This window comes from Flavivirga rizhaonensis (genome assembly GCF_004791695.1).
Classification (GTDB): Bacteria; Bacteroidota; Bacteroidia; order Flavobacteriales; family Flavobacteriaceae; genus Flavivirga; species Flavivirga rizhaonensis.
Window position 1 is genome coordinate 1 of the sequence record NZ_SRSO01000008.1, and the last position, 57,671, is coordinate 57,671.

Genomic DNA, 57,671 nt, shown 5'->3' on the forward strand with positions numbered 1-57,671 from the left:
ATTACCAACGTATTTTCAATAGCCCCAAGGATACACTGGCACAACTTTTGGTATTCCATAAACTGGGATATAAAGATGCCATTGAGCCTAGATTGGATGCCTTCGAAAACCAGTTTGGGAAGGATCACCCAGAGATTTATACCGTACGCAATACCTACAAAAATATCAGGGAGCATAAGAAGGTTAAGGTAATAGATGTTGGAAGTACCGTAAAGGATTTTTCTTCCAAAAATTTAAAGGGAAAAGAATTCAAACTTTCCAATGTTTTAAAAGAAAACAAATACGTATTGGTCGAATTTTGGGCGAGCTGGTGCGGGCCCTGCAGAGCTGAAATACCGCACATGAAAAAAGCATATGAGCACTATAACAAAAAGGGTTTTGAAATAGTATCCTTTTCGCTTGACCATGAAAGAGAAAGATGGGGCGGGGCTAGCGAAGAAGAAGCCCTTCCCTGGGTTAACGTAGGCGACTTAAAAGCCTATAAAAGCCCTGTTGTTAAAATGTACGGGGTACAGGGAATACCCAGAAATTTTTTGGTTGATAGATCAGGAACCATTTTAGCCAAAGATTTACGCCAAGAGAAATTGGACGAAAAACTGAAAGAACTACTTAAATAAGACAAAGACACTATGAAAAAATTTATCTATCCACTGCTAATCATTTTAATAGCCGTTAGCTGTAAGGAAGCTCCCGTAAAGGAAAACAAAACTGTAGTCTTAAAAGGCTCGATAGCTAATTATGACCAAGACACATTATATATGAATAACGTGTCTTCGAAGTCCATGCTTTTTAAGGAAGATACCCATGCCATTACACTAAAAGAAAAAACAAACTTTGAGTATCGTTTCGAGCTAGAGAAACCTACCTATTTTAGCATAGGAAGGACCTTTTTATATCTATCTCCTGGCGATAGTCTGGTCGCCAATTTAGATACCAGAGATAGAACCTATGCCTCATTTGCAGGTAAAGGAGAGCAGGCCAACAACTATTTAAGAAATCTGTCGTATCCCAAAGGCGGTTCTTTTTGGGGGGATAGTGATATATCATCAAAAATTGAGACGTATAAAGATATGCCGGAAGCCTTTAAGGTGTCGGTTAAGAAACGTACAGATGAACTTAATAGTTTAACCCATGTTTCAGAAGATTTTAAACGTTTGGAAACAGCACGTATCAAGTTTGATTATGTTAATACGTTGGGCAGTGGCGTGTTCTATTTATATATAGGAAAAATGAGTAAGGGAGAAATGACCAAAGAGGAAATGGACATGAAAATGAAGGAAGCAGACCAATATTTTATTCCTTACAGAAAGCCCTTTCTAGACGATTTCAACAACACCGACTATTTACAATTAGAAGTATTTCAATCGGTACTCTCTGCATTAAGAAAGGAAGATTTTAGAACGGATCATGAACTTCCGGAGCTGAATGATACCTTACAAGAGTATCTCACAACCAGCTATTTAACAAGTAAAGTAAAGTTTAGTGGGTATTCAAATGCCTTGGGAGACGAATTAAAAGAAGGAGCGCAAAAGATAAAAAACAAAAATTATTCGGCTGTACTGCAAAACATTCTAACCGAATATGCTACCCTAACAAAGGGAAACCCTGCATCAGATTTAACGTTTACAAAACTGGATGGCAATACCGTTAAATTGAGTGATTATAAAGGTAAAGTAATCGTTTTGGATTTATGGGCAACCTGGTGCGGACCTTGTATGAAAGAAAAACCGTTTTTCGAAGCCCTAGACAAGAAATATCATGGAAACGAAAGTGTAGCACTCATTTCACTGTCTATAGATACCGAAAAAGTCTGGCGTGGTTATTTCGAAAAAAATGAAGTTAAGGGCGACCAACTACAAATAAACAGAAGCCAACTTACCGATTATAAAGTTTCTGGAATACCAAGGTTTTTTGTGATCGATAAAGAATTTAATGTCGTAGATGTATTCGCGCCTTTACCTTCTTCAGGAGATTTAGAAAAGTTAATCAATGAATATATATAATAAAAAATGAAAAAGCATATTATACTCCTCTTAATACTTACAGTACTTTGGTCTTGTAAAAAAGAAATACCTGTTGATTATGTCATCTTAACAGGGAATATAAACAATACCAAAGGGGGCGAATTAAAAATCAGTTCTATAAATGGGTTTAAAAAGACAATTAATGTAAAAGACACAGGTACTTTTTCCGATACACTTTATATCCTAGAAAATGGTTTGTATAATTTACAATTCAACAATATAGGAGTTACACCCTATTTATCTAAAGGAGCAAGTGTTCATTTAGATGTTGATGCGAAACAACATACTAGTACATTGAAATTATCTGGAGACCATGCCGAATTGAATAATTACTTTGCCTACAGAGCTGGTAAAGAGTATGATTTTGTAATGAATAGAGAAGCAAACTATAATATGGATGAAGATGCATTTGTAGCGAAAACAGACGCATTTCAAAAAGACCTGGAAACACGTTTAGAAGCCGTTGAAAATATTCCCGAGGGTCTCAAAGCTAAAGAATTACGAGCCATAAATTATAGTAGATTAACTAAGAAAGAGATTTATGAAAGAATGTATAATTTTTTAAATAAAGTCAGAGATTTCAAAGTTTCTGAAGGTTTTAAGAAAGAGCTATCTGAAATTTCTTTAGACAACACAGAAGATTACTTATACTCTCCAGATTACCGGCAAATGATTTCACTAGATGCTATGGCAAAAATGGCTTATTATGCTCAAAAAGATTCGTTACATTACTATGAAGCCCAAGTGAAAGCTGTTTCAGAAATTAAAAATGAAGTCATTAGAAATGGAGAGCTCTATAAAAATGTTTCAAAGTTTTTAACACGTTCTAACAATAAGGAAAAAGACTTAAATGATTTCTTAGAGATTTCAACCAATGAAAACCATAAAGCAAGTGTTAAGGCATTATATGAATTTTTAAAGGTATTGGATGCAGGTCAACCTTCACCTAAATTTGAGAATTACGAAAATTATACTGGAGGTACAACCTCATTAAGCGATTTAAAAGGCAAATACGTCTACATCGATGTTTGGGCAACTTGGTGCGGGCCCTGTAAATATGAAATTCCCTTCCTTAAAAAAGTTGAAAAGCAATATCATGATAAAAATATTGCTTTTGTAAGCATTTCTGTTGACAAACAAAAGGATAAGGACAAATGGAAAAAAATGATAGCAGAAAAAGAGTTAGGTGGCATTCAACTAATAACTGATAATGATTTTAATACAAAATTTATAAGTGCTTATAAAATTAGTGGTATTCCTCATTTTATTCTTTTAGATCCAGAAGGCAATATTGTAAAGTCTATGGCTCCAAGACCTTCCGAAGAAAAACTGGTTGAATTATTTAATGAATTGAATATTTAACGAGAGTTTAACAAAGTTATACTAGGTGTAAATCTGGAATTCTTATACTAATTAAATAACGATACATTATTAATTTCTTAAAAATAGAATCGAAATTATATCAATTTAACATTTTATTAATAGGGTGTATCGTTTTTTATTAAGTCTAATCTATTAAGTAAAGTAAAAAACTAATTAATCTTATGAATTTAAAAACATCAATATTTTCACTTTTATTTTTATGTGTTTCTATTTTAGTGAATGGGCAAGAAACGGCATCAAAATTCAAAAAAATTCAGGAATTAGAAAGCATACAAGAGTATTTGTACGAGCCTAATGGCATGAACATACTTTTAGTACAAGACAATTCGGCTCCTGTTGTAACTGTTCAGGTCGTTTATCGCGTAGGTTCAAAACATGAAGTACCTGGAAATACAGGCTCAACGCATTTATTAGAGCATTTAAACTTTAAAGGCACGCCTACATTTAATAAACGTAATGGCAATGCTATTTTTACGGTATTGCAAGGTATTGGTGCGCAAATGAATGCAACCACTTGGAATGACAGAACCAATTATTACGAAACCATACCTAGTGACAAATTAGAATTAGCACTTCATATAGAATCAGACCGTATGCGTAATTCTTTATTATTGAAAGAAGACAAAGACGCAGAAATGACGGTGGTTCGTAACGAGTTTGAGCGTGGTGAAAATAATCCAAATCAACTTTTAGATAAAGAGATTTGGGCAACGGCTTATATGGCCCATCCTTATCACCACTCTACAATTGGATGGCGATCAGATATTGAGAATATGCCCATAGAAACATTACGTGATTTTTATAATACCTACTATTGGCCAGATAATGCAACATTAACCATTATTGGCGATTTTCAAAAAGAATCGCTTTTCAAGCTGGTTGATAAGTATTTTGGTAAAATTACCAAGGCGCCACATGATATGCCTCAGCCTTATACAACAGAGCCAACTCAATTAGGTCCAAGACGAATAGTTATTAAAAAACCTGGTCAACAAGGCATCGTATCTATAGGTTACAAAATACCAGGTAGAATGCATGAAGATTTACCTGCCTTAAAGGTGTTAAGTCAAATCATAGGTTCTGGAACTTCTTCTATCATTAATAAGACATTTGTAGATACAGGTGTGGCGCTTTTTGGATATTCAAGAGCTTCAAATTTTAAAGAAGTAGGATTATTTACTGTTGCGCTAGGGATTACTCCAGATAAAGATCATGAAGTAATAAATGCACAATTACTTGAAATGATAACTAAAGTGAAAAACGATGGTGTAACTCAAGAGGATGTTAATCGAATTGTTGCAAAGCTTAATTCGCAAACCATTTTATCAAGAGACGGTTCTAGCAGTATTGCCAGAGAACTTACCGAAGCCATTGCCGGAGGCGATTGGAAAGATTATTTAAAAGGTGCACAGCGTTTAAGTAATGTAACAGCAGAAGATGTAAAACGTGTTGCAAATACGTATTTATTAGAAGACCAAAGTACAACAGGGTATTTTATACCAAAAGTACCAGGAGGGAATAAGACTGTAGGTCAGAAGCCTACTAATTATATGTTTAATAATGACAATAAATATTTTTACAGAAATCCAGAACATAAGATTGACGAGTATTATAACGATTCTCAAACAACCTCTCAAAATACACTTTCAAAAATAACTTCAGCCTATGAAACTATCGAAATAAATACTAAGGGTAAAAAGTTTAATAGAGAAAAAGTAGCGGGTATAGATGTCGTTACTGCAAAAACAGGAGCTAAAGACTTTTTAACCATAAATGCTAGTTTTCCAATAGCAGATTATTTAAATACAGGAGGTAATGAAGTGGTGCCGTCTTTAACTGCCCAAATGCTAAGTAAAGGTACTATTAATAATGACAAGTTTCAATTTTCTCAAAAGTTAGAAAAATTAGGTGTTAGATTACTTATTAGTGCCCGTACTCATAATGTAAATATCAGTTTTAAATGCCTTAAAAAGGACTTAAGTACAGTAATTAATTTGTTAGCAGAAGAACTGCGTTATCCTCTGTTTGATAAAAAGGAGTTTGACTTGTTAAAACAGCAAAATATTGGTAACATAAAACAAGGGCTGACAGACCCAGGAACTCAAGGTTTTATAGCTCTATCGCAAGCCATATACCCAAAAGGGCATCCTAATTACTCAACCGATACCCAAGCATCTATCGAGAATTTAAATAAGGTGACCTTAGACGAATTGAAAGCATTCCACAAATCCTATTTTGGTCCTGCAGGGATGCATATTGTTGCTGTAGGCGATGTAGACAACAAAGCTTTATATTCAGCACTTAAAAAAGCGTTTAAAGGATGGAAAGGTGGTTTAACCAATAAAGCCCAATATAAAAATCCCACTAAAGTGAACGCATTAACTAAAGTGGTTACAATTCCTCAAAAACCAAGTGCAGAAATGTATATTGGTCAATATACCGGAATTAAGAGAATGGACAATGACTTTTTACCTTTTTACTTGGGAACAAGTATTTTAGGTGGTGGTTTTTCGGGAAGATTAATGCAAACCGTAAGAGATAATGATGGCTTGACTTATAACATTGGAGCAAGTCATTCTGGACATACCTATACAGGAGGACATTGGTCTGTAAAAGCGTCTTTCAATCCTACGTTATTCCAAAAAGGCTTAGATGCTACTATGGTACAAATTAAAAAATGGGCAAATGAAGGCGTAACTGCCAAAGAATTAGCGTCTATGAAAAGTACCCTAACTGGAAGTTTTAAAGTTGGACTTTCAACTACAGGTGGTCTGGCTGGAGTGCTTTTAAGTTTTGTTGAACGTGGACTAGAACCTAATTATGTAGATCAATATTCTAAAGATATTGAAGCAGTTACTTTAAACGAAGTGAATAATGCTATCAAAAAATATATAGACTTAAATAAATTAATTATTATAAAATCAGGATCATTAGATGAAAATGGTGAACCTTTAAAATAGAACTTCATTTTTCGTCGAACTTTGTTTTCATAGTTCATATTTTTTGAGTTAGTCACTTTAAAATAGCGAAAGGTAAAAGGGTTGTTGTTAAAAACAACCCTTTTTAAATCTAAATAAACTAACTAGTTTTTTCAGAATAAAAACAGTATAAATCTATGATTTTTAAGTGTTTGTTATTTTAGACAGAGATAAGAATGAGCTTTTCGACTTTAGTTTATACTGAGCTGAGTTGAAGTGCTCAAGATAAACTTTCGAGAAACCTCATAAGAATGGGATTGCTCCTCAATAGCTACGCTATATACGTTCAAGTAAAATATATTTTACTCTCCGTAGCGTTCAGAATGACATAGTTTTTTTATAATAATTAAACATCTGATTATTGGGGTTTAATATATCGAACTCACGTTATTTGATTATATTTTTTGAACACGTCCCTAGACATTCGAAAAATCGATAGTTTTTTGATCTTTTAAGTCTAAATAAATATAGGGATTTACTATATAAAAGAGTATGTCAATGAGTAATTCAGATGTTCAGAAAGATTTAATTGATAATGAAAACAACATCTCTGGGAAGTCTTACCACCACTGACTTGGAACAACATTATAGAGTATATTCAAGAACACTAATAAAAAACCCTTGAAAATCATCTGATAATCAAGGGTTTATAAACTTTAAAAGTGGTACCTCCAGGAATCGAACCAGGGACACAAGGATTTTCAGTCCTTTGCTCTACCAACTGAGCTAAGGTACCTCGCCAAAGCGGTTGCAAATATATATTCATTTTTGCTATTCCCCAAACGAAATACATAAAAAATTACATAGTTTTATTTATTTTTAAACAAAATAGCTTTAACTGATTTGTAATTAATATTATAGCTTAAAAGGAATAATTATTGATGCTGCTTTTGTACATTTAAACCTTTCTTATAAAGAATATGAATTTAGTAATAGACGTAGGGAACTCTCTTGTAAAACTAGCTGTTTTTGAGGAAGGAATACTACTACATAAAGAGGTTGTAGAGTTAAGTCTTGTTTTAGAAGGTATTAATGCTTTAAAAGAAGCATATTCAGGAATAAAAAAAGCAATTATTTCTTCGGTAGGAAGGTTAAATAAAGAAACTATTAAGGAGATTAGTAGCTATTTTGATGTTATGATTTTAGACTCAAATCTAAAGCTGCCATTTAAAAACCTCTATAAAACACCAAGGACATTAGGTGTAGATAGAATGGCATTAGTCTCTGCTTCTGTTGAACAGTTTTCAAATAATAATGTTCTTATTATAGATGCAGGAACTTGTGTTACTTATGATTTTATAACAGCAAATAATGAGTATTTGGGAGGTGCTATTTCTCCAGGGCTTCGTATGCGGTATAAATCGTTAAATAATTTAACTGCAAATTTACCGTTGTTAGAATCAGAAACCCCGAAGAGTATTATTGGAGATTCAACAAATAGCTCTATACATTCTGGGGTAGTACATGGTATTTTAAAAGAAATAGACGGTAATATTGAAGAATATAATCGAAAATACTCAGATTTAACAGTAATTTTAACAGGAGGCGATGCTAATTTTTTGTCAAAACAATTAAAAAGTAGCATATTTGCCAATTCTAATTTTCTTTTAGAGGGATTGAACTATATTTTACAATTTAACTCAAACGAATGATAAAAAAACTTGTATTAGTTTTTATTGCAGCTTTTGCAATTCACAGTTACGGTCAAGAAGGAACTGCTTCGCCTTATTCTTTTTATGGTATTGGAAGTCTTAAGTTTAAAGGCACTGTAGAAAATAGGAGCATGGGTGGATTAAGTATTTATAATGATAGTATTCATGTTAATTTACGAAATCCCGCTTCCTATGCTGGAAAAAATATGGCAGCTTTTAATAATGAAAGTAGGCCAGTAAAATTTACGGTTGGAGGAAGTCATTCAAGTATCAATTTAAAAAGTGATACTGAGTCAGACAACACATCATCATCTACTTTTGATTATTTAGCCATGTCTATACCAATGGGAAAATTTGGTTTTGGTTTTGGGTTATTGCCATACACATCGGTTGGATATAAATTAGAATCTGTGAACGATAATGGTGATACTGAAAATAAGTTTAGAGGAGAAGGGGGGCTTAATAAAGTTTTTCTTGGGTTAGGATATCAAATAATAGATGGGCTAAGTATTGGTATTGATGCCCAATATAACTTTGGAAACATTCAAAATAGTACTGTTGAATTTTTGTATGATAACGATGGAGCTCTGCTTGAATTTCAGGCACGTGAAAATAATAGATCAGATTTAAGTGGTTTAAATTTTAATTTGGGGCTGTCCTATAAAAAAATGATAACAGAAGGTTTAGAGCTTTCTTCAGGAATAACGTACACACCGGAAAGTAATTTGGTATCTAAAAATACAAGATCATTTTCTACTATAAGAACAAATATTACTTCGGGCCAGGAACTTGAATTTAGTAGAATAGAGACTGATTTAGAAGCTCTAGGTTTGTTAGAAACAGATTTAATACTACCATCAAGATTTTCAGTAGGAGCTGGGATAGGTAAACCAAGAAAATGGTTTGTTGGAGCAGAATATGCCTTCCAGAAAACAAGTAATTTCTCAAACGAATTATACACCAGCACTATCACACCTACTACATACGAAGATGCTTCAACATTTTCTTTAGGAGGGTTTTATATTCCAAAATATAATTCTTATACTAGCTATTTAAAACGTATAGTTTATAGGGCAGGGATGCGTTACGAAAAAACGGGATTAAATATAAATAACGAATCAATAAATGAGTTTGGCATATCTTTTGGAGTAGGATTACCAGTTGGTAACTTTTTATCTAACGCAAATTTAGGTTTTGAGATTGGTAAACGGGGAACAACTAATAGTGCTTTGATTCAAGAGAATTTTGTTAATTTTCGAATAAGCTTATCTTTGAACGATAGATGGTTTCAGAAAAGGAAGTATGATTAACAGCAAAAATTAGAATTATGAAAACAAAAATTACATTATTATTTACATTATTATTCGTTGGCCTAAATATGGGTTATGCGCAACAGGATGAAGAATGTATGACTAAGCTTTCTATTTTTCATGAGTATGTGAAAGCTAAAAATTTTGATGCAGCTTACGAGCCATGGATGGCAGTAAGAAATAAATGCCCAAAATTTAATAATGCTATTTATATAGATGGTGAGAAAATCTTAAACCATAAAATCAAAAAAGCAACAGTAAATGCTGATAAGACAAATTATATCAATGATTTATTAAAATTATGGGAACAAAGAGGCGTGCATTTTGCAAGTAAAACTAAAAAAGGAGAGTATGCTGCAAAAGCTTGTCAATTAATGTATGACAACAGAAAAATATTAAATAAAACAGATGAAGAGCTTTATGAGTGTTATGATGCTGCCTATAAATTAGATAAATCGACTTTTAATAACCCTAAAAGTTTATACACATATTTTTCTTTAATGGTTGATTTGTATGATGCAAAAAAGAAACCAGCAAAAGATTTATTTAATAAGTATGATGATATTGTAGAAAAAGTAGAAGAAGAAGTTAAAAACTATTCTGAAAAACTTAATGAGCTTATTGAGAAAGAAGATGCAGGTACTGTATTAACTAAAAAAGAAGGTAAGTATAAGAAATACTATGAAAGTTATTTAAAGAATTATGACTTAATCTCAGGAAGTATCGATCAAAAACTAGGAGATAGAGCTAATTGTAAAAACTTAATTCCTTTATATAATAAAGACTTTGAAGAAAATAAAAGCAATGCCGTTTGGTTAAAACGTGCAGTAAGTAGAATGTATTATAAAGAATGTACAGATGATCCTTTATATGAGAAATTAGTAAAGTCTTATGATCAGACTGCTCCTTCAGCAGATACAAAATACTTCGTTGGAACTATCTTATTTAAAAATCATAAAGAAAATGAAGCTATCAAGTATTTTCAACAGTCTTTCGATTTAGAAACCGAAAGATTCAAAAAAGCAAAATTAGCTAACAGAATTGGACTTATTCTTAAAAAGAAAGGAAGATATGGCAAAGCTAGAAATTATTTCAGACAAGCTCTTAAGTTAAACCCATCAAATGGTCGTCCTTATTTATCAATAGCTGGGATGTATGCTGCTAGTGCTAATAGCTGTGGGAAAACTAACTTTGATAAAAGAGCTGTATACTGGTTAGCTGCAGAAGAAGCTAGAAAAGCGGCTCGTGTAGATCCTACACAAAAGAAAAACTCTTCTAAATCGGTTGCTAATTATTTAGCTAAAGCACCTCAAAAAGCTGAGATTTTTAGCTCAGGTAGATCTGGACAAGTTATAAAAATTGCATGTTGGATTGGAGCTTCGATTACAGTGCCAAAGATTTAATGAATAAAAGACATATATATAACATACTAAACATAGTCACAGTAATACTTACTGTGACTATGTTTTTTTCATGTAGTGACAACTTTAATCAGATTCAAAAAATGGGGGTTTCAGAAAATGAACCTATTGGAGTTGCAGAAAATATAAATTTAAAACATACAGACTCGGGCAGATTAACAGCAAACCTCTTAAGTGCTAAAATGCTCGATTATTCAAATAGGGATTTTCCTTTTAATGAGTTTACAGGTGGCATAACATTATATGTCTTTGATGAAGAAAATAAAAAAAGTACCATTGTTTCAGATTATGCAATCATATATAATAATACAGACCTTATAGATTTACAAGGTAATGTGGTTATCACTACGCATGATGGAAATGTTCTAAAGACGGAGCAGTTATATTATGACCAAAATAGAGAGTGGTTGTTTTCTAATCATCTTGTTGAAATAATAAGTAGTGATGGTTCTTCAATGAAAGGCAATATTTTTGATTCAGATGCTAAATTTACTAATGTAGAAGTATTAGAAGCTAATGGAAATGTATTGTTTAATGAATAATCCTGTATAGGATTTCATTAGAATTAGTTTTTTAAAATGTAAGATAATACTTTTAATTAAAAAGAATATTCGTATATTTAGTTTTAATTTAAAATATAATAATATGAAAAAATTAAATTTAAAAAAGTTAAAACTGAATGCCGATAATTTGCTTCAACGAGATCAATTAAAATCTGTATTTGGTGGTTATGGTGATGGTACATGTACAAGGTATGTAGCTAAATGCTACATTCCTGGAGAGTCATGGATAGGGTCAACTAATGACCAAAGTGTCGTTCAAGATATGTTGACTCATTGTAATAACAGTGGTGGTACAATGGATCTTCAAATTAATACTTGTTAAATAAAATAAAGAGACTAAATTTTAAGTCTAAAACCAAGAGATTCCGTTAAAAACTAAGACCTTTTGATTCCAAGAAAGGTCTTTTTTATTAGTCACCCTATTTTTTACGAAAGGTCCTTATTTTTTAATTATAGCAAAATATTATAATCAATTTTTTTCGATTTTACTATCTTTGTTTTAATTAATTTACGATTCATAATCTATGAAATAAACCATAGTAATTAAGTTGATACCGACTAAAATGCTAAATGGTTTATTACATCTGACTTAAAAAAAATAAATATTAACAGATGAAATATTCTAAGATTTTTCAATATGCCTATTTAGTTTTTGCGGCACTATTTATATACGATGCTATTGTTAAGTATGTAAATGCAGGTGAAGTTACATACCCTTCAATTTTACTTGGAGCTTTAGCAATTTTTATGTTTTTCTTTAGAAGTAAGTTTAGCAAAAAGTTTGAAAATAAAAACAACAACTCAAACTAAATGAGCATTTATGCTATTATTATAATTGCATCATTAATTCTTTCCGCCTTTTTCTCAGGTATGGAGATCGCTTATGTATCTTCAAATAAAATTCATATTGAAATTGAAAAAAAACAAGAAGGGATCTTTGCCAAAGTTTTAAGAAAACTTACCGCCAAACCCTCAAAGTTTATAGCCACAATGCTTATCGGGAATAATATAGCATTGGTTATTTACGGGTTTTTTATGGGAGACATGTTAGTAAATTGGTTTCAAACCATATTACCAACATCATATAGTTTTCTGAACTATTTGTTAACTGATTTAAGTTTACTATCACAGACCGTAATATCAACAATCATTATTTTAATAACTGCAGAATTTTTACCCAAGGTATTTTTTCAAATTTATTCGAACACATTAATTAAAGTTTTGGCAATTCCAGCCTACGTGTTCTATGTCTTATTTACTTTTATATCAGATTTTGTTATCTGGATATCAGATTTCGTACTTAAGCATTTTTTTAAAACAGAAGGCGACCAAATACAATTAGCATTCACTAAAGTAGAACTTGGAAATTATATAAGTGAACAAATGGAATCTGTTGAAGCTCATGAAGAAGTCGATACAGAGATTCAAATTTTTCAAAATGCTCTTGAATTTTCTGAAGTGAAAGCAAGAGAGGTCATGGTGCCTCGCACAGAAATCATAGCTGTAGAAATAAGTGATTCTATTAAATCGCTCAGTGCATTATTTACCGAAACAGGTTGCACTAAAATATTGGTCTACAAAGAAACCATGGATGACATTTTGGGGTATGTACACTCTTTCGAATTGTTTAAAAAACCCAAGAGTATTAAGTCTATGATGCTGCCTGTTGAGTTTGTGCCAGAAACAGTGCTTATAAAAGATGTACTAGGGGTTCTTACAAAAAAACGAAAAAGTATAGCAGTTGTTTTAGATGAATATGGGGGGACGTCTGGGATTATGACTGTAGAAGATATTGTAGAAGAACTATTTGGTGAAATTGAAGATGAACACGACACAGTAGACCTAATTGAAGAAGTTATAGATGAAACTACATATAAATTTTCAGCACGTTTAGAAGTTGATTATATTAATGAAACGTATAAAGTAAATCTTCCGGAAAATGAAAACTACGAAACGTTAGGAGGGCTTATTGTTAATCATACTGAAGAGATTCCAGCTCAAAATGATATTGTAAAAATTGATGCCTTCCAATTTACAATATTAGAAGTGTCAAATACTAAAATTGATATGGTAGAACTTAAACATTTAGAGGAAGATTGATTTAAAAAGAAAAGTTCAAAATTATCTATTGGAGTTTCATTTATAGTGTGTTTCCTATTAAAAAAGTAGAAATCTGGGTTTGATACAATTAATGCACCTTTCTACTTTTATTATTAAATAGAAAATGGTATTTTCGCGCACGATATTTTGTCAATTATAGTTAAATTGGCAACCAAGTTAACAAGCTAAACCTTAACAATGGGGTTTAAAAATTTAAATTACAAATGGCAGTTTTAAATAAGATTAGACAACGTTCACTATTTTTAATAATAATTATAGCATTGGCGTTATTTTCTTTTGTATTAGCAGATTTATTTAAGAACAGTGATGCACTTGCTTCAAAATCACAAAATATTGTTGCTACTATAAATGGTAAAGATATTACACGTGAAGATTTCATGCAAAAAGTAGAAGCTGCTCAAAGACAGGCTGGACCAAATGCAACAAATACTCAAGTAATGAATAGAGTATGGGATCAAGAAGTTAGAAGAGCTGTCATGCAGACTCAATATGATGAATTAGGGATTTCTGTTGAAAAAGATCAAATGAGAGATTTGTTAAAAACATCATTGGCTACTAGCCCGGAGTTTTTAAACGAAGCTGGACTTTTTGATGAAAATAAATTAAACGAGTACATTGCTAATTTAAAAGAAACATCACAACAAGCATATGCAAGTTGGGTAAATTATGAAAAATCTGTGGCTGCAAACGGATTACAGCAGAATTATTTTAATTTAGTTAAAGCAGGTTTAACAGGTACTTTAGCTGAAGGTAAGTTAGAACATCAACTAGAAGGGAATAAAGTAGATATTAAGTATGTGCAAGTATCTTATGCGTCAATTAAAGATACTTTAGTAGAGGTGTCTAAATCTGATATTTCTAACTATATCAATAAAAATAAGAAAGAATACGAAGTTGAGGCCTCTAGAGATATTAAATTTGTTCAGTTTAATGAAGTGGCATCTGTTGAAGATGAAAACGCTATTAAAGCAGATCTTAATGTGTATTTAAATGGTCGATTTGTTGATGAAACAGGAAGAAAAGATACCATAGTTGCTTTTTCGAAAGTTAAAGATAACGAAGATTATATTAACATAAATTCAGATATAAAATTTGATAAACGTTTTGTATTTAAATCAAGCTTGCCAGCAGCAGTTGCAGACACTATTTATAGCCTTGAAGAAGGTGGGGTATATGGTCCATATAAAGATAATAACCACTTTAAAATATCTAAAGTCATTGCTGTTAAGCAAATTCCAGATTCAGTAAAAGTAAGGCATATTTTAATTCCTTTTGTGGGAGCTCGAAGTGCTACACCTGAAGTAACACAAACAGAGGCAGAAGCCAAAGTAACTGCAGATAGTTTATTAACGGTTATTAAATCAGATCGTTCTAAATTCCCAGAGTTGGTAAAAGAATTCTCATCAGACCAAGGAAGTGTTGAAAAAGAAGGACGTTACGATTGGCACCCTTATAACACAATGGTTTCTGAATTTAATGATTTTGAATTTGAAGGAAAAACAGGAGATTTAGGAGTTGTGAAAACAATTTTCGGATTTCACATTATAGAGATTGAAGGACAGAAAGACAAAGTTAAAGCAATACAAGTTGGAACCATAGCTAGAAAGATTGAACCATCTGAGACAACTACTGCAAAAATATTTAGAGATGCTTCTAACTTTGAAATTAAGGCTGGAGAAGGTGATTTTGAAGCATTAGCAAAAGAAGGCAGCTATACAGTACGTCCAGTAAACGGTATTAAAGTTTTAGATGAAAATATACCAGGTATTGGAAACCAAAGACCAATTGTACGTTGGGCTTTTGAAGAAGATGCTGAGGTTGGAGCTGTTAAACGTTTTAATATTCCTAATGGTTACGTAATTGCACAGTTAGTTGCTAAAAATAAAGCAGGCCTAATGTCTGTTGAAGATGCTACAGCTAAAGTATTGCCTCTTGTTAGAAAAGAAAAGAAAGCGAAAATGATTAGAGATAGAGTCTCTGCTAAAACACTTGAAGATTTAGCCGCAGCAGAAAGTACAACTGTTAGATCTGCATCTGCAGTAAATATGAAAAGTCCAACGATTTCTGGAGCAGGTAGAGAACCTTTAGTTGTTGGAGCTGCTTTTGGATTAAAAGAAGGAGAAACCTCAAAGTTAATAGATGGTGAGAATGGTGTGTATATGGTACAAGTTACAAAAGTAACACCTGCTGTAGAACTTGATAGTTATCAAGCAGCGGCAAATAGAGTAGAACAACAAAAAATAAATGTTGTTAATTCTAAATTATATAATGCTTTAAAAGAGGCTGCAGAAATTGAAGATAATAGAGTTGAAACTCAAGTTCAATAGAAAAAATAATTAAGAAATAAAGCTTAAAAAGGTCTTGTTTTACAAGGTCTTTTTTGTTTTTTATAATACCATATCCCTATAAGGAATTACAGTATCAAAACCTTTTTGGTTAAAATAAGAGGTTGGGTTATCTTTAGAAGTCGCTAAGATAAAATCACCTCCCCAAGCACCAAGACTCTTAATACTACCCTTAAAATCGTCGAAAAAAAGCGATTTAATGACCTTTTGCTTAGTTAGTTTAGATATAATGGCTTCATGTAGAGTTATTAAGGTTTCAAAATCCTCAAGAGCATCAGTGGCAATCATTTGAAAGGTGATGTTGTTGATGTCTTCAATACTTGTTTTTAAATGACTTTTGTTAGCACGGTAATGGGTAATGCCTTCTCTACTGTTCTGTTTTTTATTTAAATAAACAAAATATAAATGATCCTTAAAAGAAGGATTGAAGTCTATCGATTTAACTATGGGCTTGGCATTTTCCAATTGATAAGTAATAGGAGTGTTATACTGCGCACATGCAATATCATAACCACTACCTCCAAAAGTAGTTTCTAACAATTTATACGCATCAATATCTGCCCATGCAGCTATATTATTTATTAATGTAGAAGAAGTGCCCAAACCCCAATGTCTAGGAAAATCTAGCTTGGTTGTAATTTTGAAGCCCTTGTTTGTATGTAAAAAACCTAAATTAAGCTGTTTTGCTGCACTTAAAATTTGAATAAGCCTTTTGGAAACATCATTGTCATTTCGAACGGCATGAAAAATCCCATTATTTGCGATTTCAAAAGTTGTTTCAAACCAAACGGTCTTATTTTCATCTAAACTCTTCCAAACAAGTTTGGGGTCGTCAATAACTTCAATCTTTAGAGATTGCCCATGTTTTGTGGGTACAGCTAATGAAAGTGCTCCATCAAGAACCGCATATTCTCCTGTAAGCAAAAGTTTTCCGTTACTATAGTAAGACTTCATTTATTTTTTTACCCTTAGCTTATTAATAGCTTCAACAACCGCACTATGAGTTACGGTATTTGTTTTGAAATGTTCAGTTATAGTTTCCTTTTCTTCATCATTAGCTTCAAACTGATTAAGAATATTCATTAAATGCATTTTCATATGGCCCTGCTGAATACCTGTAGTTGTAAGAGAACGAAGCGCTGCAAAATTTTGAGCTAACCCAGCTACGGCTACAATTTGCATAAGCTCTTTGGCAGATGGTTTATGTAACAATTCCAGTGCTAGTTTTACTAAAGGATGCAAGCTGGTAAGACCTCCAACAGTACCTAATGCTAGAGGGATTTCCATCCAAAAAGTAAATAAACCGTTTTCAATTTTAGCATGCGTTAAACTACTGTATTTTCCATGTCTTGAGGCATATGCATGCACACCTGCTTCAACCGCTCTAAAATCGTTTCCTGTTGCCAAAACAACAGCGTCAATACCATTCATGATACCTTTATTATGCGTAACAGCCCGATAAGGTTCCACTTCAGCAATATTAACAGCTTGGATAAATTTATTAGCAAAAACTTCACCAGAAACCGTATCATTGTCGCTCAAATCTTCAACTTTACAACTTACTTCGGCACGTACCAAACAATCAGGAACATAGTTGGACAAAATACTCATAACAATGTCTATTTGCTTTTCTTCGGCATAGAAACCATCAAATAGCAGCGCTTCATTTTTTAAAGTCTTAGCAAACTGTTCTAAGCAAGAGTTTATAAAATTTGCACCCATAGCATCGAGTGTTTCAAAAGAAGCATGGAGCTGATAATAGTCATTTATATCATCAGTTTTATCCCGTAACTCAATATCAATAATACCACCACCGCGTTTTTCCATGTTAGCAGTAATAGCTTTAGAGTCTTGAATGAGCTTAGATTTTGTTTTGTTAAAAAACTGTTTTAATTTGTTAAAATCGCCTTTGTAAATAAAGTGAACCTGACCAATTTTAGTTGTAGAAATAACACGTGTTTTAAAGCCACCTCTCTCTAACCAGAATTTAGCTGCTTTACTGGCAGCAGCTACTACAGAGCTTTCTTCAATAGCCATTGGTATGGTATACAAGGTGTCGTTTATTAAAAAATTAGGAGCTACACCAAGTGGTAAATAATAGTTGGTAATAGTGTTTTCAATAAACTCGTCGTGTAGTTGTTGTAGTTTTTCGTCGGTACTCCAATATTGTTTTAAAACACGTTTAGCTTCTTCCGTGTTAGAAAAATAAGTCTCAACAATCCAATCAATTTTTTTAGATTTAGATAGTTTAGAAAAGCCAGTAATAGATTTACTCATAAAATGTTAATTAGCTATGCAAAGATACTACTCTTGGTATGAATTATTGAATACCTTGATTTGTATGGTCTTATTTAAGTGTTAATAATAGCGGTTTTTTGCAGAATTTTTAGTAAACTTGACATCATTTTATGAAATAAATATTTTTTTTGATGAAATACCTAAAATTGTCTTTTTTCATTTGCTTTTTTACAACAATTTTTATAAATGCACAAACGAAAGAAATTACCCTTGAATCCATTTGGAATGGTTCCTTTAGAACTGAAAGAATGGATGTTTTACATTCCATGGCAAATGGACAACAATATTCCGTTTTAAATTTTGATAGACAATCACGAACTACAACTATTGATATTTACGATTATAAAACTTTAAAAAAAGTTAAAACATTAGTGAATTCAAGTTTGCTGGATGCCATCCCGTATTTTACTGATTATACTTTTAGTGCCGATGAAAATAAAGTGATTTTAGCAACAAAGGAAACTGCTATCTTTCGCCGTTCTACATTAGGAAACTACTATGTTTATAATGTAAAAGATGAGTCTCTAACATTAATTGCTGAGAATAAAATCCAAGAACCAACATTTTCACCAGATGGAAATAAAGTTGCCTTTGCAAAAGACAATAATTTATATGTAAAAGATTTACAATCTGGAGAAACGACTCAAATAACTTTTGATGGTAAAAAGAATGCTATAATAAATGGAATAACAGACTGGGTTTATGAGGAAGAATTTGCGTTTGTACGTGCTTTTGAGTGGAATGCTGAAAGTAATAAAATAGCATTTATACGATTTGATGAAGCCAATGTACCAGAGTTCTCGATGGATGTTTATGGAAAAGAGCTATATCAAACACAACAAGTGTTTAAATACCCAAAGGCTGGGGAAGCAAATTCTACAGTGTCATTACACATTTATAATTTAAGTACTAACGAAACAAAAGAAGTTAAAGTAGATAAAGCTTATAACGATTTTTATATTCCACGTATTAAATGGACTAATGATTCTGATGTTTTGAGTGCGCATTATATGAACAGGCATCAAAACGAATTGGATTTATGGATGATACATGCAAAAACGAATACAGCAAATTTAGTTTTAGCTGAAAAAGACACCGCCTATATCGATATTACGGATAATTTAACTTTTTTAAAGGACAATAGTTTTATATGGACAAGTGAAAAAGATGGGTTTAATCATATTTATCACTATGACAAAAATGGTAAACTTATTAATCAAATAACCAAGGGAAATTGGGAAGTTACCAACTATTATGGCTATGATAAAAACACGAATAGGATTTTCTATCAATCAGTTGAAAACGGCTCCATAAACCGAGATGTATATTCCATTAAATTGAATGGACGTAATAAAACAAGATTAACAAAAAGTGAAGGAACCAATAAGGCTTCTTTTAGTGCTGATTTTTCATATTTTATTAATACCTTTTCTAGTGCTTCTACACCGCCAGAATATACTTTAAATAGTGCAGCTTCTGGGAATTTAATAAAAAGTATAAAAGATAATGATGTCCTATCTCAAAAGCTTTCAAACTATAAAACATCAAAGAAAGAATTTAGTACCATTCATGTAAATGGAAATGATCTTAATATGTGGATGATAAAGCCCGCTGATTTTGATGAGTCAAAACAATATCCATTATTTATGACTCAATATTCTGGACCGGGTTCTCAATCTGTTTCAAATAGTTGGAATAGCGCGAATGATTATTGGTATCAACATTTAGCACAACAAGGTTATATTGTTGTATGTGTTGATGGTCGAGGAACAGGATTAAAAGGTGCTACGTTTAAAAAAGTGACTCAAAACGAACTTGGTAAGTATGAAGTAGAAGATCAAATAGCTGCAGCAAAACAATTAGGCGAACGTCCTTATATTGATGCTTCCAGAATAGGAATTTGGGGATGGAGTTATGGCGGTTTTATGAGTAGTAATTGTTTGTTTAAAGGAAACGATGTATTTAAAATGGCTATTGCTGTGGCACCAGTAAGTAGCTGGCGTTTTTATGATACTATTTATACAGAACGTTATATGACAACACCTCAGGAAAATGCCAGTGGTTATGATAATAATTCCCCCATAAATCATGTAAATAAATTAAAGGGGGATTTTTTGTTGGTACATGGGTCTGGTGATGATAATGTGCATTTACAAAACACCATGCGTTTAGCAGAAGCCCTAATTCAAGCAGATAAGCAGTTTGATTGGGCGGTTTATCCAGATAAAAATCATAGTATTTATGGTGGTAATACAAGATTGCATCTGTATAAAAAAATGACAAATTTTATCAATGATAAACTAGGTGATAAAATTGAAAAGCAAAAAGAAAACGAAGTAAAAGAAATAAAGATAAAAGGATAAATTAACTAATTGATAGATTTATGTCAAATTCAACTACAATAAAGCAAAAGGAATTATTTGGGCATCCAGTAGGATTGTATGTGCTGTTTTTTACTGAAATGTGGGAACGCTTTTCGTTTTATGGAATGAAAGCTCTTCTAATATTTTATCTAACCAAATATCATTTGTTTTCAGATATTGATGGTAATTTATTAATAGGAAGTTATGCTGCTTTAGTGTATGCAATACCTGTTGTTGGAGGATTTATAGCAGATAAATATTTAGGTTTTAGGAAAGCAATTATTTTTGGAGGAATAATGCTTGTTTTAGGACATGCAGGAATGGCTTATGAGGGTAATGCAGCAACAGAATCGCTCAATGGAGAAATTACAAGAGACAATTTTGCTCTTCAAATATTTTATTTGTCACTTGCTTTTATCATTTTAGGAGTTGGGTTTTTAAAGGCCAACATATCTTCTTTAGTAGGCGAATTATATAACGAGGGAGATAAACGAAGAGATTCTGGTTTTACCATTTTTTATATGGGAATTAATTTAGGTTCATTTTTAGCAACCATTATTTGTGTTTGGTTAGGTGAAACTTATGGTTGGAGTTATGGATTTGGTGCGGCTGGAGTTGGTATGTTTTTTGGACTTTTAACATTTGTCTTTGGTAAGAAGCATTTTTTAGGTAAAGGAGAATCAAATGAACTTGAACTATTAAACAAGAAAACGATTGGAATAAAAAATGAATGGCTTATTTATATATTAAGTGTATTGTCTACTTTGATCGTTTGGCAAATGGTCCAAAGTCATAGTGTTGTTCAAAATTTATTAATAGTTGCAGGAGCTATTTCATTCATCTATATAGTTTATTATGCAGTAACACAATTAAATAAAATTGCTAGAGAACGATTAATGGCATTAACCATATTGATTGTTTTTACGGTTATTTTCTGGGCATTATTTGAACAAGCCTACACATCTTTAAATTTATTTGCTGATCGTATTTTAGATCGAGGTAATATTGCTGCTGGTACGTTCTTAAGTCTTAACGCTCTGTTTATTATTTTACTAGCACCAGTTTTTGCTTGGTTATGGGTGAAACTTGGGAAGTATAACCCGAATACTGCTGTGAAATTTTCTTTAGCTTTAATGTTAGTAGGTTTAGGTTTCGGTTCATTAGTAATGGGGATAAATGCTTCAGAAATGGGTAAAGTGGCTATATATTGGTTAGTAATTACTTATTTTTTACATACATGTGGTGAATTATGCCTATCTCCTGTTGGGTTATCTGCTGTAACAAAATTATCTCCTGCTAAAATTGTAGGTTTTATGATGGGAGTATGGTTCTTAGCAACTGCAAGTTCAGAATTTATAGCATCAATTTTAGCAAATATAGCATCAGTCGATACAACTAACGGTACAGCACCAGATTTAAATCTTGCAAAGCAAAGTTATTTAAAGCTTTTTGAATATTTATTTTATACAGGATTAGGTTTTGGAGCTCTACTATTAATACTTTCACCAGTGATTAAAAAATTAATGCATGGTGTAGATAAAGAATTAAATAATTAAAAATTATGAATGAAAACTCAACCGATCAATTTTTTAAAAGTAACGTATTAGGGCATCCGTCAGGATTATTTGTATTGTTTTTTACCGAAATGTGGGAACGTTTTTCATATTATGGGATGCGTGCATTGCTTGTACTTTTTTTAACCGCTTCGTTATTCGATGAAGGCTGGGGCTGGCCTCGCGAACATGCCATGGCTTTATTCGGTTCATATGTAGGTCTAGTATATCTATCTACTATGATGGGAGGTTATTTTGCCGATAAAGTTATAGGTTTTAGATGGGCGGTTTTAGTAGGTGCTTTATTAATGACCCTAGGGCATGCTTCTATGGCTGTTGAAACAGAGTGGTCTATATATTTAGGACTAGGACTTTTGGTAATTGGCAACGGTTTTTTTAAACCAAATATGACTTCTATTATTTCGGAAATGTATAAGGATAGACCAGAAAAAAAGGATGGTGCATATACTATCTTTTACATGGGGGTAAATGCAGGAGCATTCATTGGGATTATCTTATGTGGCTATTTAGGAGAACAGATAGGTTGGAGCCTTGGTTTTGGATTAGCTGGTGTTTTTATGCTTTTTGGTTTAATTCAATTTTGGTTAGCGCAAAACATTTTTGGTAACATAGGGTTGAAACCTAAAAAAAATGATGCTAATTCTATTGAATCTTTAGATAAAGACAAGCGAGTACCTTTTACGTCATGGCAATTAGGCCTTATTTTATTAATGGTTACATTAGGCTTGCTTTGGATTATAAATGCGCCTGCAACTACAATTTCTGAAGGAAGAGTAAATATTTTTTCTTTTTTAGGTGATAATGGTAATAATATGGCCATTTTAACAGCTTTAGGATTGTTTCTAGTGCTATTAATATATAGGTTTACTCAGTATTCTAAAATAACTAGAGAAAAGTTAATAGCAGTTTCCTTTTTTGCACTTTTATCAGTTGTCTTTTGGGCTATTTTTGAACAGTCACCTGGAACATTGACTATTTTTGCAAATGATTATACAGATAGAAGTTTAGATGGATCGTCGGCAACTATTTTCAGGATTGTCAACTCTTGTATGGTAATTATACCATTAGCCATTATTACATGGGTTCTTTATTTGTTATTTAAACAAACTTTTGGGAAATATAAATGGGCCAATATTGTATTAAGCCTTAGCTTTATAATTGTATGGGGTATTGCCATTTGGATGCTAATAAACCAGTTTAAAGATGATAATTTAGAAATACCTGCTTCTTGGTTTGCTAGTCTTAATTCATTGTATATAATAACATTAGCGCCTTTGTTTTCTAAATGGTGGGAAAGTAAATATAACCCTTCTGCTAATATGAAATATGGCATTGGTATGCTTCTATTAGGTTTGGGTATGGCATGTGTGGCTTTTGGAGCTATGGGAATAGAACCTGGAGCTAAAACAGCTTCAGTGAGTATTATATGGCTAATTTTGGTTTACTTATTCCATACCATGGGAGAATTATGTATTTCACCAGTAGGATTATCTTATGTTAGTAAATTAGTACCAGCAAGAATGATTGCTTTCATGTTTGGTGTTTGGTATTTAGCGATAGCCATAGGAATGAAAGGCGCAGGTGTATTTGGAGAGAACGTTGATAAAGTAGCGAATGAAAATGGTATTAGTTACTTCTTCTGGATTTTAACCATCGTTTCTTTAGTAGCCGCTTTCTTTTCTATTGTAATGACGCCAATTATAAAAAAGCTAATGCACGGCGTTCGTTAATCGAAAAAACAACTAAAATAATTTCAAAATGCTCCAGATTTGGAGCATTTTTTGTAAGTTCGGTATACGTTTTGCAACAAATATAGGTATGAAGAAAACAATTTATATATTTCTTATAAGCATTTTTACAACAGCATTTGTTAGTGCTCAGGAATTAACTTGGCATACAGATATGGGTAAAGCATCAGAATTTGCAATGCAAGAAAAGAAACCACTGTTAATGTTTTTTACAGGATCAGATTGGTGTGGCTGGTGTATCCGTTTACAAAAAGAAGTCTTTCAAACAAAAGAATTTAAAAAATGGGCTAACGAAAATGTCATTCTTGTAGAATTAGATTTTCCCAAAAGAACGCCTCAAGATGATACTATTAGAGCTCAAAATCGTCAATTACAAAATATGTTTAAGGTAAGAGGCTATCCTACAATTTGGTTTGTTAATCCAGAAGTTAATTCTGAAAAACAAATTAACTTAACAAGCCTCGGAAGTACGGGATATGTAGCTGGCGGGCCAACGAAATGGATAGGCAAAGCAATGTCTATGCTGTAGTTGGTAGTGAAAAATACAAAAGATTATGAAGAAGGTATTGTTATTATTAGCTGTTTTTACAACAGCATTCGCTAACGCCCAGAAGATCAATTGGGTGACTTTTGAAGAAGCTGTAGCACTTCAAAAGAAAACACCTAAAAAGATTATGATGGATGTTTATACTAATTGGTGTGGACCTTGTAAACTGTTAGATAAAAATACATTTCATAATAAAGATGTAGTAGACTATGTAAATAAAAATTATTATGCTGTCAAGTTTAATGCAGAAGGGAATGAGAAGATTAACTATAAAGGGAAAACATTTTCGAACCCTAATTATAATCCAGCAAATGCAAATAGACGAAATTCTCCGCATGAATTATCTCACTATTTTCAAGTTAATTCATATCCTACTATTATTTTTATGGATGAAAAGGGGGTGTTTTTAACACCTATAACAGGATATAAAAGACCCACTGAATTAGAGTTTTATTTAAAATTATTTATAACAAATGATTACAAAAAATTAGATACTCAAGAAAAACGAGAAGCTTATTATAAAGCATTTAAACCAAAATTTGAAGATTAAAAAACTTCTTATTTTAAATCAAACGATTACGCGTTATTATTTATTGGCAGGCTATCTGACCAAATTGATTATATAATGTACTATGATTGAAGTTGCACGTACAGAGTATTCCAACTTCAGACACACCATCAGGACAGCTATAAGTAGTGCTTACACAGTTAGTTGTGCAAGATCCGTCGTATCCTCCAAACAGAGTTTTTAATTGATTACGTTTAAGTATATTATTTGCATCAAGTTTCAAGTTTTTTAATTTTAATTTTTTCATTGTAAGAAATTTTAAGGTTATTAGTTTAAAAGTACGAAAAAACACTTAAAAATTATATGTAATTAAAATATTTAACATTTCATTTGTTATACTCAATAATAAAAGCTCCCTTTTCGCTAGTTTGATGAAAAGGAAGTGTTCTTTTTTTACAAATAGTTTCCCAATTCTTCATATAAGATTTGTAATTACTTCCATCCGCAATAATATATTTTGGTTTTATAGAATCAATCAATCTATTCAAATTTATTTTTGGAGATTGTCTTAGCAATAGATAATCTGGTTCAAATGATTTTATATTGTAAATTCCTAAACTATCAATAATCAAAAGCTTTTTATGCTTAAGAAGGTAAATAGATTGCAAGAAGTCTTTTTTTACATCATTGATGTGATAGCCAATAGTATAATTTTTTATGATGTTGTTTGCTGCTTGCGATAAGCTGTCAGAATCAGAAGCGACTAAAAAGCTGTTACCTGTGGTATTACCAATAAGACTATGTTTGTTTTTATGAAAAACGATAAACTCATTTGTAGGCTTATTATAATTTGAGTAAATAGCAACACTTTGAAAAATTATGACAGTAATTAGTAAATACTTAAAATTAGAATAACACCATTTTTTTAGAAGTCTTATAAGAGAAATAATAACTAGGTAAGAAGCAATAACATACAAAAGATTAAAAGCAATATCTTCAAGTAAGAAGAAATCTTGTCTTGAAACCCAGGCAATAAAATCATTCATTATACCTATCATTCGGCTATATGCATTCGCTAAAACTTCTGGAAGTATGCCCAAAATAGCTAATAGAATAATGAGTATTCCAAGACCTAAAATAAATCCCAAAAAAGGAATGATTACTAAGTTGGATATAAAAAACAAACCTGGAAATTGATGGAAATAATATAGGCTTATTGGAATTACCCCTAATTGAGCAGAAAGAGTAACAGTGAATGTATGCCAGTAAAAGTCAATTATTCTATATTTTGGTTTCCATCGTTTATATATAAGTGGGTCAACAGTAACAATAGCAAAAACAGCCAAATAACTTAACTGGAAACCAACATCAAATAAAAACATGGGTTTAAAAAGCAATAGTATAAATATAGAAATAGCTAAGGTATTGTATATGTTGGTAGGTCTTTTTAGGTTTGTAGCAATTGTTATAATGCTAAACATAGTAACAGCTCTGGTTACAGACGCTGACAAACCAGCAATAAAGGCAAAGCACCACAAAAGCACTACCAGTAAAATTGTTTTTACAAGTTTTCCATGTTTAAAGCTTTCGATAGGTTTGAGTATTAAACCTAGAATAATTAAAATAATACCAACATGTAACCCAGAAACGGCCAAAATATGTATGGCGCCTGCGTTTGTATAATTAGAATAAACCGTTTTACTAATGGTTTGCCGTTGGCCCAATAATAAAGCATTAATTATGGCAAGTTCGTCTGGTTTAAAATGATAAGATTTTAACTTGGAGTTGATATATTCGCGAATATTGTCGGCAAAACCAAATAGAGTATGTGTATTAGAACTTACCTGTAAAAGTGATTGATTAGAACTAAATATTTGATGGTATATGTATTTATTCTTTAAATAGTTTTTATAATTGAATTGATAAGGGTTTAATGGTTGGTTTAAACTCTTAAAGACTATTTTGCTTATAAATATATCATCAACTTTTAAAGCAGTTTGTGATGAATCTTTTTGAATATTTATAAGGGATCTACCACTTACCTTTTTTCCGTCAATTTCTATAAGGTCAATAACATATTTATCATAGAAATTATCAGATTTTAAAACATCTCTAATTCTAAATGTAACCATTTTAATCGTATCATTTTCTATTGAAATTTGATTTGTATAATGATTAGAAAAGTTTTTTTCGTTATGAAAATTTACAGTTAATACACCTATACCAACCATCGTTAAAAAAGAAAGTAAACCAAACCAATTGGTCTTGGCCATTTTCTTTTTTATAGTAAAGTAAAAGACTGATAAGATAGCAAGAAACCAAGCTGTTATGCATAAAGAAAGATGTAAAGGAATGCTAAAAGAGTAACCAATAGCAATGCCTATAACCAGACAAATCGTTAACTTAATTATTGTAAAATTCATTAATTGCACGCATTTGCAATATATGAAATATCTTACAATATTTTACGTGCTTCCACAAATGCTGATTTCCAATAGCTTTCAGAAAGTTTAGAAACAACAACCCCTTTAGTGGAAGTGGCATGTATAAAAGAGATGTCTCCAGCTTTAGACTTTATAATTAGGCCGACATGATTAATACGGTGTCTTCTATTTTTACTGGTTTTAAAGAAAAGTAAATCACCTTCCTGCGCCTTTTTAAGCGAAATTTTATTACCTTTTTTCGCCATATCTCTAGATATTCTAGGTAATATGATGTCATGTGCTTCGAACGACTTAAAAACCAATCCAGAACAATCCATTCCAGATTTTGTAGTGCCTCCCCATTTGTAGCGAACACCTTCAAATTGCTTTGCGTAGTCTATAATATAATCAGCTTTGGATGGCTTTTTCTTGTCTTTGGCTTTGTAGGCAACTGCTTCTTTTCTGTTCTTTTTACTTATGATTGTTGTTGAAGCTTCTTTTTTATTTCTAGCTCGTTTTGAAGATTTACAGCTAGTAAAGCCTATAATCATTAAAAGAATTAAGATTGTTCTTTTCATATAAATTAAAGTAGGTTTGGGTTACCAATTGTAAATTTATAATAAAATAAGATACGAATAGGTTTTATTTTTTTGGAAGTGGCCTTACTAACGGTAGTTTTATTCTTACTCTGAGTTGATTTATAAGGAAATAGTCAATTTATTTTGAATATCCCCAAGTCCTTATTCTTGGTTCTAATAGAGAAGCGGTCTTAGATCTTTAATTTGTCATAAATCAACTTAGCCGTTTTTTCGCTGGCACCTTTTCCGCCTAAAGCTTTTTCCAGTTCATAATATTCTAAAAATATGGAGTGACGTACATCAGGATTTAAAATATTGTCTAATTCTTGCTTGAGTCTTTTTTTGTTGAAATCATTTTGAATAAGTTCAGTAACCACTTCCTTATCCATAACTAAATTAACTAACGAAATAAATTTTAAAGTAATAATTCTCTTTGCAATTTGATAGGAAAGAGCGCTTCCTTTATAACAAACTACTTGAGGTACTTTAAAAAGAGCAGTTTCTAAAGTAGCTGTTCCGGATGTTACTAAAGCAGCATTAGAGACACTTAGTAAGTCATAGGTTTTATTGGAAATAAATTTAACATCGTAAGATTTTATAAAAGTTTCATAAAAACTATAATCTTGACTAGGAGCACCAGCTATTACAAACTGATAATCTGGGAAATCATCGACTAGGCTTAACATAACCGAAAGCATTTTCGTTATTTCTTGTTTTCTACTTCCCGGTAAGAGTGCAATAATAGGTTTATTGCCTAAGTTATAAGATTCTCGAAATTCAAATTCATCAATTTGTTCGCGATTTGTAATAGCATCAATTAATGGATGCCCAACAAATGTCACATCATAGTCATACTTTTTGTAAAAAGGTTTTACAAAAGGCAGGATAACATACATAGCATCAATATCGCGTTTTATGGCTTTTACTCTACCAGCTCTTGAAGCCCAAACCTGAGGAGAAATATAATAATTGGTTCTAAAATTTTGGAGTTTTGCCCATTTTGCTATGCGTAAATTAAATCCCGAGTTGTCAATAAAAACAATAACATCTGGGTTGAAAGTCTTTATGTCGTTTTTACAAAATGAAATGAGTTTGAAAATTTTAGATAGATTCATGATAACTTCAGAAAACCCCATAAACGCACGCTCTTTGTAGTGTTTAACCAAAGTACCACCCACAGCTTGCATAAGATCGCCTCCCCAAAACCTAATGTCTGCATTAACGTCTTTTTTTAGTAATGCTTTCATTAGGTTAGAGCCATGTAAATCTCCTGATGCTTCTCCGGCTAGAATGTAATATTTCATCTGTCTAAAATTGATTTGTAAAAATACTCAGATGTAACTTCACTATTTAAAAAAGTTTGAAAACGAATGTGAAAACAGCAATAAATACAGTAATCAATAAAACTCCCCTTGCTCTATAATCTTGTTTTTTTCTTATAAAAATAAAGAAGGCTATTAAATTTAAAATAGCGCCTAAACTTATTAATTTACCTAAAAAACCTTCAGATGCTGCAGCTTTAATAACCGTCACAAAGTCATCTCCCCGTCCTAAAAAAGTTGCTGAAAAAAATAAGCCAATAGCATTTGCTATTAAGCCAACAAATATTCCTATAAAAATATCTTTTTTAATCATGTAAATTCCAAGTCTTTAAAGTTTTAATGAATTGATGTGCTGTTAAATCAAATTGAATAGGAACAACAGAAACATACCCTTGTTCTAGTGCCCATTCGTCAGTATCCTCCCCACCATCTAAATTAACAAATTTTCCCGAAAGCCAATAATAATCTTTCCCTTGTGGGGTTTTACGTTTATCAAATTCTTCAACCCAATTTGCTTTAGCCTGTCTGCATATTTTAATACCTTTTATGTCTTCTTTTAAAATATTAGGGATGTTAACATTAAGCACAATGTCGTTAGGTAAACCGTTATTTAAAAGTTGTTCAGTAATCGTTTTTACGTATGTTTTTGATGTTTCAAAATGAGCATTCCATGTATAATCAAGTAAAGAGAAACCAATAGCAGGAATTCCTTCAATACCAGCTTCAATAGCTGCACTCATCGTGCCAGAATAAATAACATTTATAGACGAATTCGAGCCGTGATTAATACCAGAAACACAGAGGTCCGGTTTTCGATCTAATAATTCTCTAATAGCTAATTTTACACAATCAGCAGGTGTTCCAGAACAGCTGTATTCAATTTGTGGGCCGTCATCCATATAAACACGTTCGGCATAAAGTGTGGAGTCTAATGTGATAGCATGCCCCATGCCGCTTTGTGGACTATCCGGAGCAACGACCACAACTTCGCCAATAGTATTCATAATTGAAATTAATGTTCTAATACCCGGAGCGCTTATGCCGTCGTCGTTCGTAACTAATATGAGTGGTTTTTCTGTCATTCAGTACTTTTATGGCATCGCTAAAATACACAATTTCGCCAGTAAACTGTTAATTTCTTTGGTTTAACAAAAAATTTGCATCAATTGCCCATGTTGGCATAATTTTTTCTTTATTTTAGTGAAATATATACATTACTTCTATGAGTAATTAAATACTAATGGATGAAAAAAATTATGAAAAGGAATTATAAAATTTTGTCTCTTTTATTACTGTTTGCATTTGGATCTTGCAGTTTTACTACAAAAAAATTCAGTAATCCAGATAAAGATAAACTACTAATACAAATCATAACATTTGTTTTAGAGCAGGGTCATTTCGATCCTATTGCTATGAATGACAATTTTTCAGCTAAATTGTTTACAGATTATATCGAAATCCTGGATCCAGTGAAGCGTTATTTTCATGAGTCTGATTATAAGGATTTTGAGAAGTATAAATATTTCCTTGATAATCAACTTAAAGCCGCAGAGCCAGAGGTTACATTTTTTAATGTAGTGAATAAGCGTATGCTAGAGCGTATAGAAGAGGCAAAAGAAATTTATAAAGAAGTTCTATCTGAACCTTTTGATTATACTATTGATGAAGAATTCGATACAAATTACGAGCATAGTGAGTTTGTAAATAGCAAAAAAGAAATGAAAGAACGCTGGAGAAAACAACTTAAATTCTCAACACTTTCTAATTATGATGATATAATTGAACAAGAAAAACAGGCAAAAGAAAAAGATCCATCTTATGTAATGAAGACAGATGTTCAAATTGAAAAAGAAGCTCGTGATGCCACTTTAAAATCTATTGATATTTATTTTAATGATAATATTGACGATTTACAACGTGAAGATTGGTTCGCTATTTATGTTAATACTATTGTTGAAGAGTTTGATCCCCATACATATTATTTAGCGCCTAGAGGTAAAGAAGATTTTGATCAACGTATGTCTGGTAAATTAGAAGGTATTGGAGCTAAGCTGCAAAAAAGAATGGACTATATAAAAATAATAGGACTTATTTCTGGAGGTCCGGCTTGGAGAAGTAAAGAACTAGAGGTCGAAGATATTATTTTGAAAGTAAAGCAAGAAGATGAAGAGTTTCCTGTAAATATAGTTGGTATGCGAATAAACGATGCTATTAAATATATTAAAGGGCCCAAGGGTACTAAAGTAACATTGACCATTAAAAAAGTAGATGGAACCGTTAAAGATATTGAAATAGTAAGAGATGTTGTCGAGCTGGTTGAAACCTATGCCAAATCTTCAATAGTAAACAAAGGCGACAAAAAATTTGGAGTTATAAATTTACCAGCTTTTTATGTGGATTTTAAGGACTATAAAAATGTAAATGCGGCCACGGATGTGAGAAATGAAATTGAGCGTTTAAAATCTGAAGGGATGGAAGGCTTAGTTTTAGATTTGCGTAACAATGGAGGTGGTTCACTACCAGCGGTTGTAGATATGGCTGGTTTGTTCATAAAAGAAGGACCAATAGTACAAGTACGTTCTACAGGTGAGGCTAAGGAAGTCCTAAAAGATATGGACAAATCAATTTCTTGGGATGGCCCTTTGGTTATTTTAGTTAATGAAATATCAGCGTCTGCTTCCGAAATTATGGCTGCTGCAATGCAGGACTATAAACGTGCTATTATTATTGGTAGTAAGCAAACGTATGGTAAAGGAACCGTTCAGAATGTTATTAATTTAAATAAGATGCTAAGGAGTAATACCAGTGGAGATTTAGGAGCTTTAGCTTTAACAACCCAAAAGTATTATAGGATTAATGGAGGGTCAGTTCAGCTTGAAGGTGTTAAAAGTGACGTGAGAGTGCCTGGACGTTTTAGTTTTATTGATGTTGGCGAAAAAGATAAGGAAAATCCATTACCGTGGGATGAAATTGATGCTGCAGATTATACACCTTGGAAATACTATTTTGATTACCATGAAACCGTAAAAAGGAGCAAAGAACGTATGGTAAATAATGAGCAGTTAAAGCTTATTGAAGAAAATGCTAAATGGGTAAAAAAGAAAATAGATGAAACTGTTTATTCGTTGAATTATGAAAAATATAAGGCTAAGTTGGATTTAAATGAAGAAGAATCTGAAAAGTTTAAAGCGATCTCGGAATATCAGACAAATTTAACGTTTAAATCACACAGCTATGAGATGTCTCTTTTTCAAAAAGATACTACAGACTTAAAAGAGAAGCGCGAGCGTTGGCATCAGAGTTTAAGTCAAGATGTTTACATTGAAGAAGCACTTAATGTATTAGAAGATTTAAAAATGTCGTACCCTATTAAAAAAGTAGCATCCACGGTAAGAAAATAAGTTTATTTATGAGTCATAAATCAAGCTCATTAAAACAATTAGCGCTCCAAAAGTTTAAAAAGAACTTTTGGGGCGTTTTTAGTTTTTACTTTATCGTATTAGTAGGTCTGGTATCTGTATTCGCCTATATTTTTACGCCAGATGATTCGCAGTATGCAAACCAAATGCATTTGTCAATTCATTCTAAGAAGCCAGGTTTTAAAATTGAAATCCTAACCATTCCATCACAATTAGAAAATCATCAAAGTTGGTTGAGTAAAGTTTTTTTCGGAAAGAAAAACACCGATACCGAAATTCCTATTTCAAAATATTCGATAAAAGAAGGCCTGCTAATGTATAAAGAATATGCAGCAGATGGTTTAGAAGGTGTTGAAAAAACAATTCCATTAAGCCTATTTCCAAATGGTAAAGCAGGTAATTATATAAAAGAAAAGACCTTCCTTTTTGGCACAGATAAATATGGAAGAGATTTATTAAGTCGTGTATTGGTTGGCGCTAGAATATCTTTTTTTATAGGGTTTGTAGCTGTTTTTATTTCGTTGATCATCGGAATTTTTATGGGTAGTGTAGCAGGATATTTTGGAGGAAAAATAGATGCTCTCATTATGTGGATTATTAATGTTACTTGGTCCATTCCAACCTTATTGCTTGTTATTGCTATAACACTGGCTTTAGGTAAAGGTTTTTGGCAAGTGTTTATTGCTGTGGGACTTACTATGTGGGTCGAGGTAGCGAGGGTAGTGCGTGGACAAATAATTAGCGCTAAAGAAATGCAATATGTAACGGCGGCAAGAGCTTTGGGGTTTAATGATTTTAGAATTATTATCAGACATATTTTGCCCAATATAATGGCGCCGGTTATTGTTATCTCAGCAGCTAATTTTGCAGGAGCTATTTTAATAGAAAGCGGTCTTAGTTTTTTAGGTATTGGAGCACAACCACCCATGTCAAGTTGGGGCGCTATGATTAAAGATCACTATAATTATATTATACTAGGAAAACCGTATCTCGCTATTATACCAGGACTTTGTATTATGAGTTTGGTGATGGCATTTATGTTGATTGGTAATGCGCTTAGGGATGCATTGGATGTGAAGAATTAGTAAGAATGGCTGGAGAGCAAGCAAAATATTACTATAGATTAAAATTTAAGAGCTTTGTTTTAAGCTAATTCGTTATCATATTGGCATTTAAAGAATCTATATACCCCAAAACGTCCTCTTTACCAATATCCTTAGATGAAGAAGTTATAAAGTAATTTGGCATCTCTTCCCAGGTTTCTAAAAGAATCATTTTGTAAGCTTCCACATGATTGTCAATAGCTTTTGGTTTTAACTTATCAGCTTTAGTAAAAATAATAGAAAACGGGATACCATTTTCACCTAACCATTGCATAAATTCTAAATCTATAGGTTGTGGATTATGTCTAATATCGACCAAAACAAACGCCGTAACAAGTTGCTCACGTAAGCCAAAATATTGCGTTATAAATTTTTGAAATACTTTTTTAGAACTTTTTGAAACGCGTGCATACCCATAACCCGGTAAATCTACCAAATGCCAATTTTTGTTAATTAAAAAGTGGTTTATGAGTTGCGTTTTTCCAGGTCTACCAGACGTTTTTGCTAAACTTTTTCGACTGGTTAACATGTTTATAAGTGATGATTTTCCAACATTACTTCTGCCAATAAAAGCATATTCAGGCAACATGCTTTTTGGGCATTTTGCAACATCAGAATTGCTCATTACAAACTCGGCAGATTTAATCTTCATATTTTCGTTATTCACAAGACCAGTGCTGAACTTGTTTTAGTAAGGTCGAGAATCTCATTAATTGAACTTGAATTGAACTTGGTTTTTTAATAAAACTTGATTTAGCGGACTTTTAAAACCTAAAACCCTCTTTTATTCAACCACTCATGCATGACTTCATTGAATTCATCCGGATGCTCCATCATAGCTGCATGACCGCATTTGTCTATCCAATACAAGTCAGAATCAGGTAGCAATTCATTAAATTCTTCAGCAACTTCAGGAGGCGTTACATTGTCATTTTTACCCCAGATAATACAAGTTGGTGTATTCATATTAGGTAAGTCTTTTGCCATATTATGTCTTATGGCACTTTTGGCAATGGCAAGTGTTTTTATAAGCTTGTTACGATCGTTTACAGTTTCGTAAACTTCATCAACAATCTCTTTAGTAGCGACTTCAGGATCATAAAAAACCTCCTGTGCTTTCTTTTTAATTACTTCATAGTCACTACGCTTTGTGTAGCCCCCCCCCATAGCGCTCTCATAAAGCCCGGAACTGCCAGTAATAATAAGAGCTTTTACTTTTTCAGGGTATAATTTAGTGTGATATAAACCTATGTGTCCGCCAAGCGAATTTCCTAGTAAAATAACGTCGTTGAAACCTTTAAACTCTATAAAATCATGTAAATATTTAGCAAAGCTTTTTACATTGGTTTTTAACAAAGACATTGTGTATATAGGTAATTCCGGAATAATGATTTTATAGCTTTTTGTACTAAAAAAATCCGAAACGGCATTAAAATTACTTAATCCACCCATAAGGCCGTGTAATACTATAATCGGCGTGCCTTCTCCAGCTTCAAGGTAATTATATTCTTTTTCCTTTTTTAAACGATACATCATTATTTGTTGGTCACTGCATTAAAAACAAATATAGTTAATTCATTCATATTTTAACTATATAAATTATTTGGCAAAAATAATACTTTCTATGAGGAATGTTGATAAAACATATGTTATTAAATTTTTGACTTTAACATCTTGATAGTAAGAGTTCAGCGTCTTTTTTTTAGATCAAAAACGTTTTTAACTCTCATTTAGTCGAAAAATTATTAACAAAGTGGTATAAAGTGGTAAAATGTGGTATATTTTTCAATATATTTGAAAATTAAACGTTAAAATTTCAACAAACTGCTTTGGACTTAATAACAGGGACATACGATTGTAAAGTTGATGCAAAAGGAAGATTGATGATGCCTGCTGCTATAAAAAAGCAGTTGTCTTCTATTCTGCCTGACGGTTTTGTGTTACGTCGTTCTGTGTTTCAAAAATGTCTGGAGTTGTATCCAATGGGAGAGTGGCAGATTTTAATGCAAAAAATGAATAAGCTTAATAAGTTTAAAAAGAAAAACAACGATTTTATTCGCAGGTTTACTGCGGGGGCAAAAATGGTTGAAGTAGACATTAACGGGCGTTTGTTAATTCCAAAAGACTTAACAGTGTTTGCTGGTATTTCGAAAAATATAGTGGTGGCTTCGGCTATAAACATAATCGAAATTTGGGATAAAGATTTATATGAACAAGCTATTGACGATGCGGCTATTGATTTCGCAGATTTAGCAGAAGAAGTAATGGGACAAGACGACGATGACAATGGAATATCATAACCCTGTATTATTGAAAGAAACCGTAGATGGTTTGGCTGTCAAAGAAGATGGTGTTTATGTAGATGTAACATTTGGAGGTGGTGGCCACAGTAAGGAAATCTTGAGCAGGCTTGGTGAAAATGGAAAGTTGTTTGCTTTTGATCAGGATGAAGATGCTCTTGGAAATGCGATTGATGATCCGCGGTTTACATTAATTCATGAAAACTTTAGATATATAAAACGGTTTTTGCGCTTTCATGGTGTAAAGCAAGTAGATGGGGTTTTGGCAGACTTTGGAGTTTCTTCGCATCAATTTGATGTTGCCGAACGAGGATTTTCTACACGTTTTGAAGCGGACTTAGACATGCGTATGAATCAGCAAAATAAGTTGTCTGCTTTTCATGTGGTAAACGAATATGAAGAAGAGCAATTAAAGCAAGTGTTTTTGCAGTATGGAGAATTGCGTGCTGCACCAGCTATGGCAAGATTGATAGTTGAGTATAGAAGAACAGAGCCAATAATAACCAGTGAGCAATTAAAAAGTGTGCTGAGGAAATTTTTGCCACCACGACATGAAAACAAGGTGTTGGCTCAGATTTATCAAGCTATCCGAATAGAGGTAAATCAAGAAATTGAAGTTTTAAAAGAGTTTTTAGAACAAACACCGGAAATTTTGTTTAAAGGTGGTCGGTTAAGTTTTATATCCTATCACTCTCTGGAAGATAGGTTGGTGAAACGTTTTATTAGAAATGGGATGTTTGAAGGGGAGCCTGAGCGAGACATGTTTGGGAATTTTGAAGTGCCATTAAAAAAGGTGAATGGTTTGATTGTGCCATCAAAAGAAGAAATAAATATTAATAGTAGAGCTAGAAGTGCAAAGTTGAGAGTTGCTGAAAAAATATAGAATTATAAAAAAATATGGTGAAAATTTCCCTTGGGGGAAATGTCCGTAGGACAATGGGGCTAATGAAAAAAAATATCTATAACATATTAAAAGGGACTTTCTTAGTAAGTGATGATTCTTTTAAGAATTGGAGGTTTATCATTTTTATTTCTGTTTTAGCAATTATAATGATAGCAAGCTCGCATAGTGCTGATAAAAAAGTATATGAAATTGCCCGATTAAAAAATGAAGTTAAAGAAATGCGCTCGGCTTTTGTTGATAGGCGTTCCAAGCTTATGAGGCTTAAAATGGAGTCGGCAGTTATTAAGAAAATGAAAGAAAAAGGTATATCGCCTTCGGTGATCCCGCCTAAAAAAATAAAAGTAAAACCTCAAAAATAAAGCGAGTCTTTGGCAGTAAAAGAGAAAGACATATTAAACCGATTGTATTTTATAGCAGGATGTATGTTCGTCTTTGGGCTTGCTGTGATGTTTAAACTGTTAAGCATTCAGTTTTTGCAAGGAGATAAGTACCGTTCTTTAGTTGATAAAAGAGATATTCAAGATATTACTATTCCGGCAAACAGAGGTAATGTGTACGCTAACGATGGTAGTTTGTTGGCAACATCCATCCCTAAATATAATATAGCAATAGATGCTGTAACGTCACAGCGGAAAACCTTCGAAGAATTTATAAAGCCATTATGCGATTCTCTTTCGGGTTATTTGGGGAAATCTTCAAGCTATTATGAGAGAGAAATAAGAAAAGCTAGGTTAAATAAGAATCAATACTACCTATTAGTTAAAAATATTAATTACACAGATTATGTCCGGTTTAGAAATTTTCCGCTTTTAAAACGGGGCGCTATTTCTGGAGGATTAATTGTTGAGCAAAAAACGAAACGAGAATTTCCTATGGGGAGCATTGCAAGGCGTACTATTGGGTATGAGCGATTTGATGAAGATGGGAATGTAACCAGACCAGGTATTGATGGTGCTTTTGGATTAAAATACTTAAGAGGAACAGACGGAATAAGAAAAAAACAGAAAATAGGTAACGGTAAGTGGAAGCCAATGACCGATCATAATCAAGTGGAGCCAAAAGATGGTTATGATGTGTATACAACTATAGATGTTAATATTCAAGACATTGCTCACCATGCACTTTTAAAACAATTAAATAAGTATAAGGCTGAACACGGTTGCGTGGTGGTTATGGAGGTAAAAACAGGGGAAGTTAGAGCTATTTCAAATTTGGGTAGAACGACTAAAGGGGTCTATTATGAAAAATTAAATTATGCAGTAGGAGAAAGCCATGAACCAGGTTCTACGTTTAAGGTGATGGCGATGATGGCAGCTTTAGAAGATCGAGTTATTGATACGTCTACAATTGTTGATACTAAAAAAGGTAGAAAAAGATTTTATGGTAGATATATAAATGATTCTCATCATGGGGGATATGGAGAAATTTCGGCAGCTCGTGCGTTGGAGGTTTCTTCTAATATTGGTTTAGCTACTATAATAGATAAGCACTATTCAGATAATCCTAAAAAATTTATAGATAGACTTAAAGAATGGGGCTTGAACAAACCTTTAGGTGTTTCTATTATAGGAGAAGGAGAGCCTGATATTCCTGAGCCAGGTGGTGAAAAATGGAGTAGAAATGCATTGCCTTCTATGGCATATGGTTATAATTTAGAGTTAACACCACTTCAAACCTTGGCTTTTTATAATGCTATAGCAAATGATGGAGAGCTAGTAAAACCAAGGTTCTTAAAAGCAGTAAAAGAATTTGATAAAGAAATAGAAACCTTCAATAAGGAAGTAATTAAGAAAAAGATTTGTTCTGATGAAACTCTAAATAAGATACGAGAAATTTTAAAAAATATAGTGATTAGAGGTACAGGAGAGAAGTTGTACTCTGAAAATTTCTCAATGGCAGGAAAGACAGGGACTGCAAGAACCGAATATTGGATGAAAGGTTGGGAAGACGATAAAAGATATATATCCTCATTTTCAGGATATTTTCCTGTAGAAAACCCAAAATATTCATGCATAGTGGTTATTCATAAGCCAAGTACAGAAATTGGGTTTTATGGGGCAGATGTTACAGGGCCAGTATTTAAAAGAATAGCACAAAAAATATATACAGATACTCCAAGGGTTGATGAGGTGAGATCTCTTAAAATTAAGGTTGCTTCGGCGGAAAAAGAATATGAAAGTTTTTATAAGACAGCGAGCACTTATAGAACGATAATGCCAAATGTTATAGGCTTACCTGCAATGGATGCTTTGGCGCTTTTAGAGAATATGGATGTTAATATAAAAGTGGAGCTTAGTGGGAATGGTGTTGTAAAATCGCAATCTGTTAATAAAAGCGAAAAATTAAAAGATAATCAAATAGTGGTTTTAAAAGCATCATGATGGTATTAAAAGACATATTGTACAAGGTAAGTATTAACGCGGTAGTAGGGAGTACAAGCGTTAGTATAGGTACTGTTGATTTTGATTCTCGGAAAATTACAATTGGAGATTTGTTTGTTGCCATTCGTGGAAACATTGCAGATGGTCATGATTTTATTGATATCGCTATAAATAATGGGGCTATTGGGGTTGTGTGTGAGACATTGCCAGCAACATTAATGGATGGTATTACTTATGTAGAGGTTGGTAATTCCAGCAGAGCTTTAGCTATGATAGCATCAAATTATTATGAGGCTCCATCAGAAAACTTAAAACTTGTTGGAGTTACAGGAACCAATGGAAAAACAACCATAGCAAGTTTATTATATCAATTATTTAAAAAAGCAGGTTACAAAGTAGGGTTATTATCGACAGTGAAAATAATGGTTGATAATACTGAGTATAAAGCAACACATACAACTCCTGATTCATTAACTATAAATAAATATTTAAAGGAGATGAACAGTGTAGGAGTTGAATTTTGTTTTATGGAAGTGAGTTCTCATGGGATTCATCAACACAGAACGGAAGGCTTGTATTTTGAAGGCGGCATTTTTACAAATTTATCTCACGATCACTTGGACTATCATAAAACATTCTCAGAGTATAGAGATGTTAAGAAAGCATTTTTTGATGGACTTTCAGAGGACGCTTTTGCATTAGTGAATGTCGATGATAAAAATGGACTCATTATGCTCCAAAATACAAAAGCTAAAAAGTTCACTTATGCTTTAAAAGGCTATGCAGATTATAAGGCTCAAATTTTAGAAAACCAATTTAGTGGTCTATTGCTTAAAATAAATGATAGTGAGGTTTGGGCCAGGCTTATAGGAGGTTTTAATGCTTACAATATATTGGCAATTTACGCTACCGCTGAATTGTTGGGCTTAGAAAAGGTTGAAATATTACGCTTAATAAGCGAATTGGATAATGTAAGTGGGCGATTCCAGTATTTAATTTCTGATGAAAAAATCACAGCTATAGTAGATTATGCACATACACCAGATGCATTGAAAAATGTATTAGAAACTATTAATAGTATTCGAACTAAAAATGAAGAATTAATAACGGTAGTTGGTTGTGGTGGAGATAGAGATAAAACCAAACGCCCAAAAATGGGGCATATAGCTTCGGCTTTAAGTACAAAAGTCATTTTTACAAGTGATAATCCGCGTAGTGAAGTCCCTGAAGATATTCTTAATGATATAGAAAAAGGTGTTGAACCTCAGAATTATAAAAAAACATTAACAATAGTAGATAGAAAACAAGCCATAAAAACAGCCTGTCAATTAGCCCAGCCTAACGATATTATTTTAATAGCAGGAAAGGGGCATGAAACATATCAAGAAATTAAAGGCGAGCGCTTTGATTTTGATGATTATAAAATAGTGCAAGAATTTTTAAAGCAAATACAAAAATAACATGTTGTATTATCTATTCGATTATTTAGAAAAACAGTTTCAATTTCCTGGAGCAACTCTTTTTGGTTTTTTAACTTTTAGAGCTGCTTTAGCAATGATTTTGTCGTTGCTTATTTCAACAATATATGGAAAACGGATTATTCGTTTTTTGCAAAGACAGCAAGTAGGTGAGACTATTAGGAATCTAGGGTTAGCTGGGCAGCAAGAAAAAGCAGGAACACCTACTATGGGAGGGGTTATTATAATTCTGGCAACTTTAATTCCTGTGTTATTATTGGCAAAACTGGAAAATATTTACATCATTCTATTGATCGTAACAACGCTTTGGATGGGTGTTATTGGTTTTATTGATGATTATATTAAAAAATTTAAAAATGACAAAGAAGGTTTAAAAGGGCGATTTAAGATTCTTGGGCAAGTAGGGCTTGGTATTATAGTTGGAGTGACTTTGTTTTTCCATTCTGATGTTACCATGAAAGAAAAGCTTCCAGTGGCCGAACAACAAATTCTTTTAGCCGAAAATCCTAAAGTTGAAGCTTCAAAATTATTTAAGGATGAAATTAAGTCAACAAAGACAACAATCCCTTTTGTAAAAGGAAATGAATTTGATTATGCAGATTTAGTAACATGGATAAGTCCGAGTTTAGGAAAGTATGCATGGATTATTTTTATTATGATAGTCATTCTTATAATTACGGCTGTTTCAAACGGTGCTAATTTAACAGATGGTATTGATGGTTTAGCAGCAGGAACTTCGGCAATAATAGTGCTTACTTTGGGGATTTTTGCATGGGTTTCTGGTAATATCATTTTCTCAGATTATCTCAATATAATGTATATCCCAAGAGTAGAAGAGATTACTATTTATATCGCTGCTTTTGTAGGAGCATTAATAGGATTCTTATGGTATAACACATTTCCAGCTCAGGTTTTTATGGGAGACACAGGAAGTTTAACCATTGGAGGTATTATCGCTGTGATAGCTATTGCAGTTCGTAAAGAATGGCTAATTCCAGTATTGTGTGGCATCTTTTTAGCTGAAAACCTATCGGTGATCATGCAGGTGAGTTGGTTTAAATATACTAAGAAAAAATATGGAGAAGGACGTCGCATTTTTAAAATGTCACCACTTCATCATCACTATCAAAAATCGGGATATCACGAAAGTAAGATTGTAACCCGATTTTGGATTGTAGGTATTCTGTTAGCGATTCTTTCAATTGTAACATTGAAAATCAGATAATAGTTGTCATTCCGGAGTTTATGCTGAGCGTAGTCGAAGTAAAGGCAGGAATCTCATAATCGTGAAAAAGAGAAATAGAGTTAGAAAAGTGATAAAAGAAATTTATATAAAAACAATTAATAAAAGCAGAGTGGTAAGTCCTTACCCTTTGGGGAAGGATTTAGGATGGGGCGCTTAGTCATATTAGGAGGAGGAGAAAGTGGTGTTGGTACAGCGCTTCTGGGAAAAGAAAAAGGCTATGATGTTTTTGTTTCAGATAAAGGAATAATTAAAGAAACATATAAACAAGTTCTTATACATAATGAGATTGAATGGGAAGACGAAAAGCATTCTGAAGATAAAATTCTGATTGCAGATATCATCATGAAAAGTCCGGGCATACCAGATGAAGCACCTCTAGTAAAACAAATTCATGGTAAAGGAATATTGGTGGTATCTGAAATTGAATTTGCATCTAAGTTTACTAATGCTACTATTGTTGGGATTACTGGAAGTAACGGAAAAACAACAACGGCATCCTTGGCGTATCATATTATAAAGCAAGAATTAAATGTAGGTTTAGCGGGCAATATAGGAGATAGTTTTGCTAAACAGGTTTTAGAAAAGGACTTTGAAAATTATGTGTTAGAGATTAGTAGTTTTCAATTAGATGATATCGTCAATTTTAAACCACATATAGCTGTCATTACAAATATAACACCCGATCATTTAGATAGATATGACTATCAATTTGAGAAATATATCGCGTCAAAATTCCGAATAGCAATGAATCAAACGAAAGAAGATTATTTGATTTATGATGCAGACGATAAAGTAATAGAAAATCATCTAAAAAATAACCCGGTTCAATCAACATTATTGCCATTTTCATTAACAAAAAACATCGAGAATGGTGCTTGTTTAGAAGATAATAAGATTAAAATAGCAATAAATAACAACCAAATAATTATGCCAACAACAAATTTAACATTAGAGGGAAAACACAACATAAAAAATGCTATGGCTGCTTCGACAGTTTCGCATTTACTGAGAATTAGAAAGCAAACCATAAGAGAAAGCTTAGAGAATTTTCAAGGCGTTGAGCATCGTTTAGAACAGGTTTTAAAAATTAATAAAGTTCAATACATAAACGACTCTAAAGCAACTAATGTTAATGCTACGTATTATGCGTTAGAGAGTATGGATTCTCCTACTGTTTGGATTGTAGGAGGAGAAGATAAGGGAAACGATTATGAAGAATTATTTCCTTTTGTAAATGAAAAAGTGAAGGCTATTATTTGTTTAGGAGTTGATAATGAAAAACTAATGAGAACCTTTGAAGGTATGGTAGATATTATTGTTGAAACACAATTTATGAGTGAAGCTGTGAAAATCGCCTATAAAATTACAGAAGCTGGAGACAGTGTTTTATTATCGCCAGCATGTGCAAGTTTTGATTTATTTCAAAATTATGAAGATCGAGGACGTCAATTTAAAAATGCCGTAAGAAACTTATAATCGCTTGTCATTCCTGCGAAGGCAGGAATCTACAAGTATAAAGTATAATTAAATAATAATTTCTTCCCTTTGGGAAGATGTCCGATAGGACAGATGGGATGCAAACAGTATTTAAAAACATAAAAGGAGATCGATTGATTTGGGCCATAGTAACGTTGTTGGCTATAGCGTCGTTTTTGCCTGTTTATAGTGCTGCAAGTGATTTAGCATACGTCAAGCATAACGGCAATACATTTATTGCATTCGTAAAGCATTTTATGCATTTGTTTTTAGGGTTTGCTATCATGTATGGCGTTCATAAAATACCATATCGATATTTTAAAGGCTTGTCTTTAGTTATGATTCCAATAGTTTTGGTGTTGTTGATTATTACGATGTTGCAAGGCACGGTAATGGGAGGTGCTAGCGCTAGCAGATGGATTAAAATACCTATTGTGGGTATGTCTTTTCAAACATCAACTTTTGCATCAGTTGTGCTTATGGTTTATGTGGCGCGATACATGTCTAAAATTAAAGATATTAATGTGACATTAAAGACATCCATTTTACCGCTTTGGATACCTGTATTCTTAGTTTTAGCGTTGATCTTGCCATCTAACTTTTCAACAGCAGCTATTATGTTTTTAATGATTATATTCTTGGTTTTTTTAGGCGGGTATCCCATACGTTATTTAGGAGTTATTTTAGGTTCAGGCTTGCTAGCACTAGTCTTCTTTGTAATGTTTGCCAAATTAACAACAGGACCATTGCATGTTAAAGTAACAACATGGGAAAATAGAATAAAAAACTACTCGAATAGCGAAGATACTGAAGCTGACTATCAGATAGAAAAGGCAAAAGTAGCTATAGCATCAGGTAGAGTTTTTGGTGTAGGACCTGGTAAAAGTATCCAAAAACATGCCTTGCCACAATCATCATCAGATTTCATTTTTGCAATTATTATTGAAGAATATGGCTTAATAGGAGGGTTTACAATTATAATTCTTTATATGTGGTTGTTATTTAGAATTATTATTGTATCTCAAAAATCTGATACCATATTTGGTAAGCTTTTAGTGCTAGGTGTTGGATTGCCAATAGTATTTCAAGCGTTAATTAATATGGCGGTAGCTGTAGAGTTATTTCCGGTAACCGGGCAAACATTACCATTGATAAGTAGTGGAGGAACATCGATTTGGATGACATGTTTGGCTATTGGAGTTATTCTAAGTGTGAGTGCTAAACGAGAAGAAATTAAAGAACAAGAATTAAAAGAAGATAATCCGTTAGAAATTTTATCAGAAACTATCTGATTTTAGATTTTTGAATTACGATTTGTGAGATGAAACAAATATTAAAAAATAGAATAAAGAAATATGCAGCAGATTGTTGGGATTTATGCACGAAATTTCCAATTTCAAGAGAGTATAATGCATTTTGTAATCAATTAATTAGATGTTCTAGTTCTGTTGGAGCAAATTATAGAGCAGCATGTAGGGCAAAATCAGATGCAGATTTTATAAATAAACTAAAGATTGTAGAGAAAGAAGCTGATGAAAGTATGTACTTCTTAGAGTTGTTATTAGAAATAAGTGATAAAGAGCATGCGCAAATAAAAAGATTGCATGCTGAAGGTAATGAACTTTTATCAATAGTAGTAGCATCGATAAAAACAATGCGTAATCGTAAATCGTGAATCAAAAGTATAAAATCATATTATCCGGAGGAGGAACAGGAGGGCATATTTACCCTGCCATTGCTATTGCTAATGAGTTAAAGTCTCGTTTTCCAGATGCAAGGTTTCTGTTTGTGGGGGCTAAAGATAGAATGGAGATGGAAAAAGTACCACAAGCTGGATATGATATTAAAGGGCTTTGGATTTCTGGAATTCAGCGTAAGCTAAGTCTGAAAAATTTGGTGTTTCCTTTTAAGTTAATTAGTAGTCTTTGGAATGCGAGAAGAATAATAAAATCGTTTAAGCCAGATGTAGCGATAGGAACAGGTGGCTTTGCTAGTGGGCCATTGTTGTATGTAGCGGCATCAAATAAAATTCCAAGTTTAATACAAGAGCAAAATTCGTATCCTGGAATTACTAATAAGTTATTGTCTAAAAAAACACAAAAAATATGTGTGGCCTACGATGGTTTAGAACGTTTCTTTCCTAGCGAAAAAATTATAAAAACAGGGAATCCAGTACGTCAGGACTTATTAGATGTGGATAGTAAAACAGTCGAAGCTAAAGAGTTTTTTAATCTAAAACATGGAAAATATACACTCTTGGTTTTAGGAGGAAGCTTAGGGGCAAAAAGAGTGAATGAGTTGATTGAGAATAAACTAGATTTTTTGGATATGCAAAATGTTCAAATAATATGGCAGTGCGGTAAGTTGTATTACCAGCAGTATAAGATTTATAATAATACAAAGCATGTACAGGTTTATGAATTTTTAAATAATATGGATTTTGCTTACGCCGCGGCAGATATTGTCATATCTAGAGCAGGAGCAAGTTCGGTTTCAGAATTGTGTATAGTAGGTAAACCGGTCATTTTTATTCCATCTCCAAATGTGGCAGAAGATCATCAAACAAAAAATGCGATGGCGATTGTGGATAATGATGCGGCGATGTTAATTAAGGAATCGGATTTGGATGTGGATTTTGAAAACAAGTTCTCACAACTTGTAGCATCTCCTGAAAAGCAAAAAGAATTAGGAGATAACATAAAGAAATTGGCATTGGTAAATGCCACAAATCAAATAGTGGACGAAGTAGTAAAGCTTTTGAACAAAGAATAAATGAATTTGAACAACATACATAATATTTATTTTATTGGTGTCGGAGGTATCGGGATGAGTGCTTTGGCTCGTTATTTTCATGCCAACAATAAACGTGTTGTGGGCTATGATAAAACCCAAACTGAGATAACAGATAGTTTAGTCGCTTTGGGTATTGAAGTTCATTTTGAGGATGCGGTTGATAATATTCCTGTTTCTTTTTTAGATATTGAAAAAACACTAGTGGTTTACACACCTGCAATTCCTAAGAATCATTTGGAATTAAGCTATTTTAGTGCACGTAAATATAGAGTATTAAAGCGTTCTCAAGTTTTAGGATTAATAACTGAAAATACATTTTGTTTAGCCGTTGCAGGAACCCATGGAAAAACAACTACAACAAGTATTTTGGGACATTTAATGAACGAGTGTGATGTGCCCATAACTGCTTTTTTAGGAGGAATCAGTGAAAATTACAATTCTAATTTAATATTAAATGGCACAGAGGTTTCCGTAGTCGAGGCAGATGAGTTCGATCGATCTTTTTTGACACTGTCTCCAGATTTTGCTTGTATTACATCTATGGATGCAGATCATTTAGACATCTATGGAGATCCTTCAGAATTAAAAAAATCATTTGAAGATTTCTCAAAAAGATTAAAACCTAATGGAAAATTATTTATTAGAAATAGCTTGCCATTACAAGGTATTACTTATGGCATAGAAGATAATTCAGATTACTCAATACAGAATATAAAAATTGAAAACGGAAGCTATGTTTTTGAAGTAAAAACACCAAAAACGATCCTCGAAAACGTACAATTTGACTTGCCTGGTAGGCATAACCTATTGAATGCATTAATAGCTTTGGCAATGGCTTTAGAATATGGTTGTTCTGCTGTTCTGCTTGTTAAAGCATTGGCTTCTTATAAAGGAGTTAAACGCAGATTTACCTATCATATAAAAACCGATGATTTGGTTTTTATAGATGATTATGCACACCATCCGAAGGAAATTAATGCCGTACATCAAGCTGTTAGAGAAATGTATCCTAACAAAAAAGTATTAGCTGTTTTTCAGCCACATTTGTATAGTAGAACACGTGATTTTATAGATGATTTTGCTGTAAGCTTATCACAGTTTGACGAATTGATATTACTAGATATTTATCCAGCTAGGGAGTTGCCAATTGAAGGCGTAACATCAACATGGTTATTAAATAAAATAAATAATAAAAATAAGCAGTTGGTAAGTAAACAAGAATTGTTGTCTGCTATTCACGATAGTGATGCGCAAATTATACTAACAATAGGAGCTGGAGATATTGGAGAACAAGTGAAACGTATTAAAAAAGAATTTAGTATTGCGGGTTAATTGGAGTTACATAAAGATGATTGTTTTATTGGTGCTAGTAAGCCTTTTGTTCGCTTTTGCATCACAAAGAAATGCTGTAAGAAAAGTGTCAGGTCCGCACGTGAAGTTTATCGGAGAAAATAACTTATTCGTTACAAATGAAACTGTTAGTAAATTGTTAATACAAAAATATGGTGGTGTTAAAAATGTACCCAAAGAAACTTTAGATTTGAATGAGCTAGAAAACACCCTGAAATCTAATCCAATGATAAAAACAGCAGAAGTGTATGTTGCTGTAAATGGCACACTTAATGCTGAAATAGAACAAAAAACACCAATAGCACGAGTGAGTACAAATGCGTCTTATTATGTTGATGACGAAGGTTCCTATATGCCATTGTCTAATAATTATTCAGCAAGAGTACCATTAGTTACGGGTTATGTTGAAAAGAATAATTTAAATAGGATTCATAAGATTGCTATTAAAATTATGAAGGATGAATTCTTGAAAAAAAATGTGATAGAAATTCATCAAAGTATAAATAAAGTTGTGTCTATAAAATTAAGACACTGCAATTTTATAGTACAATTAGGGGATGTAAGTTTTTTAGATAAAAAGATTAATAATTTAAAGGCGTTTTATCAAAAAAACCTGAAAGAGAAAACACTAGATAATTATAGTAAAGTCAATTTGCAGTTTGACAACCAAGTAGTATGTACCAAAATATAAGCCATGGAGCATAATTTAGCAGTAGGATTAGACATAGGAACCACAAAGATTGTGGCCATGATTGGACGTAAAAATGAATACGGTAAAGTTGAAATTTTAGGAATAGGTAAATCTAAGAGTCTAGGAGTGCACCGTGGTGTTGTAAATAATATTACGCAAACCATTCAATCTATACAACAAGCTGTTCAAGAAGCAGAAGTTTCTGCTGAAATGAAAATAGAGGGCGTTACTGTTGGTATTGCTGGACAGCATATTAGAAGCTTACAACACAGTGACTATATAACAAGACCTAATTCAGAGCATGTTATAGACGATGAAGATATTGATAGATTGATAAATCAAGTGCATAAATTGGTTATGCTCCCTGGTGAAGAAATTATTCATGTATTACCACAAGAATATAAAGTAGACGGACAAGCAGAAATTAAGGAACCAATAGGAATGTATGGAGGTCGATTGGAGGCTAATTTTCATGTAGTTGTGGGGCAAGTATCTTCAATTAGAAACATTGGACGCTGTGTACAGAGTGCTGGTTTGAATTTAGAAGGCATCACATTAGAGCCATTAGCTTCTGCAAATGCGGTTTTAAGCCAAGAAGAAAAAGAAGCGGGTGTAGCGCTTATAGATATAGGAGGGGGAACAACAGACTTAGCCATTTTTAGAGATGGTATTATTCGTCATACCGCTGTGATTCCTTTTGGAGGTAATGTCATTACTGAAGATATAAAAGAGGGGTGCTCTATTATTGAAAAACAAGCGGAATTATTAAAAATAAAATTCGGTTCTGCTTGGCCAGGGGAAAATAAAGATAACGAAATAGTATCTATACCAGGTTTACGAGGCAGAGAGCCAAAAGAAATTACATTAAAGAATCTCTCAAAAATAATACATGCCCGTGTTGTTGAAATTGTAGAACAGGTCTATGTTGAAATTAAAAATTATGGACACGAAGAGCAAAAGAAAAAATTAATAGCAGGTATTGTATTAACAGGTGGTGGTAGCCAGTTAAAACATTTAAAGCAATTGGTAGAGTATATAACAGGAATGGATACCAGGATAGGATATCCAAATGAGCATTTAGCAGGAGATAGCGATGACGATATTACAAGTCCATTATACGCAACAGCTGTAGGGCTAGTTTTAGATGGCTTAAAACGTCAGGAAAGAAAAAAGCTAGAACAAGATGAGAGTGCCGTTGAAGAAACCGAAGAAGAAAAACCAATTGAAGATATTAAAGAACAACCAGTAAAAGAGCGTCGTTCTTTTTTAGATAAGTTAACCGAGCGCGTTAAAGATTTTTTAGATAATGCAGAGTAGAAATGAGTGTATTAAGATTGTCTTGCAGATCGTTTTAATAAAAGCATATAGAAGACATTGAATTAAAAATAAAGTATAAAACCTCAGTAAAATAGAATTTATGAGCAGCAAAGAAGAATTCGAAAGCATTGCATTTGATTTGCCTAAAAATCAATCAAATGTTATTAAAGTTATTGGTGTTGGAGGAGGTGGCAGTAATGCTATTAATCACATGTTCCAGCAAGGTATTAAAGGTGTTGATTTTTACATATGTAATACCGATGCGCAAGCACTTCAGAACAGTGGTGTCCCTAACAAAATCCAATTAGGTGTAAACCTAACCGAAGGGTTGGGCGCAGGTGCAAATCCAGATATAGGAGAACAATCGGCCGTTGAGAGTTTCGATGATATCTCTCAAATGTTAGATTCTAATACAAAAATGGTATTTATAACTGCTGGAATGGGTGGTGGCACAGGTACAGGAGCTGCTCCTATAATTGCTAAAATGGCTAGAGAATTAGATATTTTAACAGTTGGTATTGTAACCATGCCGTTTCAGTTTGAAGGCAGAATGCGTATTGAACAATCTCAAAAAGGGATTGAAAAATTAAGAGACGTTGTAGATTCTTTAATTGTAATAAACAATAATAAACTTCGTGAAGTTTATGGTAATCTTGGTTTTAAAGCAGGGTTCTCTAAAGCAGATGAAGTGCTATCTACGGCTGCTCGTGGTATAGCTGAAGTTATTACACATCACTACACACAAAATATTGATTTACGTGATGCCAAAACAGTATTGAGTAATAGTGGAACTGCTATTATGGGGTCTTCTTTGGCTTCAGGTCAAAATCGTGCTCAAGATGCCATTCGTAAAGCTTTAGATTCACCTTTATTAAACGATAATAAAATTACGGGAGCTAAAAATGTATTGTTGCTAATTGTTTCAGGCTCTCAAGAAATTACTATTGATGAAATAGGAGAGATTAACGATCACATTCAAAATGAAGCAGGGCATGGAGCCAATATTATTATGGGCGTTGGTGAAGATGAGTCTCTAGAGGAATCTATTGCTGTAACTATTATTGCTACTGGGTTTAATATTGAACAACAAGATGAAATTTCCAATACAGAAACTAAAAAAGTAGTACACTCGCTTAGTGAAGATCAGGATTTGAATCCTAAAGAAAAAGAACCAGCAATTATTGCACCGGTAATTGAGTTAGAAAAGAAGAAGGAGCCACCAATAGTTCGCCATACTTTAGATTTAAACACAGAAGAAGAAGAGAACGATAGTCTTAAAAAACGGCCAATTAATGAACAAAAATCAGTTGACTCAACTAAAAATATAGACCTAATACCAACATCAGAAATTATTAAAAATATCGATGTAGTCTATGACGAAGTGACTGCTAATTTGGAAGAAGATGATGAAGATTTTATCATTAAACCAGTTACAAGAATGTCTGATGATGTTGAAGATATTACTGATGTTGAAATTATTTCAGATTATATTGAAGAAGAGCAACAAATTACTTTAACCTTTGACTTGCCACTGTCGTCAGAGGATAGTCAAGAGGTAAAAGGAGAAGAGGTTATTTCTCATCAATTAGTAGATGATGATATAAAAAAAATACCAGTGAATGACTACGTAGAGATCATTCCTGTTACAGAAACTAGTGAAAATGGAGATATTCGTTATGCACTGGATGATTATGTTGAGGTAGAATCTTCAATTAATAAAAAGAAACCAGCATCTAATGACGTTTTGGAAGAGGTAGATAATGATATTGTTTTTGAAAAAAAGGTTACGAACGATGAACCTGCTTTAAAAGAAGAACCTACACAAGAAATTGATCCAATGAATACACCAATTTCTGAGTTGCTTAAAGAGCGTGCAGAAGAACGTAGGCGCAAAATGAAGGACTTTAATTATAAATTCAACAACGCAAAGATTGATGATATAGAAAAAGAACCTGCTTATAAACGCCAAGGAGTTGATTTAAATGAAGCTAAACATTCTTCAGAAACAGATATGTCCAGAACGAGTATAGGGTTGGACGATAATGATGATATACAATTAAGAAGTAATAATTCGTTTTTACACGATAACGTGGATTAAACAGAACACTGGCCTAATTTTGTTATGAACCCGAAAAGCACCCTCAGCTTTTTGGGTTTTTTTATTAATTGAAATTTTGTCATTCCCTCGTAGTAGGGAATCTTTTTTTCTTGGTACTTCGCGCTTCATGCTTCCAACTTTTTTATATCTTCGCAGTCAAATAAATATAACCATGAGTTTACAACAAGATGTCATGTCAGCTTTAAAAGAAGCAATGAAAGCTAAAGATCAAATGGCTTTAACAGCTTTACGTGCTGTAAAATCTGCTATTTTATTGGCACAAACAGAAAGTGGTGCAAAGGAAGATTTAACAGAAGAGCAAGAGCTTAAAATACTTCAAAAACAAGTAAAACAGCGAAGAGATAGCGCTGCTATATATATAGAGCAAGGAAGAGAAGACCTGGCTGCTCCAGAATTAGCAGAGGCAGATGTTATTGCACAATTTTTACCAGAAGCCTTAACCGATGAAGAAATTGAGAAAGTCGTTGTTACAACTATCGATCAAATAGGAGCTGAGGGCATGAAAGATATGGGGAAAGTTATGGGAATTGTTAGCAAAGAGTTAGCTGGACAAGCCGATGGTAAAACGATTTCAAATATTGTAAGACAGAAATTAGCATAAATTAATAATAATAAATATTATTTGTCATTCCGAACGAAGTATGAGGAGGAATCTCATAATTATAAGGTTTAGTTTTAATGAAATTAAAGATCTCTTGTCGTTCATTCTTCACTCTGTCGGAATAACAACTTAAAATTAAATAATGGCTGCGTAGTTCAACTGGATAGAATATCAGATTTCGGCTCTGAGGGTTGGGGGTTCGAATCCCTTCGCGGTCACTAATAAATAAAAAATGCATACTACAAATTCAAGCAATCTTGATTTGACGTATGCATTTTTTATTTTCAAAGCGTAGCTTTGGATTCATCACCTCAAGTAATCTCTTCATATTTATAAGTAAATATTTAAATAATAAATCAAGCCTACTTGAATTTGTAACGTACTTTCTGTTTTTAAAGCAATTCCTTTTCATAATTTTTGTTTATGTTTTTTATAAATTATATAAATAAAAATTTATGAAAAATAATTTAGATATTTGTGTTAGATATAAATAACACGAACATGGAAAACGATGTATTAGTACAAGAATTAAGCTCAAAAAGTACCAATAAAGCAGTAAAAGTAGCCGTTGCTCAAGGTGATGGTATAGGCCCTGAAATCATGTCGGCTGCGCTGAATATTCTAAAATCAGCAGGTGCTAATATTGAACCCGAATTCATAGAGTTAGGAGAACAAGTCTATTTATTGGGGAATACTTCAGGTATTAATAATGAGTCTTGGGATATTATAAATCGTAATAAATTAATCCTAAAAGCTCCAATAACAACTCCGCAAGGCAAGGGGTATAAAAGTTTAAATGTGACACTTAGAAAATCACTCGGATTATATGCAAATGTGCGTCCGGTAAGTGCCTTTCATCCTTTTGTAAAAACGAACTTTCCAAATATGGATGTAGTCATTATACGAGAGAACGAAGAAGACTTGTATGCAGGAATTGAACATCAACAGACACAAGATGTGGTGCAATGCTTAAAACTGATAACAAGACCAGGTTGTGAACGAATAATTCGATATGCTTTTGAATATGCAAAAGCTTATGGAAGAAAGAAAGTAACATGTATGGTGAAAGATAATATTATGAAGCGTACAGACGGGTTGTTCCATGAAGTGTTTAATGACATATCGTTAGAATATCCAAATATAAAAAGTGATTCTCAGATTATAGATATAGGATCGGCAAAACTCGCTGCCAACCCTGAGAACTACGATGTTATTGTAACTTCTAATCTCTATGGTGATATTATTTCAGACATAGCAGCCGAAATAGCTGGATCTGTAGGTATGGCAGGTTCAGCAAATATAGGAGCCAATGTAGCTATGTTTGAGGCAATACACGGTTCCGCACCAGATATTGCTGGGAAAAATATAGCAAATCCTTCTGGACTGATTAACGCTGCTGTATTAATGTTGGCGCACTTAGGTCAGTTAGAGATAGCCGATAAGATCAAAAATGCCTTACTGGCAACCATTGAAGATGGTTATCATACACCAGATATCTATCAGGAAGGAACAAGCAAGAAAAAGGTATCAACGCAAGAATTTGCAAAAGAAGTTATATCCAGATTAGGAAACACGCCTAAAAGTTTAACCATAAGTAAATTAACCAAAGGTTCCGGAATAATGAAAACTTTTGAGTATAAACGAAAAGAATCCGAAAAAGTATTAGTAGGTACTGATGTTTTTATTGACTGGAAAGGTTCAGACCCTAAAGAAATTGGAGACGCTTTATCTAAAATTAACTCATATAATTTAAAACTAAAAATGATTACAAACCGTGGCGTTAAAGTATATCCAAACGGTTTAAAAGAAACGTATTGTACAGACCATTGGCGATGTCGATTTGTAGGGATAGATGCAGAAATACAGAAAACAATTCCAGAGTATAAAACTATTGACTACGAACAAATAATAGCATTATTATCTAAGCTACATGATAAGGGGTTCGATGTCATAAAAACTGAAAATCTTTATGAATTTGATGGTGAAAGAGGATTTTCACTTGGACAAGGAGAATAAGTAGTTAAGAGTCATGGTATGAAACATAAATAAAATGAGATCTATTAATAAAATTAAATTAGTCGAGGGGGTATATTCTCCGATTAACTCTGCAGATGTGCTGTTGTCCTTGATTGCGGACAAAATTAAGTTTCACAATCTACAGATCTTAACGATAAAGAATAAAGATGATCCTAAGGTAAAACACGCAGAAATGAGAGTTGCGGAATTAAAGGAGTCCAAAAAGGAGGTCACTGAGTTGATTATAAAAGCTCGTGATGAAGGGTTGTATATGAAAATTGATGGCATGATAAATATTGAAATGTTTAAAAAATAATAAACGCTTTAAATTCAATTGAAGTATTGACTATAAAACCCGAATTTATGTGAGCAATTATAGCAACCTTAATAGATTAAGAGCAAGTAATGTGAAATAAAAAAAATATAAATTATGAAAATAAAAATCGTTCTTCTAATTGGTGCGTTAGGATTATGCTCCAGTTGTGCAGTAATAAAACCAGGTGAAGCTGGGGTAAAGCAAACATTAGGGAAATTTTCAAATGAAGTATCAACTCAAGGGACCGTATTCTACAACCCCTTAGTAAGTAAAGTGATAAAAGAATCAACGCAAACCCAAAATATAAAGCTCATTCTGACTTTACCTAGTAAAGAAGGGCTTAGCGTAAATTCTGAAATCTCTATATTATACCGTTTAGAACAAAACAAGATTCCTTCAGTATTAGAGCATTTAGGTCAAGGGTATGAGTCTATAATCACTAGTGTATTTAGATCGGCTTCTTCAGATGTATGCGCTCAATTTTATGCTAAAGACATGCATTCTGGAATGCGAGCAAAAATTGAAGAAGAAATCAAAAAGAAAATGGAAGTAAATCTAAAAAAACAAGCAGATGGTATTGAGCTTATAGCTGTTTTGATGAAACGTATACAATTACCAATGGGACTTGCCAATTCTATAGAACGAAAATTACAGGCAGAACAAGATGCTATGAGAATGGAGTTTGTGCTACAACAAGCGAAATTAGAAGCAGAAAGAAAAGTAATAAATGCTAAAGGAGAGCGAGATGCTCAAAAAATACTTTCAGAAGGATTAACACAGGAAATCATTAAAATTAGAAGTATAGAGGCGTTTAATAAACTGTCTGAATCTACCAATAGTAAAATTATTATTACAGATGGAAAAACACCTCTGTTGATTGAATAAGGTGATTAAACTTGGGATGTTTATAAAAATTAAGTTATAAAATTATTTTAAAATATACAGATTATGGAATTAATAAATAAAGCACTGGAATTTGAAAAAAGAAAGATGGGCAATATGAGTACTAGCGATCGAGTTGCAGCTTCAAGAGAAGCAAAATCACTAGTATTAAGTATTAACGAAATTTATAAAAAAACTAAAGATCAATACTTGATGGATATTATGAAGCTGGTAACCAATAAAAAACGTAAGATAGATAAGCGATTAAAAGGCTTTTCCACTATTTAAAATACGGTTTTTTATGCTCAAGGTCGTCTTTAATATACTATACTGTAAATAGAAAATTAGGCAGGTTTTAAAACCTGCCTAATTTTTTGTTTAATCAAAAAGAATTTTCCAAGGCTCTGTCTCGAGGGTAGTTTGTTTCAAGAAATTCTTTATTTTAAAAGGAGAACTATTAGCTAGGATTTACACAGGACCATTAACTGCTAATTGTGCTTTAGGCAAAGATGAAAAGAACTTATTTATGGCTACGCCTAATTTTATTTTACTAATTAATTTAAAGTCATGTTTTAATTATTTATTTTAAACAAATAATTAACATTAAGGATATATTATATTTTAATTAAGGGCGTTAAGCAACATATGTTTCAAATTCTAGTTATACAACAATACACTTTAGGTAGTAAAATCATTCTAGGTGTTTTCTTTGTTGCCATGACATATATACTCTTAAATTATGGCATGAAAATGATAGAAATGGGTTATGTACTGAAATACAAACGACCATTATATAATCATTTTTATCTTCGTTTAAGACGCTTAAATAAAAATCAAAAATCTATTTTAAACAATCAATTTTCCTTTTATAAAAAACTTACGGCTAAAGAGAAAAGATATTTTGAACATCGGGTAGCATCCTTTATAATAGATAAAGATTTTATTGGTAGAGATGGTATTATAATTAATGATGAAATGAAAGTTCTTATAGCTTCTACTGCTGTTATGCTAACTTTTGGTTTTCGTGATTTTTATATTGGGATTATTTCAAAAATTGTCATATACCCAGGTAACTATTATTCTAACATCAATAAAGCTTATCATAAAGGAGAATTTAACCCTAGATTAAAAGCCCTAGTATTATCTTGGGAAGCTTTTGTAAAAGGTTTTGATAATGAAAGCGATAATTTAAATTTAGGGATACATGAACTTACGCATGCGATTCATATTAATAGTATGAAAGAACGAGATGTAAGTTCAATTATTTTTAGTGATTCATTTAAAGAATTATCCGCTCTATTCACTGAAAATGAATCATTGCGTGATGAATTAAAAGCATCTCATTACTTTAGAAAATATGCTTTCACGAACCAATTTGAATTTTTAGCAGTTACTATTGAGAATTTTATAGAAACGCCACAAGAATTCAAATCTCAGTTCCCCGAAATTTATAATAAAATAAGGCAAATGCTTAACTTTAATGTATTAGGATACTGATTGTCTGTTATTAAATACCCCAATGCCTTCCTAAAGAGATTCTACTTCTGTATCCCAACTTCAGAGTTGAGTATTTTCAACCTATCTATTTCCTCTTTTAATGCTTTAATTCTATCATATAAAGGTTTCGTTACTTCTTCAATTTGGTCTATTGTAAAACGACGTTGTATGTGTTGTCTGCAATTAACGTCCCAAGCTTCGACTGTAAAGATGATTGCTCTTTCAGGTTTGGCATTATAATTTTCGTCAGATAAAAAACGTATTAACTTGGTATCATTTTCAACGATCTTTGCTGTTCCCCAAATTTTTATTCTGGTTTGATTAGCGTAATCCATCAGAAAAATATAGGCTTTATTATTTTCACTGAGGTTTCCTATAGAGATGTATTGTTTGTTTCCAGAGAAATCAGCGAAGGCTAAACATTTGTTATCTATTACTTTTAAAAACCCTTTAGGCCCGCCTCTATGCTGTATATAGGGTTGATTGTTATTATTAGAGGTAGCGAAATAAAAAGAATCCATATTTTGTAGTATGTGGACTAGATTGGTATTGATTTCCTGTTGCCATCCTCCAGATATTTCCATACGTTCATAACCTTTTCGTGAACCAAACTTTTCTTGAAGC

General features: G+C 32.6%; 50 protein-coding genes and 2 tRNA genes (1 of these 52 running past the window's edge). 40 read left to right on the plus strand and 12 right to left on the minus strand.

Annotated features, from left to right (window positions below; translation table 11 throughout):
- From EM932_RS07210 to EM932_RS07225, 4 genes are all read left to right on the plus strand, one after another.
- Positions 1 to 617 (plus strand): TlpA family protein disulfide reductase (locus EM932_RS07210; RefSeq protein ID WP_135876515.1); only part of this gene is annotated, 617 nt, incomplete at its 5' end.
- Between the two features lie 12 nt (positions 618 to 629).
- A complete protein-coding gene (locus EM932_RS07215; RefSeq protein ID WP_135876516.1) occupies positions 630 to 2,003 on the plus strand; it encodes a TlpA family protein disulfide reductase in 1,374 nt (457 codons plus the stop codon).
- 6 nt (positions 2,004 to 2,009) lie between these two features.
- Positions 2,010 to 3,386: a TlpA family protein disulfide reductase gene (locus EM932_RS07220; RefSeq protein ID WP_135876517.1), complete on the plus strand. Its 1,377-nt coding sequence runs from the start codon at positions 2,010 to 2,012 to the stop codon at positions 3,384 to 3,386.
- Between the two features lie 182 nt (positions 3,387 to 3,568).
- Complete coding sequence (locus EM932_RS07225) at positions 3,569 to 6,367, plus strand: M16 family metallopeptidase (protein ID WP_135876518.1); 2,799 nt, start codon at positions 3,569 to 3,571, stop codon at positions 6,365 to 6,367.
- A 681-nt stretch (positions 6,368 to 7,048) separates the two neighbouring features.
- Here the strand turns inward: EM932_RS07225 and EM932_RS07230 are convergent.
- Positions 7,049 to 7,121: transfer RNA gene (locus tag EM932_RS07230), tRNA-Phe, on the minus strand.
- Between the two features lie 184 nt (positions 7,122 to 7,305).
- Between EM932_RS07230 and EM932_RS07235 the strand changes: the two genes are divergently transcribed.
- The 8 genes from EM932_RS07235 (at position 7,306) to EM932_RS07270 (ending at position 15,779) form a co-directional block, all read left to right on the plus strand.
- The gene (locus EM932_RS07235; protein WP_135876519.1) at positions 7,306 to 8,037 is read left to right on the plus strand and encodes a type III pantothenate kinase; all 732 of its coding nucleotides are present in this window, start codon (positions 7,306 to 7,308) and stop codon (positions 8,035 to 8,037) included.
- Complete coding sequence (locus EM932_RS07240; RefSeq protein ID WP_135876520.1) at positions 8,034 to 9,347, plus strand: outer membrane protein transport protein; 1,314 nt, start codon at positions 8,034 to 8,036, stop codon at positions 9,345 to 9,347. Before EM932_RS07235 ends, EM932_RS07240 begins: the two co-directional genes overlap by 4 nt.
- Positions 9,348 to 9,364: 17 nt before the next feature.
- Positions 9,365 to 10,750 carry a tetratricopeptide repeat protein gene (locus EM932_RS07245; protein WP_135876521.1) on the plus strand — a complete coding sequence of 462 codons (1,386 nt, stop codon included), beginning with the start codon at positions 9,365 to 9,367 and terminating at the stop codon, positions 10,748 to 10,750.
- Positions 10,750 to 11,310 carry an LPS export ABC transporter periplasmic protein LptC gene (gene lptC / locus EM932_RS07250; protein WP_135876684.1) on the plus strand — a complete coding sequence of 187 codons (561 nt, stop codon included), beginning with the start codon at positions 10,750 to 10,752 and terminating at the stop codon, positions 11,308 to 11,310. Before EM932_RS07245 ends, lptC begins: the two co-directional genes overlap by 1 nt.
- Positions 11,311 to 11,413: 103 nt before the next feature.
- Positions 11,414 to 11,653 carry a hypothetical protein gene (locus EM932_RS07255; RefSeq protein ID WP_135876522.1) on the plus strand — a complete coding sequence of 80 codons (240 nt, stop codon included), beginning with the start codon at positions 11,414 to 11,416 and terminating at the stop codon, positions 11,651 to 11,653.
- Positions 11,654 to 11,943: 290 nt separating this feature from the next.
- Positions 11,944 to 12,141, plus strand: a complete 198-nt coding sequence (locus EM932_RS07260) for a hypothetical protein (protein ID WP_135876523.1) — start codon at positions 11,944 to 11,946, stop codon at positions 12,139 to 12,141.
- Positions 12,142 to 13,431, plus strand: coding sequence for a hemolysin family protein (locus tag EM932_RS07265; protein ID WP_135876524.1), 1,290 nt, complete (start codon positions 12,142 to 12,144; stop codon positions 13,429 to 13,431).
- Between the two features lie 224 nt (positions 13,432 to 13,655).
- Positions 13,656 to 15,779, plus strand: a complete 2,124-nt coding sequence (locus EM932_RS07270; protein ID WP_135876525.1) for a SurA N-terminal domain-containing protein — start codon at positions 13,656 to 13,658, stop codon at positions 15,777 to 15,779.
- Positions 15,780 to 15,839: 60 nt separating this feature from the next.
- Here the strand turns inward: EM932_RS07270 and EM932_RS07275 are convergent, their stop codons facing one another.
- Together EM932_RS07275 and EM932_RS07280 are read right to left on the minus strand one after the other, a co-directional pair.
- Positions 15,840 to 16,751, minus strand: a complete 912-nt coding sequence (locus EM932_RS07275) for a GYDIA family GHMP kinase (protein ID WP_135876526.1) — start codon at positions 16,749 to 16,751, stop codon at positions 15,840 to 15,842.
- Positions 16,752 to 18,074, minus strand: a complete 1,323-nt coding sequence (locus EM932_RS07280; protein WP_135876527.1) for a hydroxymethylglutaryl-CoA reductase, degradative — start codon at positions 18,072 to 18,074, stop codon at positions 16,752 to 16,754. It abuts the gene before it with no gap.
- A gap of 152 nt (positions 18,075 to 18,226) precedes the next feature.
- On the opposite strand from EM932_RS07280, the gene EM932_RS07285 reads away from it, so the two are divergent.
- The 5 genes from EM932_RS07285 to EM932_RS07305 all read left to right on the plus strand — a co-directional run bounded on the left by EM932_RS07285 (position 18,227) and on the right by EM932_RS07305 (position 24,877).
- Positions 18,227 to 20,458, plus strand: coding sequence for a S9 family peptidase (locus EM932_RS07285; protein ID WP_135876528.1), 2,232 nt, complete (start codon positions 18,227 to 18,229; stop codon positions 20,456 to 20,458).
- 20 nt (positions 20,459 to 20,478) lie between these two features.
- A complete protein-coding gene (locus tag EM932_RS07290; protein WP_135876529.1) occupies positions 20,479 to 22,014 on the plus strand; it encodes a peptide MFS transporter in 1,536 nt (511 codons plus the stop codon).
- Positions 22,015 to 22,019: 5 nt separating this feature from the next.
- A complete protein-coding gene (locus tag EM932_RS07295) occupies positions 22,020 to 23,762 on the plus strand; it encodes a peptide MFS transporter (RefSeq protein ID WP_135876530.1) in 1,743 nt (580 codons plus the stop codon).
- Between the two features lie 88 nt (positions 23,763 to 23,850).
- A complete protein-coding gene (locus tag EM932_RS07300; protein WP_135876531.1) occupies positions 23,851 to 24,309 on the plus strand; it encodes a thioredoxin family protein in 459 nt (152 codons plus the stop codon).
- Positions 24,310 to 24,334: 25 nt separating this feature from the next.
- Complete coding sequence (locus EM932_RS07305; RefSeq protein WP_135876532.1) at positions 24,335 to 24,877, plus strand: thioredoxin family protein; 543 nt, start codon at positions 24,335 to 24,337, stop codon at positions 24,875 to 24,877.
- Between the two features lie 40 nt (positions 24,878 to 24,917).
- On the opposite strand, the gene EM932_RS07310 is transcribed toward EM932_RS07305, so the two are convergent.
- From EM932_RS07310 to surE, 6 genes are all read right to left on the minus strand, one after another.
- Positions 24,918 to 25,142: a TIGR04149 family rSAM-modified RiPP gene (locus EM932_RS07310; RefSeq protein WP_135876533.1), complete on the minus strand. Its 225-nt coding sequence runs from the start codon at positions 25,140 to 25,142 to the stop codon at positions 24,918 to 24,920.
- Positions 25,143 to 25,221: 79 nt separating this feature from the next.
- A complete protein-coding gene (locus tag EM932_RS07315; protein ID WP_246040961.1) occupies positions 25,222 to 27,258 on the minus strand; it encodes a ComEC/Rec2 family competence protein in 2,037 nt (678 codons plus the stop codon).
- 32 nt (positions 27,259 to 27,290) lie between these two features.
- Positions 27,291 to 27,836, minus strand: a complete 546-nt coding sequence (locus tag EM932_RS07320) for a C40 family peptidase (protein WP_135876535.1) — start codon at positions 27,834 to 27,836, stop codon at positions 27,291 to 27,293.
- 191 nt (positions 27,837 to 28,027) lie between these two features.
- Complete coding sequence (lpxB, locus tag EM932_RS07325) at positions 28,028 to 29,140, minus strand: lipid-A-disaccharide synthase (protein WP_135876536.1); 1,113 nt, start codon at positions 29,138 to 29,140, stop codon at positions 28,028 to 28,030.
- A 46-nt stretch (positions 29,141 to 29,186) separates the two neighbouring features.
- Positions 29,187 to 29,471, minus strand: coding sequence for a hypothetical protein (locus tag EM932_RS07330; RefSeq protein ID WP_246040963.1), 285 nt, complete (start codon positions 29,469 to 29,471; stop codon positions 29,187 to 29,189).
- Entirely contained in the window at positions 29,464 to 30,240 is a 777-nt protein-coding gene (gene surE, locus EM932_RS07335) for a 5'/3'-nucleotidase SurE (RefSeq protein WP_135876537.1), read from the minus strand. The genes EM932_RS07330 and surE overlap by 8 nt, the downstream gene beginning before the upstream one ends.
- 174 nt (positions 30,241 to 30,414) lie before the next feature.
- On the opposite strand from surE, the gene EM932_RS07340 reads away from it, so the two are divergent.
- Complete coding sequence (locus tag EM932_RS07340) at positions 30,415 to 32,559, plus strand: carboxy terminal-processing peptidase (protein WP_135876686.1); 2,145 nt, start codon at positions 30,415 to 30,417, stop codon at positions 32,557 to 32,559.
- 8 nt (positions 32,560 to 32,567) lie between these two features.
- Positions 32,568 to 33,662: an ABC transporter permease gene (locus EM932_RS07345; protein WP_135876538.1), complete on the plus strand. Its 1,095-nt coding sequence runs from the start codon at positions 32,568 to 32,570 to the stop codon at positions 33,660 to 33,662.
- A gap of 64 nt (positions 33,663 to 33,726) precedes the next feature.
- Here EM932_RS07345 and yihA read toward each other — a convergent pair whose 3' ends face one another.
- Positions 33,727 to 34,332: a ribosome biogenesis GTP-binding protein YihA/YsxC gene (gene yihA / locus EM932_RS07350; protein ID WP_135876539.1), complete on the minus strand. Its 606-nt coding sequence runs from the start codon at positions 34,330 to 34,332 to the stop codon at positions 33,727 to 33,729.
- Positions 34,333 to 34,451: 119 nt separating this feature from the next.
- The gene (locus EM932_RS07355; RefSeq protein ID WP_135876540.1) at positions 34,452 to 35,216 is read right to left on the minus strand and encodes an alpha/beta fold hydrolase; all 765 of its coding nucleotides are present in this window, start codon (positions 35,214 to 35,216) and stop codon (positions 34,452 to 34,454) included.
- Between the two features lie 293 nt (positions 35,217 to 35,509).
- On the opposite strand from EM932_RS07355, the gene mraZ reads away from it, so the two are divergent.
- The 21 genes from mraZ to EM932_RS07460 all read left to right on the plus strand — a co-directional run bounded on the left by mraZ (position 35,510) and on the right by EM932_RS07460 (position 57,047).
- Complete coding sequence (gene mraZ / locus EM932_RS07360) at positions 35,510 to 35,980, plus strand: division/cell wall cluster transcriptional repressor MraZ (protein WP_135876541.1); 471 nt, start codon at positions 35,510 to 35,512, stop codon at positions 35,978 to 35,980.
- The gene (gene rsmH / locus EM932_RS07365) at positions 35,967 to 36,863 is read left to right on the plus strand and encodes a 16S rRNA (cytosine(1402)-N(4))-methyltransferase RsmH (protein WP_135876542.1); all 897 of its coding nucleotides are present in this window, start codon (positions 35,967 to 35,969) and stop codon (positions 36,861 to 36,863) included. Before mraZ ends, rsmH begins: the two co-directional genes overlap by 14 nt.
- 62 nt (positions 36,864 to 36,925) lie before the next feature.
- Positions 36,926 to 37,243, plus strand: a complete 318-nt coding sequence (locus tag EM932_RS07370) for an FtsL-like putative cell division protein (protein ID WP_135876543.1) — start codon at positions 36,926 to 36,928, stop codon at positions 37,241 to 37,243.
- 63 nt (positions 37,244 to 37,306) lie between these two features.
- Positions 37,307 to 39,265, plus strand: a complete 1,959-nt coding sequence (locus EM932_RS07375) for a penicillin-binding protein (protein WP_135876687.1) — start codon at positions 37,307 to 37,309, stop codon at positions 39,263 to 39,265.
- The gene (locus EM932_RS07380) at positions 39,262 to 40,725 is read left to right on the plus strand and encodes a UDP-N-acetylmuramoyl-L-alanyl-D-glutamate--2,6-diaminopimelate ligase (protein ID WP_135876544.1); all 1,464 of its coding nucleotides are present in this window, start codon (positions 39,262 to 39,264) and stop codon (positions 40,723 to 40,725) included. The genes EM932_RS07375 and EM932_RS07380 overlap by 4 nt, the downstream gene beginning before the upstream one ends.
- Position 40,726: 1 nt before the next feature.
- Positions 40,727 to 41,968, plus strand: coding sequence for a phospho-N-acetylmuramoyl-pentapeptide-transferase (mraY, locus tag EM932_RS07385; protein ID WP_135876545.1), 1,242 nt, complete (start codon positions 40,727 to 40,729; stop codon positions 41,966 to 41,968).
- A gap of 165 nt (positions 41,969 to 42,133) precedes the next feature.
- Positions 42,134 to 43,465: a UDP-N-acetylmuramoyl-L-alanine--D-glutamate ligase gene (gene murD, locus EM932_RS07390; protein ID WP_135876546.1), complete on the plus strand. Its 1,332-nt coding sequence runs from the start codon at positions 42,134 to 42,136 to the stop codon at positions 43,463 to 43,465.
- Positions 43,466 to 43,563: 98 nt separating this feature from the next.
- The gene (locus EM932_RS07395; RefSeq protein ID WP_135876688.1) at positions 43,564 to 44,757 is read left to right on the plus strand and encodes an FtsW/RodA/SpoVE family cell cycle protein; all 1,194 of its coding nucleotides are present in this window, start codon (positions 43,564 to 43,566) and stop codon (positions 44,755 to 44,757) included.
- Positions 44,758 to 44,786: 29 nt separating this feature from the next.
- Positions 44,787 to 45,140, plus strand: coding sequence for a four helix bundle protein (locus EM932_RS07400; protein WP_135876547.1), 354 nt, complete (start codon positions 44,787 to 44,789; stop codon positions 45,138 to 45,140).
- The gene (gene murG / locus EM932_RS07405; protein WP_407925215.1) at positions 45,137 to 46,237 is read left to right on the plus strand and encodes an undecaprenyldiphospho-muramoylpentapeptide beta-N-acetylglucosaminyltransferase; all 1,101 of its coding nucleotides are present in this window, start codon (positions 45,137 to 45,139) and stop codon (positions 46,235 to 46,237) included. Before EM932_RS07400 ends, murG begins: the two co-directional genes overlap by 4 nt.
- Positions 46,238 to 47,590, plus strand: a complete 1,353-nt coding sequence (murC, locus tag EM932_RS07410; protein WP_135876549.1) for a UDP-N-acetylmuramate--L-alanine ligase — start codon at positions 46,238 to 46,240, stop codon at positions 47,588 to 47,590.
- Positions 47,591 to 47,606: 16 nt separating this feature from the next.
- Positions 47,607 to 48,299, plus strand: coding sequence for a cell division protein FtsQ/DivIB (locus EM932_RS07415; protein ID WP_317129359.1), 693 nt, complete (start codon positions 47,607 to 47,609; stop codon positions 48,297 to 48,299).
- Between the two features lie 3 nt (positions 48,300 to 48,302).
- A complete protein-coding gene (gene ftsA / locus EM932_RS07420) occupies positions 48,303 to 49,616 on the plus strand; it encodes a cell division protein FtsA (protein WP_135876551.1) in 1,314 nt (437 codons plus the stop codon).
- A 100-nt stretch (positions 49,617 to 49,716) separates the two neighbouring features.
- Positions 49,717 to 51,714 (plus strand): cell division protein FtsZ, encoded by a 1,998-nt coding sequence (gene ftsZ, locus EM932_RS07425; RefSeq protein WP_135876552.1) that lies wholly within the window; start codon positions 49,717 to 49,719, stop codon positions 51,712 to 51,714.
- Between the two features lie 172 nt (positions 51,715 to 51,886).
- The gene (locus tag EM932_RS07430; RefSeq protein WP_135876553.1) at positions 51,887 to 52,336 is read left to right on the plus strand and encodes a GatB/YqeY domain-containing protein; all 450 of its coding nucleotides are present in this window, start codon (positions 51,887 to 51,889) and stop codon (positions 52,334 to 52,336) included.
- A gap of 144 nt (positions 52,337 to 52,480) precedes the next feature.
- Positions 52,481 to 52,554 (plus strand) — tRNA-Arg (locus tag EM932_RS07435).
- A gap of 283 nt (positions 52,555 to 52,837) precedes the next feature.
- Positions 52,838 to 54,352 (plus strand): NADP-dependent isocitrate dehydrogenase, encoded by a 1,515-nt coding sequence (locus EM932_RS07440; protein ID WP_135876554.1) that lies wholly within the window; start codon positions 52,838 to 52,840, stop codon positions 54,350 to 54,352.
- A gap of 34 nt (positions 54,353 to 54,386) precedes the next feature.
- Positions 54,387 to 54,668, plus strand: a complete 282-nt coding sequence (locus EM932_RS07445; RefSeq protein ID WP_135876555.1) for a hypothetical protein — start codon at positions 54,387 to 54,389, stop codon at positions 54,666 to 54,668.
- Positions 54,669 to 54,782: 114 nt separating this feature from the next.
- Positions 54,783 to 55,553: a prohibitin family protein gene (locus EM932_RS07450; protein WP_135876556.1), complete on the plus strand. Its 771-nt coding sequence runs from the start codon at positions 54,783 to 54,785 to the stop codon at positions 55,551 to 55,553.
- A gap of 63 nt (positions 55,554 to 55,616) precedes the next feature.
- On the plus strand, positions 55,617 to 55,838 hold the full coding sequence (locus EM932_RS07455; protein WP_135876557.1) for a hypothetical protein: 222 nt from the start codon (positions 55,617 to 55,619) through the stop codon (positions 55,836 to 55,838).
- A gap of 357 nt (positions 55,839 to 56,195) precedes the next feature.
- Positions 56,196 to 57,047 (plus strand): zinc-dependent peptidase, encoded by an 852-nt coding sequence (locus EM932_RS07460; RefSeq protein WP_135876558.1) that lies wholly within the window; start codon positions 56,196 to 56,198, stop codon positions 57,045 to 57,047.
- Positions 57,048 to 57,088: 41 nt separating this feature from the next.
- On the opposite strand, the gene EM932_RS07465 is transcribed toward EM932_RS07460, so the two are convergent.
- Positions 57,089 to 57,671, minus strand: the 3' portion of a protein-coding gene (locus EM932_RS07465; protein WP_135876559.1) for a pyridoxamine 5'-phosphate oxidase family protein. Its footprint extends 44 nt past the window's final position; the window shows 583 of its 627 coding nt (coding positions 45–627); the start codon falls outside the window, past its right edge; the stop codon is at positions 57,089 to 57,091.

Bases quoted from the DNA above. Each gene is read 5' to 3' on its own strand.
- EM932_RS07215 (WP_135876516.1), top strand. From the start codon at position 630: ATGAAAAAATTTATCTATCCACTGCTAATCATTTTAATAGCCGTTAGC.
- EM932_RS07220 (WP_135876517.1), top strand. From the start codon at position 2,010: ATGAAAAAGCATATTATACTCCTCTTAATACTTACAGTACTTTGGTCT.
- EM932_RS07225 (WP_135876518.1), top strand. From the start codon at position 3,569: ATGAATTTAAAAACATCAATATTTTCACTTTTATTTTTATGTGTTTCT.
- EM932_RS07235 (WP_135876519.1), top strand. From the start codon at position 7,306: ATGAATTTAGTAATAGACGTAGGGAACTCTCTTGTAAAACTAGCTGTT.
- EM932_RS07240 (WP_135876520.1), top strand. From the start codon at position 8,034: ATGATAAAAAAACTTGTATTAGTTTTTATTGCAGCTTTTGCAATTCAC.
- EM932_RS07245 (WP_135876521.1), top strand. From the start codon at position 9,365: ATGAAAACAAAAATTACATTATTATTTACATTATTATTCGTTGGCCTA.
- lptC (WP_135876684.1), top strand. From the start codon at position 10,750: ATGAATAAAAGACATATATATAACATACTAAACATAGTCACAGTAATA.
- EM932_RS07255 (WP_135876522.1), top strand. From the start codon at position 11,414: ATGAAAAAATTAAATTTAAAAAAGTTAAAACTGAATGCCGATAATTTG.
- EM932_RS07260 (WP_135876523.1), top strand. From the start codon at position 11,944: ATGAAATATTCTAAGATTTTTCAATATGCCTATTTAGTTTTTGCGGCA.
- EM932_RS07265 (WP_135876524.1), top strand. From the start codon at position 12,142: ATGAGCATTTATGCTATTATTATAATTGCATCATTAATTCTTTCCGCC.
- EM932_RS07270 (WP_135876525.1), top strand. From the start codon at position 13,656: ATGGCAGTTTTAAATAAGATTAGACAACGTTCACTATTTTTAATAATA.
- EM932_RS07275 (WP_135876526.1), bottom strand. From the start codon at position 16,751: ATGAAGTCTTACTATAGTAACGGAAAACTTTTGCTTACAGGAGAATAT.
- EM932_RS07280 (WP_135876527.1), bottom strand. From the start codon at position 18,074: ATGAGTAAATCTATTACTGGCTTTTCTAAACTATCTAAATCTAAAAAA.
- EM932_RS07285 (WP_135876528.1), top strand. From the start codon at position 18,227: ATGAAATACCTAAAATTGTCTTTTTTCATTTGCTTTTTTACAACAATT.
- EM932_RS07290 (WP_135876529.1), top strand. From the start codon at position 20,479: ATGTCAAATTCAACTACAATAAAGCAAAAGGAATTATTTGGGCATCCA.
- EM932_RS07295 (WP_135876530.1), top strand. From the start codon at position 22,020: ATGAATGAAAACTCAACCGATCAATTTTTTAAAAGTAACGTATTAGGG.
- EM932_RS07300 (WP_135876531.1), top strand. From the start codon at position 23,851: ATGAAGAAAACAATTTATATATTTCTTATAAGCATTTTTACAACAGCA.
- EM932_RS07305 (WP_135876532.1), top strand. From the start codon at position 24,335: ATGAAGAAGGTATTGTTATTATTAGCTGTTTTTACAACAGCATTCGCT.
- EM932_RS07310 (WP_135876533.1), bottom strand. From the start codon at position 25,142: ATGAAAAAATTAAAATTAAAAAACTTGAAACTTGATGCAAATAATATA.
- EM932_RS07315 (WP_246040961.1), bottom strand. From the start codon at position 27,258: ATGAATTTTACAATAATTAAGTTAACGATTTGTCTGGTTATAGGCATT.
- EM932_RS07320 (WP_135876535.1), bottom strand. From the start codon at position 27,836: ATGAAAAGAACAATCTTAATTCTTTTAATGATTATAGGCTTTACTAGC.
- lpxB (WP_135876536.1), bottom strand. From the start codon at position 29,140: ATGAAATATTACATTCTAGCCGGAGAAGCATCAGGAGATTTACATGGC.
- EM932_RS07330 (WP_246040963.1), bottom strand. From the start codon at position 29,471: ATGATTAAAAAAGATATTTTTATAGGAATATTTGTTGGCTTAATAGCA.
- surE (WP_135876537.1), bottom strand. From the start codon at position 30,240: ATGACAGAAAAACCACTCATATTAGTTACGAACGACGACGGCATAAGC.
- EM932_RS07340 (WP_135876686.1), top strand. From the start codon at position 30,415: ATGAAAAGGAATTATAAAATTTTGTCTCTTTTATTACTGTTTGCATTT.
- EM932_RS07345 (WP_135876538.1), top strand. From the start codon at position 32,568: ATGAGTCATAAATCAAGCTCATTAAAACAATTAGCGCTCCAAAAGTTT.
- yihA (WP_135876539.1), bottom strand. From the start codon at position 34,332: ATGAAGATTAAATCTGCCGAGTTTGTAATGAGCAATTCTGATGTTGCA.
- EM932_RS07355 (WP_135876540.1), bottom strand. From the start codon at position 35,216: ATGATGTATCGTTTAAAAAAGGAAAAAGAATATAATTACCTTGAAGCT.
- rsmH (WP_135876542.1), top strand. From the start codon at position 35,967: ATGGAATATCATAACCCTGTATTATTGAAAGAAACCGTAGATGGTTTG.
- EM932_RS07370 (WP_135876543.1), top strand. From the start codon at position 36,926: ATGAAAAAAAATATCTATAACATATTAAAAGGGACTTTCTTAGTAAGT.
- EM932_RS07375 (WP_135876687.1), top strand. From the start codon at position 37,307: ATGTTCGTCTTTGGGCTTGCTGTGATGTTTAAACTGTTAAGCATTCAG.
- EM932_RS07380 (WP_135876544.1), top strand. From the start codon at position 39,262: ATGATGGTATTAAAAGACATATTGTACAAGGTAAGTATTAACGCGGTA.
- mraY (WP_135876545.1), top strand. From the start codon at position 40,727: ATGTTGTATTATCTATTCGATTATTTAGAAAAACAGTTTCAATTTCCT.
- murD (WP_135876546.1), top strand. From the start codon at position 42,134: ATGGGGCGCTTAGTCATATTAGGAGGAGGAGAAAGTGGTGTTGGTACA.
- EM932_RS07395 (WP_135876688.1), top strand. From the start codon at position 43,564: ATGCAAACAGTATTTAAAAACATAAAAGGAGATCGATTGATTTGGGCC.
- EM932_RS07400 (WP_135876547.1), top strand. From the start codon at position 44,787: ATGAAACAAATATTAAAAAATAGAATAAAGAAATATGCAGCAGATTGT.
- murC (WP_135876549.1), top strand. From the start codon at position 46,238: ATGAATTTGAACAACATACATAATATTTATTTTATTGGTGTCGGAGGT.
- EM932_RS07415 (WP_317129359.1), top strand. From the start codon at position 47,607: ATGATTGTTTTATTGGTGCTAGTAAGCCTTTTGTTCGCTTTTGCATCA.
- ftsA (WP_135876551.1), top strand. From the start codon at position 48,303: ATGGAGCATAATTTAGCAGTAGGATTAGACATAGGAACCACAAAGATT.
- ftsZ (WP_135876552.1), top strand. From the start codon at position 49,717: ATGAGCAGCAAAGAAGAATTCGAAAGCATTGCATTTGATTTGCCTAAA.
- EM932_RS07430 (WP_135876553.1), top strand. From the start codon at position 51,887: ATGAGTTTACAACAAGATGTCATGTCAGCTTTAAAAGAAGCAATGAAA.
- EM932_RS07440 (WP_135876554.1), top strand. From the start codon at position 52,838: ATGGAAAACGATGTATTAGTACAAGAATTAAGCTCAAAAAGTACCAAT.
- EM932_RS07445 (WP_135876555.1), top strand. From the start codon at position 54,387: ATGAGATCTATTAATAAAATTAAATTAGTCGAGGGGGTATATTCTCCG.
- EM932_RS07450 (WP_135876556.1), top strand. From the start codon at position 54,783: ATGAAAATAAAAATCGTTCTTCTAATTGGTGCGTTAGGATTATGCTCC.
- EM932_RS07455 (WP_135876557.1), top strand. From the start codon at position 55,617: ATGGAATTAATAAATAAAGCACTGGAATTTGAAAAAAGAAAGATGGGC.
- EM932_RS07460 (WP_135876558.1), top strand. From the start codon at position 56,196: ATGTTTCAAATTCTAGTTATACAACAATACACTTTAGGTAGTAAAATC.